Below are 57257 nucleotides of genomic sequence, written 5' to 3' on the forward strand. Positions count from 1 at the left end.
ATTTTAACGCGATAGAACAAATACACAATTACTTTGTGAAAAAACAAAACCTCAGCTAATACAACATAGCTGAGGTTTTGTTTTTATTTGGATAAGGGAAGGGATGATAGTAAATACGCGAACATACTTTTTGAAAATAAAATATGCAGTTTTATGGGAGCGTCGCTGAGGAAAATAAAAAATATTTAAATATTTAAGTATTTTACTTTTCTAAAAGTAATAAAAGGACTATAATAATAGTGAAAACGCTTGCAACAGAAAATAGTTTGTATATATTTGTTAGCGTTTTCTATTGCATTCCAAATTTAAGGGTGTATACTAGGCAATGAAGGTTTACTAAACAAGTGAAATTACAGGGGGTTTACTTACTATGGTAGCCGAAAAGGGAACTCAAACAAAAACACAACAACAAAGGGAACAACATTTTGAACTATTGAATTCAACACAAATTGTTATTAGTGAAGCGTTAGAAAAATTGGGTTATCCAAACGAAGTATATGAATTATTAAAAGAACCAATTCGTATGATGACAGTGAAAATACCAGTTCGTATGGATGACGGGACTGTTAAAATATTTACAGGATATCGTGCACAACATAATGATGCTGTTGGTCCAACGAAAGGTGGAATTCGCTTCCATCCGAATGTAACAGAAAATGAAGTGAAAGCACTTTCAATCTGGATGAGTTTAAAATGTGGTATTGTTGATTTACCATATGGTGGAGGTAAGGGTGGAATTATCTGTGATCCACGTGAAATGTCATTCCGTGAGTTAGAAAGATTAAGCCGCGGTTATGTACGAGCAATTAGCCAAATCGTAGGTCCGACGAAAGATATTCCAGCTCCAGATGTATTCACAAACTCTCAAATTATGGCATGGATGATGGATGAGTATAGCCGTATTGATGAATTTAATTCACCAGGATTTATTACAGGTAAACCGCTTGTATTAGGTGGATCACATGGACGTGAAACAGCAACTGCGAAAGGTGTAACAATTTGTATTCGCGAAGCTGCGAAAAAACGTGGCATTGATATTAAGGGTGCACGCGTTGTTGTTCAAGGGTTCGGTAATGCTGGTAGCTTCTTAGCTAAATTTATGCATGATGCAGGTGCGAAAGTTATTGCAATCTCAGATGCTTACGGCGCTTTACATGATCCAAACGGATTAGATATTGATTATTTATTAGACCGTCGTGATAGCTTCGGTACAGTAACAAAGCTATTTAACAATACAATTTCAAACAAAGAATTGTTAGAGCTTGATTGCGATATTTTAGTTCCAGCTGCAATTGAGAACCAAATTACAGAAGAAAATGCTAATGATATTAAAGCGAAAATCGTTGTTGAAGCTGCAAATGGTCCAACAACATTAGAAGCGACTAAAATTTTAACAGATCGCGGAATTTTACTTGTTCCAGACGTATTAGCAAGTGCTGGTGGTGTAACGGTATCTTACTTTGAGTGGGTACAAAATAACCAAGGTTACTACTGGACTGAAGAAGAAGTAGAACAACGTTTAGAAAAAGTAATGGTAAAATCATTTGATTCTATTTATGAAACAGCACAAGTTCGTAAAGTGAACATGCGCTTAGCGGCGTACATGATTGGTGTTCGTAAAATGGCTGAAGCAAGCCGCTTCAGAGGTTGGGTATAAAATATTATATCTTGAGAAAACGTGATTTCCTTTCGAGGGAATCACGTTTTTTTGTTGAAGTATTAAATGAGGTGTTGTATATGGAGAATGAAATGCTGGAACGAGTAGAACAATTAGAAGAAAAGGTTAAGAGGTTAGAGGGAGAACTTGCAAGAACGGTGAAAGCTCGAAAAATAAGTACTGTTCGGATATTCGGGGAAGGGCTACTGTTTTTGATATTTGGTATGGTTGTAGTAGGGCCGATTATTGCCGTTGTAATCTCAATTTTTACTTGGCTTGCTGAAAAATAAAATAAAAATAAAAAGAACGCTTGTTCTGTACGAACAAACGTGCTATACTCTCCTTAGATAAACAAAACGGAAATGATTTTAAGGAGAGATAAATGATGAAAATGACAGTAGACCAAAGATTTATGATGCCAGCAGATGTTGTAGAGCGAGTGGAAGTATTACGAAACAAACAAAGCAAGCGTGGCACATTATTACAATCGGTAAACAAATTTTTCGGTTTAGATACGAAAGAAGATTGTGTTTGGTTTTACGGTTTTTATGGAGTGGCTGTAAGTATCTTGTTGTTTATGGTGTTCACTTCAAATATTTTCGATTTTCTCTTTGCGTAAGAAATATGCGATAAGGACATTGCTACCGAATACATATATAAGGAAGTAAGGTAATCTTCTAGAGCGGGAGTTGGTAGCAATGGCGATGTTTCCTATAGAGCGCAACTATATAGGATATGGAAGTTCACGACCGGGGATTCCTCTAACTAAAGTGAGATTTATTGTAAGCCATGATACGGGGAATCCTGGAAGCAATGCGATAGGAAATCGAGATTACTTTAATGAATTACAACCGAAAGCTTCGGCGCATACATTTATAGATGATAAAACAATATTGGAGATTATTCCTATAAATGAAGTTGCATATCATGTTCGATATGGTGTGCCGACGGATAATGACTTATACGGCTATGACGCGAATAAGGCGGCCATTGGAGTGGAACTTTGTTATGGCGGTGATGTTAACTTTTGGGAAGCATATAATCGTTTTACATGGTATCATGCGTATTTATGCCAAAATTTTGGCTTAAATCCGAAAAAAGATATCGTGTCACATAAAACGCTTGATCCAGCTAGAAAGATTGATCCTGAGAATGTATTAGGGAAACAAGGTATTAAATTTCAGCAGTTTTTAGCAGATGTCTATCGGATGTACGTTTCGTTTAGATGACAAATATATGAAAAATGAATACAATAAAGATAGGTGCCTACTGCTGTAAGTAGGTTTTTTCTTGTTTTTATAAATAGTGTATTGGTAGAAGACTAGGAGTGGACGAGTATGCAGAAAGAAACAGTTATTATAATCGGAGGCGGTCCGTGCGGATTAGCGGCAGCGATTTCGTTGCAAAAGGTAGGGATAAATCCGTTAGTAATTGAAAAAGGAAACATTGTAAATGCCATTTATAATTATCCAACTCATCAAACATTTTTCTCTTCTAGTGAAAAATTAGAAATTGGTGATGTAGCTTTTATTACAGAAAATCGTAAGCCAGTTCGAAATCAAGCGCTTGCGTATTATCGTGAAGTAGTAAAACGTAAATCTGTACGTGTAAATGCTTTTGAGCGAGTGGAGAAAGTTCAAAACGATGGAGAAGTTTTTCAGGTTGAGACGACAAAGCGTGACGGAAGTAAAGAAATATATATAGCGAAATATATTGTTGTAGCAACTGGATATTATGATAATCCAAATTATATGAATGTTCCAGGTGAGGAATTGAAGAAAGTAGCTCACTATTTTAAAGAGGGGCATCCTTATTTTGATCGAGATGTAGTAGTTATAGGTGGGAAAAACTCGAGTGTAGATGCCGCGTTAGAACTTGTTAAAGCTGGTGCGCGTGTAACGGTACTGTATCGTGGAAGTGAGTATTCACCAAGCATAAAGCCTTGGATTTTGCCGGAATTTGAGGCGTTAGTACGAAACGACACAATTCAAATGCATTTCGGGGCTCATGTGAAAGAAATTACTGAGCATACATTAACGTTTACAGTTGATGGTGAAGATTTTACAATCCAAAATGATTTTGTATTTGCGATGACTGGTTATCATCCTGATCATAGCTTCTTAACAAAGATGGGTGTTAAGATTGATGAAGAAACAGGACGTCCAATTTATACAGAGGATAGAATGGAAACGAATGCTGAAAATATTTTCATTGCAGGTGTCATAGCTGCTGGAAATAATGCAAATGAAATATTTATCGAGAACGGTAGATTTCATGGAGATGCGATTGCACAAACTATTGCATCAAGAGAAAAATAAAAAGGAGCTGTCGGGAAAACCTCGACAGCTCCTTTTTATTCGTGCATAAACATATTTTGAATGGATTCATGAGAATTTGTATTCTCTAATGCGACAAGTAATTTAATGCGTGCTTTTTGTGCATTTAAGCCGTATGTGAATACAATGCCCATATCTTTTAAGTGTTTACCGCCACCTTCATACGAATATACGTCTTGAACGATACCGTTGAAACAGCGAGAAACTAATACGACAGGAATACCTTTATTTAATAATCGTTCTAGACTAGGAAGTGTTCTTGGAGGTAGATTACCTTGTCCAAGCGCTTCGATAACAATACCGTCTACAGGAAGATTTTCGATTGCTGCTAATAATGTATCATCCATGCCGGCATATGCTTTTAGAACAACTACATTTTTAGATACTTTGTTTATCGTATATGTTTCGTGATGTACTAAAGCGTGATGGAAGACAACACCGCGTTTTGTTACCATTCCAATTGGTCCATATTGTGGGCTTTGGAATGTTGCGACATTACTTGTATGTGTTTTCGTTACATTTGTAGCGCAATGAATTTCGTCGTTTAATACGACTAAAACACCTTTTTCTGCAGCTTCATCACAACTAGCAACTTTTACAGCTGATAAGAAGTTATATAGACCATCAGCACCTAACTCATTGCTAGAGCGCATTGCACCTGTCACAACAATCGGAATGGTTGCTTGTACTGTTAAATCTAAGAAATAAGCTGTTTCTTCTAATGTATCCGTACCATGCGTAATGACTACGCCATGAATGTTGCCTTGTTTTACTCTTTCATCAATGATGACTTGTAATTGTAACATTTCGCTCGGTGTCATATGAGGAGATGGTAGATGGAACACATCTTCAACGATTAAATCAACATCGCCTTCTAAATCAGGAATGAATTTTAAAAGAGGATTTTTTTCACCTGGTTGTACGACCCCAGTTTCTTTATCTTCCTCCATTGCAATTGTTCCACCTGTGTGTAAAACTAGGATTCTTTTCAATGCTTATACCCCTTTCAAGTAAAAAAATACATTTAGAACATAACATGTTTTGAGTAAATTCGACAATGGAAATGTATAAAAGTATGCCTCGAAAATGACAATAAAATTAACTGCTATATGTACGATGTATAAAATCACGAAACGAAATGTGCAAATATAGTATAGGAGGGGGCAATTATGTTGAAAAAGATGGAGAGAATTTTTATTCGTATATTAATAATACAATTCATTTGTCTTTCTGTTGTACAATTGTTATTTATACATAAGTCATCAGTGAAATATTTATCTAAAATTGTTTATTACGAAGGTGTCATGGTAAAAAATAAAGCAGAAATCTTGCAGGTGAATAGGTAGTTTTCATTTTCTTCTATGAAGGATTATGCTACAATAATTGAGGATTTAATGACGTGAAGCAAATGAGAAGAAGCAGGGTGAACACCTGCTTTTCGTTTTGTTTTATAAGTGAAAAAATGAGGTGTTACAATGGATAAACGAATTTCAATTGCTATAGATGGTCCAGCAGCTGCTGGGAAAAGTACAGTGGCAAAAGTTGTTGCGAAGGAACTTTCTTACGTTTATATTGATACAGGCGCGATGTACCGTACGCTTACATATGCAGCCCTTGAACAAAAAGTAGATATTGAAAATGAAGAACAGTTAATGGAAGTTGTAAAGAATGTAAATATTGAATTTCAGCAAGGAGAAAATACGCAGCTTGTATTTTTGAATGGACAAGATGTTTCTGAAGTAATCCGTACACCTGATGTGACGAATCGAGTATCTATTGTAGCGAAGCATCGCCTTGTTCGTGAAGAAATGGTACGTCGTCAGCAAGAGTTAGCGAAAAAAGGCGGCGTTGTAATGGACGGCCGTGATATTGGTACACATGTATTACCGGATGCTGAAGTGAAAATCTTTATGCTTGCTTCTGTTGAAGAAAGAGCGGAAAGAAGGCATTTAGAAAATTTAAATAAAGGTTTCGATTCTAATTTAGAGCAGCTAAAAGAAGAAATTGCTCAGCGTGATAAATTAGATTCAGAACGCGAAGTTTCTCCACTAAAAAAGGCTGATGATGCATTGGAATTAGATACGACTTCTTTATCAATTGAAGAAGTTGTCCAAAAAATTATGAGTATTGTTTCAGGAGTGTTTGCGAAATAAAGAAAGGGGATAATCCTCTTTCTTTTTTTGTTGAAATAGAAATGTAAAGGATACGTGAATTGTGAGTCTCTTTCCTTGACAAATGAGGTAATTTGTAAGAAGTTAGTTAAAGAGGAATAAAACTGTCAGAATATATTCGCTATTATATTTCAAAACATACTTTTTTCAAGCTGGTTTTGCTGTATACTATTTATATAGGTTTAATATATTTTCTTGTGAATGGTATTGAAAAAGAGTATGTGATGAGAGATTCTTAAACATGCAAATGAAAACTTTGTTTTCATTTCGTATATACATAAAAAAATGCTTTGTCAATTCTGTAGGGAGGTATTTCCATGGTAGAGAAAATGAATGAAGAAGTTATGGATTCAAAAGAATTACAAGTTGGTGACGTTGTTACAGGTTCTGTAACGAAAGTTGAAGAGAAACAAGTGCTTGTAAATGTTGGATACAAAACAGATGGCGTAATTCCAATTAGTGAATTAGCTAACGTTCATATTGAAAAAGCAAGCGATGTTGTAGAATTAGATCAAACACTAGAGTTGAAAATTATTAAATTAGAAGAAGATGATCTTGTCTTATCTAAACGTGCTGTTGATGCAGAAAAAGCATGGGTAGAATTACAAGAGAAATTTACTTCTGGTCATGTATTTGATGTTACTGTAAAAGATATTGTGAATGGCGGATTAGTTGTGGACCTTGGTGTTCGCGGTTTTATTCCAGCTTCACTTGTAGAAGTACATTATGTAGAAGACTTTACTGACTATAAAGGTAAAACATTAGCGGTGAAAATTGTTGAATTAGACCGTGAAAAAAATCGTGTAATCCTTTCGCATAAAGCGGTAGTAGAATTAGAACTAGATTCTAAGAAAAAAGAAGCAATTTCTTCATTAAAAGAAGGTGACGTTGTTGAAGGAACAGTGCAACGATTAACTGACTTTGGTGCTTTCGTTAACGTTGGTGGCGTGGACGGTTTAGTTCACATTTCACAAATTTCACACGAACGTGTAGAGCAACCTTCTGAAGTATTAGAGCAAGGTCAAAAGGTTAAGGTGAAGGTGTTATCTGTTGATGCTGATACACAACGTATTTCTTTATCAATTAAAGCGGCTCAACCAGGACCTTGGGAAAACGTTGCTGGCGAAATAAAAGCTGGAGATATTCGTGAGGGAGTAGTAAAACGCCTTGTTACATTTGGTGCATTCGTTGAGATTTTACCTGGCGTTGAAGGACTAGTACACGTATCTCAAATTGCAAATCGTCACGTGAAAAACCCGAATGAAGTATTGGAAATGGGACAAGAAGTAAAAGTGAAAGTACTTGAAGTTCACGTAGCAGAGAAACGTATTTCTTTAAGTATAAAAGAAGCGCTTGAGGAAAATAATGTAATTGAAGATTATAGTCAGTATGAGCCAAATGCTGATTCTGCTACTTTCCAATTAAGTGATATTATTGGTGAACAACTGAAAAAATTAAAGAAATAATGAGGGGTACAAGTGGTAAGGGCAAAACGTAAATTAGATCATATTGAATACGCTCTTTCTACTGGTCAGTCTCGTACGCATGGCTTTCATGATATTGATTTTGTGCATCAAAGCTTGCCAAATTCAAATTATGACACAATAACATGTGAAACAAAAATCGGCGAACTTTCACTAAGTTCGCCGATTTTTATCAATGCGATGACTGGTGGTGGAGGAGAGAAAACGTTACATATTAATGAGCAATTAGCATATGTAGCGAAACAGCATAACCTTGCTATGGCTGTAGGGTCGCAAATGGCGGCGTTAAAAGATGAAAGTGAGGCTGCTTCTTATAAGGTGATTAGAAAGGTAAACCCGAATGGTATTTTCTTTGCTAATTTAGGTAGTGAGGCAACTATCGAGCAGGCAGAGCGTGCCGTTGATATGATTGAAGCGAATGCATTGCAAATTCATTTAAATGTCATACAAGAGTTAACGATGCCAGAAGGAGACCGTGACTTTACTGGTGTACTTCAGCGCATAGAGAAAATTGTTTTAAATAGTAAAGTTCCTGTCATTGTAAAAGAAGTTGGATTTGGGATGAGCAAGGAAACAATGCAACAGTTAGCGAACGTAGGTGTAACGGCAATTGATATTGGTGGGCAAGGTGGTACGAATTTTGCTGCTGTTGAAAATGAAAGAAGACAGCGAATGCTTTCTTATTTTAATAACTGGGGCATACAAACAGCAACCTCGATTATTGAAGCAACCTCTACAAATAATAACCTCTCTTTTATTGCATCAGGGGGTATACAGACAGCGCTTGACGTAGCGAAAGCAATCGCATTAGGGGCGAATACAACTGCGTTTGCTGGTTACTTTTTACGTATTTTAATGCAAGATGGTATCGAGAAATTAGTGGATGAAATTGAACTTCTACATACAGATTTGAAATTTATTATGACAGCTCTTGGTGCGAAGACGATAGAAGAGTTGCAGTCTGTACCTCTTGTTGTAAAAGGTGAAACATATCATTGGTTAATGCAGCGTGGTATTGATACTGCGCATTATAGTAGGAGATAAAAAATCAACCGTTCGGTTGATTTTTTTGTTTTGTTTTCTTTCTCGTAATATAAAATGGAATTGGTATTTTCTAAAGGAAATAGGTGGAGGTAAAAAGAAGTGATAGGAGGATATAGTACACAAAATATTATTTCGATATAAATAAAAATCATTAAAATGATTATGTAAAAGACGGTTTCGTACAATATCGAAACCGTCTTTTTGTGTTCATTAGTGCTGGTTTTGTTTTCGAGCCTGCTCTGGTGTATCAAGTCCAGTTGCACCTGGATATTGTAGTGATTGATCACGATCAGATTCAACGCGGCGTGATTCTCGTAGTTTTCGTTCTTGGCGATCTTTACCCATAATGAATAACACCTCCTTGTTAAAAGTGTTGCTGTTATAAGAAAAAACTATGCGTAAATAAAGTGGATTAACTTTCATAAAAAATTCCCATAATGGAAAACATAGGAGGTGAAGTAGATGGATGGAAGTACTTTTTATTTTATAGCTTGGATAGGGTGGGTTGTCGTAACCTTTTTTATGAAAAAGGACCATATTCGGTGGAAGTTAGGCGCTTGTATATTGATTTTTATAATTTGCTCTCCGTTACATGTAACGATCGCCTCATTCATGGTATCAGTAAATGCTCTTTTACTTTGTATTATTTCTTTTATAGGGATCGCGCTGTATTCTGTTTGGAAAAAATTATATAGCTTACTTTCGGCACTTATTATTGCGATGTTATATACAAGTTTTCATCTGTTAGAGATATATGATCCGATTTGGATTGTGGTGGATAGAGTGTTTCTGCTAAGTAGTGCTCTTGTGTATGCATCGGTGTTATTGCATGGGGATCGCATATTACGATTATGTTCCCTATATGTAGGGATGTTACAAGGAGAGTTGCTAGTGACATTTATTTTTCGGAAATTGAATTTTCCATATGATTACGGTAGTTTAGCATTTTTTGATATCGTCGCCGTTTCTACATTATTCATGGCAGTATTGTTTTGGATTGCAAAAGCATCAGTATACATGGAACAGTTTAAGAGAAAAACACGTAAAAGAAAGGCGAGGGTAATACATGACTGAATATACACCAGCCATTTTATGCGGCGTAATAGCGGGGACAGTTACAAGGGTGTTAATGCTTCGGACGGATACACGGCAATATCCGACGAGGCTACATGGAAAGATTATTCATATTGCAATGGGGTTAATTGCAGCAGCTTTAGGAGCGATTGCAATCCCATCTATTTTGAAAAAAGATTTTTCTGCCATTACATTTCTTACGTTAGCAGCGACACAATTTCGTGATGTACGTAATATGGAAAGAAATACACTTCAACAATTAGATGGGTATGAGCTCGTACCGCGTGGAAATACGTACATTGAAGGGATTGCATTGGTTTTTGAAAGTCGCAACTATTTGGCGATGTTAACGTCGTTTGCAACGACGTTTGCGTATATAGGGTTCCGTTCATGGATTGCTGGAGTAATTATGGCTATAATCGCATTTTTTATTGCGAAAAAATTAATGTCTGGTAGAAGACTCCATGACCTTGTAGATATTGAGCATGTTCCGCTGCGTTTTGAAGGAGCAGGGCTTTATATCGATAATATTTATATTATGAATATTGGATTGCCAGTGAGGCAAGAAGAGATTATGAAATATGGCATGGGGTTTATATTAAAACCGAAATCAATTGATGCGATGGTGACAATCTCAAATTTAGGGCAACGGCAAGCTATTTTACACGATGTTTCGGTGGCGTTAGGGATTTATAGAGATTCTGGTACACCAGCGCTTGTACCGTTAGCAAAGCGTGATTTAGAGGATGGCAGGGTTGGGATTTTTGTCTTACCGCAAGATCAAGATGCAGAGAAAGCAATAAGTGTCATAGGAAATGTACCAACGTTAGAAAGTGCTGTCCATATGTCATCGGAAGCCCCGAAAGGAAGGGGAGATAAGAGATGATGTTAGAAAGCGTTATCCTGGCAGTTATTACAACAGCGCCAGAAAAATTTGCAGGTGGTGCTCCTTTATTTGTTTGTGAGTCGATGGAGGAACTAGAATTTGTTGCAAATAATTTAGAGGCAATTTTAGATGGTATTGCGCATCGCTTACAAGAGAATGTATATATTATTGTGAAACATTAGGAACGTGTGTTATAATGTGAGGTGTTTTGATACGTTGAGAAATATTCTGGAATGCAAATCCCTTCTTGCACAAAGAAGGGTTTTTTACATAATAAACAGAAGCAAGTTGAAAGGATGAAAGTATATGCCGAAACCAGTAATAGCAATAGTAGGCCGCCCGAACGTAGGAAAATCTACTATTTTCAATAGAATAGTTGGAGAAAGAGTTTCAATCGTAGAAGATATCCCAGGTATAACTCGAGACCGTATTTATAGTGCGGGAGAATGGTTAAATCATGAGTTTAACATTATTGATACAGGTGGAATTGATATTGGAGACGAGCCGTTCTTGACACAAATTCGTCAACAGGCGGAAGTTGCGATTGATGAAGCAGATGTTATCATTTTTATGACGAATGGTCGCGATGGTGTAACTGCAGCGGATGAAGAAGTTGCTAAAATTTTGTATCGTTCTAAAAAACCAATTGTACTTGCGGTAAATAAAGTTGATAATCCAGAAATGCGTAGTGATATTTATGATTTTTATTCATTAGGATTTGGCGAGCCATTCCCGATTTCAGGTACACACGGTTTAGGACTTGGTGATTTGTTAGATGAAGCTGCAAATCATTTTCCAAAGATTGAAGAAGAAGCGTATGACGATGAAACAATCCGTTTCTCTTTAATTGGACGTCCAAACGTAGGGAAATCATCGCTTGTAAATGCACTTCTTGGTCAAGAACGTGTAATTGTAAGTAATATCGCAGGAACGACGCGTGATGCTGTCGATACACCATATAGTAAAGATGATCAAGATTATGTAATCATCGATACAGCTGGTATGCGTAAAAAAGGAAAAGTATATGAAAGTACAGAAAAGTATAGTGTACTTCGTGCACTTAGAGCGATTGAACGTTCTGACGTTGTTTTAGTTGTTTTAGACGGAGAAGAAGGAATTATTGAGCAAGATAAAAAAATCGCTGGATATGCTCATGATTCAGGACGAGCTGTTATTATCGTTGTAAACAAATGGGATGCAGTGAAAAAAGATGAAAAAACAATGAAAGCATTTGAAGAAAACATTCGTGCTCATTTCCAATTCTTGGATTATGCACCGATTGTATTCTTATCTGCAAAAACGAAAAAACGTACACAAACGTTATTACCGGTTATCAATGAGGTAAATGAAAGCCATAGTATCCGTGTACAAACAAACGTATTAAACGATGTAATTATGGATGCGGTAGCGATGAATCCAACACCGACTCATAATGGTAGCCGTCTGAAAATCTTCTATGCGACACAGGTTGCGGTAAAACCACCGACATTTGTTGTGTTTGTAAACGATACAGAATTAATGCACTTTTCATATGAGCGCTTCTTAAAGAATCGTTTACGTGAAGCGTTCGGTTTTGTAGGAACGCCGATTCACATTATTGCTCGAGCAAGAGACTAATGGAGAGGATGTGATTTTATGACAAAAATCACAGTAGTAGGAGCAGGTAGCTGGGGAACAGCGTTAGCGATGGTATTAGCTGACAATGGACATGATGTACGTATTTGGGGAAATCGCTCAGAACTTATGGATGAAATGAATACGAAACATGAGAATAGTCGATATCTCCCAGGCATTACATTGCCAAGCACAATCGTAGCCTACTCTTCTTTAGAAGAAGCATTAGTAGATGTAAATACAGTACTGCTAGTAGTACCGACGAAAGCGTACAGAGATGTATTACAAGAGATGAAAGAAATTGTTACAGAACCGATTACTTGGATTCATGCGAGTAAAGGGATTGAACCTGGTACGTCAAAACGTATTTCGGAAGTAATCGAGGAAGAAATTCCAGAGAACTTAATTAAAGATGTTGTTGTATTGTCTGGACCGAGTCATGCTGAAGAAGTTGGTTTACGACAAGCGACAACAGTTACGTCTGCAGCAAAGCGTATGGAAGCGGCTGAGGAAGTACAAGATTTATTTATGAATAGTTATTTCCGTGTATACACAAATCCAGATATCGTTGGAGTTGAACTTGGTGGTGCGTTAAAAAATATTATCGCATTAGCTGCTGGTATAACTGATGGTCTTGGATTAGGTGATAATGCAAAAGCGGCATTGATGACACGTGGTTTAACAGAGATTGCTCGTTTAGGAAGAAAAATGGGCGGGAATCCGTTAACGTTTGCTGGTCTAACTGGTATGGGAGACTTAATTGTAACTTGTACAAGTGTTCATAGCCGAAATTGGCGTGCTGGAAATATGCTTGGAAAAGGACATTCTTTAGAAGAAGTGTTAGAAAGCATGGGTATGGTTGTGGAAGGTGTAAGAACAACGAAAGCTGCTCATGAATTGGCAGAGAAAATGGAAGTTGAAATGCCGATTACAGCTGCTTTATATGACGTGCTGTTCAATGGGAATAACGTAAAAGATGCGGTAGGCTCATTAATGGGACGTGTTCGAAAACATGAAGTGGAAGCTATACCTGACTTACTGTAAAGAAAAGCGACAGAAGTACATTTGTACTTCTGTCGCTTTTTTATTTTATGGGTCTTTTCACCATTTATTTATTTTTGCATAGGATGAAGAGTAACTTGAGGAGAGGGTGAAAAGAATGGATAATAACATTTTTAATAATATTGAGAAGGAAGCGAAAGTAAATAAAGAAGATATTTTTAAATTAGCATCATCCGTGCAAAATGCGAATTTACGTGATGAAACTGTACTTCGTCAATTGATTCATCAAGTGGCTCTTATGGCGGGACGTGAAGTGCCGAAAGAGCAAGAGGATCAAATTGTAAAAGCGATTATTAATAATAATATGCCAGCAGATTTTGGCTCGTTAAGCAAAATGTTTAAAAAATAAATTATGAGAAACAAAGAGTTTGTAGATTGCATATGATAGCCATGAAAGAATGGGAATAGAGCTGTTTTTGGGCATATTTGGTCAACCGAAGCGAGAGATACAATAGCTTCGGTTTTATTTTTATCTAGATTGGTGGAAGATGCTGAAAAACCTATTGATTAAAGTTACATATTCGCGATTTGTAGTAAAATGTTCTTTTTGTATTTGTTTAAAGATTTTAATTTGTTAAAATAGTATAAAAATAGATTAATAAAAAGGGGTGTGTATATGTCAGAAGGGCTTATGAAAATGTGGTTGGCTTTAGGGGCAATTGGATTTATGTTTTTTGCAGTAAGTTTTATTTTATTAAGTAGACATAAAATAAAGAATAAATTTTTGAAAGGGATTACAGCGTTAGTAGCGTACACCCTTATGGTTGTGTCAGGAATTGTTATTTTTCTTGTTGTATTTAGTGGACCTGTACAGCAGTAAATGGAATGGTCTCGAAAATACTACATACGGAGCAAGTTATATTAGTATGAAAAGGTGATGCTAGTGAAAAAAGTCCATATTATTTTAATATTTTGTTGTATGAGCCTTTTAACGGGGTGTCTGTATCCGAAAGAAAATATGAAGCAAAATGCGGTTCCTTATGAAGATCAGCTACAGGTTGTTCAAAAAGCTGTTGTGACATTTAAGGAGCAAAATGATGGGATATTGCCAATTAAGACGAGGGATATGAGTACACCTATTTATCAAAAGTATCCAATCGATTTTCAACAGATTGCTCCGCGTTACATACAAGAAGCGCCAGGGAATGCATATGAAAGTGGAGGAGTATATCAATACGTATTAATAGACGTTGAAACAAATCCAACAGTAAAGTTAATTGATGTTAGGATGGCTGAACAAATTCAGGAATTATCTTTAAAACTTAGGATGTATCGTGATGAACATCAATATCCACCTTTTAAAAAAGTAATTTCAGATGGTGTATATGAATTGGATTTCAAAAAACTAGGATATAAAGATGTGCCACAAGTGACAAGTCCATATTCTGGTAAAGGGCTTCCTTTTGTAATTAATGAAAAAGGAGAAGTTTTTGTTGATTATAGAATCGACTTATATGACGCTTTGAAAAAAAATGAAGGGCAGTTTACGGAGGGAGAAGATATTCGAAATATACTTTCGAAAGGTTCCCCGTTTGTACCAGCTTATTCTTTACCGTACACAGTAAAGAACGGAGAACCAATTTTTTTAAAATCATAAGTCATGAACCTTTCTTTTAGTGAATAAGTTCTAGAAGAAAGGTTTTTTATGTTATACAACTTACGATGCAAACAAAAGATATTTTTTAATAGTCATATGAAATTGGACAAAATTATATGATATATTGTCCGAACTTCTAGAATACCATTATATTATATCAGATATTATAGGCAACGTTAGAGAAGGTATTAGTTGACTATAAACGCGGAATTATTCCCAAAAATTTTGAGGGAGGGAATCACTTGGAAAAGGTAGATATTTTTAAAGATATTGCAGAACGAACAGGCGGTGATATTTATTTTGGAGTTGTAGGAGCTGTTCGAACAGGGAAATCAACATTCATTAAAAAATTTATGGAACTTGTAGTTATTCCAAATATTGAGAATGAGTCTGACCGTCAAAGAGCGCAGGATGAATTGCCTCAAAGTGCTGCTGGTCGTACAATTATGACGACGGAACCGAAGTTTGTTCCAAACCAAGCGGTTTCTATCGAAGTAGATGAAGGACTTGAAGTGAACATTCGATTAGTAGATTGTGTTGGATATACGGTTCCAGGAGCGAAGGGCTATGAAGATGAGAATGGCCCGCGCATGATTAATACCCCTTGGTATGAAGAACCTATTCCATTCCATGAAGCTGCAGAAATCGGCACGCGTAAAGTAATTCAAGAACATTCAACAATTGGTGTTGTAATTACAACAGATGGAACAATTGGTGAAATTCCAAGAAGAGATTATATAGAGGCAGAAGAACGCGTTGTAAATGAGTTGAAAGAAGTAGGAAAACCTTTCATTATGATAATTAATACGGTACAGCCGTATCATCCAGATACAGAGCAATTACGCCAAAGTTTATCAGAAGAATATGATATCCCGGTTATTGCAATGAGTGTGGAGAGTTTAAGAGAAACAGATGTATATAATGTACTTCGTGAAGCGCTATTTGAATTCCCTGTATTAGAAGTGAATGTGAACCTTCCGAGCTGGGTAATGGTGCTAAATGAAGGGCATTGGTTGCGTCAAAGTTATCAAGAAGCAGTTCAAGAAACTGTGAAGGATATAAAACGTCTTCGTGATGTGGATCGCGTTGTTTGGCAGTTTAGTCAATATGAATTTATTGATCGAGCGAGCCTAGCTGGCATTGATATGGGGCAAGGTGTGGCGGAGATTGATTTATATGCGCCAGATGAATTATATGATCAGATTTTAAAAGAAGTAGTAGGAGTAGAAATTCGAGGGAAAGATCATTTATTGAAGCTTATGCTCGATTTATCTCATGCGAAAATAGAATACGACCAAGTGGCAGATGCATTGCGTATGGTTAAGCAAACAGGATATGGTGTAGCAGCCCCTGCGCTAGCGGATATGAGCTTAGATGAGCCAGAAATTATTCGTCATGGTTCAAGGTTTGGTGTGAAGTTAAAAGCGGTAGCGCCATCTATTCATATGATTAAAGTAGATGTAGAGTCAACGTTTGAGCCGATCATTGGTACTGAAAAGCAAAGTGAAGAATTAGTTCGTTATTTAATGCAAGATTTTGAAGATGACCCGTTATCAATTTGGAATTCTGATATATTTGGACGTTCGCTTAGCTCGATTGTTCGAGAAGGAATTCAGGCGAAATTATCTTTAATGCCAGAAAATGCTAGATATAAATTAAAAGAAACGCTAGAAAGAATTATTAATGAAGGATCTGGCGGATTAATTGCGATTATACTATAAGAAAAATCCCTCTCACTGTAGAGGGATTTTTTGTTTTTTCGATTATAAAATAGAAAAATAAACAGTCATTATCTAATACATTGTTGTAAATTGTCAAGTTTCATCAGATTTTCACATTTTCAGAGTAACAATTTCCTTAAAAATATTGAATTATAAAGGAGAATCGTATAATATAGGCGTTGATAATGATTTATCTACATCTTTGTAGTATAGAATTTGTAAAAATTGCCTACAAATGAAAGTAAGACTCATTTTATGATCATTATACAGTCTTATCTTTGGGAGGAGGTGAATGGCATGAACAAGACAGATTTAATCAATGCTGTTGCAGAAGCAAGTTCCCTTTCTAAAAAGGACGCAACAAAAGCAGTAGACGCTGTTTTTGATTCTATCTTAGAAGCTTTAAAACAAGGTGATAAAGTACAACTGATCGGATTCGGTAACTTCGAAGTTCGTGAGCGTGCGGCTCGTAAAGGTCGTAACCCACAAACAGGTGAGGAGATTGAAATCGCTGCAAGTAAAGTACCTGCATTCAAACCTGGTAAAGCGTTAAAAGATGCGGTTAAATAATCCTTACATATTAACAGGGAAGAAGAGTTTCCTTTTTGGGAACTCTTCTTTTTGCTTTTAAAAACATAAATATGCTAGAATGTGTTCGTATCACTTTTAGGTTTTCGGGAGGGCTAGCGGATGGCAAAAGTTAATTTAGAACAAATTGAACATGCAGTACGCCTTATTTTAGAGGCGATTGGGGATGATCCAAATCGTGAGGGAGTACTTGATACGCCAAAGCGTGTTGCAAAAATGTACGCAGAAGTGTTCTCAGGTATGCATGAAGATCCGAAAGAGCATTTGCATAAAGTATTCGGAGAAGATCACGAAGAGCTTGTACTAGTAAAAGATATACCATTTTATTCGATGTGTGAGCATCATTTAGTTCCATTCTATGGAGTTGCTCACGTTGCATATATTCCGCAAGGTGGAAAGGTGACAGGGTTAAGTAAATTAGCTCGTACTGTAGATACAATTGCACGTCGTCCACAACTGCAAGAACGTATTACATCAACAGTAGCCAACTCTATTATGGAAGTACTAGAGCCTCATGGTGTAATGGTAGTAGTAGAAGCAGAACATATGTGTATGACGATGCGTGGTGTGAAAAAACCAGGTGCGAAAACAGTAACGACAGCAGTGCGTGGTGTGCTTGAAAATGATGCTGCAGCGCGCAGTGAAATTTTATCGTTTATTAAAGCGAAGTAAAGAAAAGCGGGAAACTGCTTTTCTTTTTTTTTTTAGTAAATAAATGATATAGTTTTAGCTAGACAGAGTGAGATTAGAAAGATTGCTTACATGAATGGTAGGTGTAGCCAAGTTTTGGTTATAGAAAATAGAGTGTATGTGTTATAATAAGTTTTATGAATTAGAAAACAAGGGTGATTTTTTGTGTGTGACATCTACGGAGGGTATGCGGGTATAAAAGAGAAATTGATGGAGAAATTACGCCATCCTTATTTTATAAACTATATTGAAGAACCATTTATTGATGAAGAAAAGATAGCATTGTTATATGGTGCTTTAAAGAGTGCAAACTTACATATAGAACAAATTGAGCATTACGTAGTAACAATTATGCTTGTACAAATTGCGCTTGATACGCATGAAAGGGTATCAAATAAAGCAGGCGAGGAAGAGATTGAATTCCATAAATGTCGTCAATTAACAGTACTTGCAGGCGATTACTATAGTGGACTATATTATTATTTATTGTCTATGAATCGTGATATTGTTTTAATTCGTGCACTTGCTGAAGGAATTAAAGAGATAAATGAACACAAAATTATGTTATACCAAAAAGCGCATGAAACGACGGATGACATAATGAAAAGCGTAGTAACGATTGAGTCTGCGCTCCTTCAAAAAACATGTGATCATTTTCATTTATCACATTGGAAGCCATTTATCACATACGTATTAGGTGGAAATCGCCTTCAAAAAGAAATTCAATTGTATGCTGATAAACAACATTCACCTGTTTTTCAAGCGGTGCAAGATGCTTTAGGGGATAAAGCAGAAGTAGTGATTAATGGTTGGATGATGGAATTGAGAAAGAAAGAAAAACAATTTTTAGAAAATCACACAGACGTAAGTGAAATAAATTCTGTGTTAAGGGATAAATAGAAGACATAAGCAATTTTACATTGGAAGAAGGTACGAGCATGCAACAATCAAAAGAAGAAAGAGTACATGACGTATTTGAAAAGATTTCTGATAAATACGATGTGATGAATTCTGTAATTAGTTTTCAAAGACATAAAGCGTGGCGTAAAGAAACGATGCGAATTATGGATGTACAACCTGGCAGTAAAGCGCTTGATGTATGCTGCGGAACCGCAGATTGGACAATTGCGCTAGCTGGAGCGGTAGGTGAGCAAGGAAAGGTTGTTGGCTTAGACTTCAGTGAAAATATGTTATCTGTCGGTAAGCAAAAGGTAGAGGCGTTACAATTAAAACAAGTAGAACTTCTACATGGGAATGCAATGGAGCTTCCATTTGAAGATAATACGTTTGATTATGTAACAATTGGGTTTGGTTTACGTAACGTACCGGATTATATGCACGTATTAAAAGAAATGACGCGTGTAGTAAAACCAGGTGGAAAAGTAATCTGTTTAGAAACATCTCAACCAACAATGATTGGTTTTCGACAAGGGTATATTTTATACTTTAAATATATCATGCCGTTATTTGGAAAGATGTTTGCGAAAAGTTATAAAGAATATTCATGGCTTCAAGAATCTGCTAGTGCATTCCCAGGGATGAAAGAATTGGCCCAAATGTTTGAGCAAGCTGGACTTGAACGTGTGCAAGTGAAACCATTTACTTTTGGGGTAGCAGCGATGCATTTAGGTATTAAACCAGAATCAAAATAGAAAAAAGAAAAAAGAAGTTTTAGGTTAAGGTGAACAATATGAAGTTACAACTTATGTACTCTTTTTTACGATCGGATATTAATGTGATAGAAAAAGAATTAAAAAAGACAGTTGCTTCTGAACAGCCATTAGTAGAAGAGGCAGCATTACAACTTATTGAAGCTGGTGGGAAGCGAATTCGTCCTGTATTTGTGTTGCTTGCAGGGAAATTTGGAGATTATAAGTTAGATGCGATTAAGCATGTTGCTGTTGCGTTAGAGCTTATTCATATGGCTTCTCTTGTTCACGATGATGTTATTGATGCTGCATTTTTACGACGCGGCAGTGCGACTGTGAATGCGAAATGGGGAGATCGTATTGCGATGTATACAGGGGACTATTTGTTCGCTAAGTCTCTTGAATGTATAACAAATATCGAAATCCCAGAGGCGCATCAAGCGTTATCACATACTATTTTAGAAGTCTGTAAAGGTGAAATTGAACAAATTAAAGATAAATACAATTATGACCAAAATTTAAGAACGTATTTAAGAAGAATAAAGCGAAAAACAGCATTATTAATTGCCGCGAGTTGTCAATTGGGAGCGATTGCTGCTGGTGCTAATCGTGATACAGTAAATCGTCTATTTTGGTATGGGTATTTTGTAGGAATGTCTTATCAAATTATTGATGACATTTTAGACTTCGTTTCCACAGAAGAGAAACTTGGAAAACCTGCTGGTGGAGATTTATTACAAGGAAACATAACGCTCCCTGCTTTATATGCGATGGAAGATCTAGTACTTCGTCAAAAAATCACATCTGTACATGAAAATACAACAGCAAGTGAAATGCAAGAAATTATTGATGCTGTAAAAAATAGTCCAGCAATTGATCAAGCATTTGCGTTTAGTGAACGTTATTTACATAAAGCTTTAGAAATAATAAAACCACTCCCACGTGGAAAAGCAAAGTATGCATTACAAAATGTTGCAAAGTATATTGGAAAACGAAAATTTTAATGTTTATTCTAAAAAATAAAATAATCTCTCTATTTCAAAACTATTGCACAATTGTGATAAGGGTGATAATATGTGTGTGGGGATATACAATTACATACATAATTCAGAAGTGGAGAGATTTTTTATGGAAAAAACATTTCTAATGGTAAAACCAGACGGTGTACAACGTGCCTTCATTGGGGAAATTGTAGCTCGTTTTGAGAAAAAAGGCTTTCAATTAGTTGGTGCAAAATTAATGCAAGTCACTCCGGAAATTGCTGGACAACACTACGCTGAGCATAAGGAAAAACCTTTCTTTGGTGAGTTAGTAGACTTTATTACATCTGGACCTGTATTCGCAATGGTATGGCAAGGTGAAGGTGTAGTAGATACAGCGCGTAACATGATGGGGAAAACAAGACCACATGAAGCAGCTCCTGGAACAATTCGTGGAGATTTCGGTGTAACTGTTGCGAAAAATATTATTCATGGTTCTGATTCTTTAGAAAGCGCAGAGCGCGAGATTGCTATTTTCTTTAAAGAAGAAGAATTAGTTGACTACTCAAAATTAATGAATGAATGGATTTACTAATTATTTTGAAATAATTTGTAAACGCTTTAATCACTGTGATAATAGTAAAAAGTGCAAGGAGAATAGGGGTATTCTTCTTGCACTTTTTTTATTTTCAATTAGTTACGAAGTTTGAGCTGTTATGATATATTGATATTTAAATTAGGCCTATCGGAAATATAGAATAAGAAAATGGTCGATTTATGATATAATTTCTTTAATATTTTTAGAATGATAAAAGTTAATATAGTGAGATAAATACATATACGAAAAGAGGAATAACGTATGCGATATATTACAGCTGGTGAATCTCATGGTCCGCAACTTACAACGATTATAGAAGGTGTTCCAGCAGGATTGTCTTTAGTAGCGGATGATATAAACGAAGAGTTAGCTAGAAGGCAAAAGGGATATGGGCGTGGTAGACGCATGCAAATTGAAACGGATCAAGTGCAAATTTTAAGTGGTGTTAGACATGGAGAAACATTAGGTTCCCCTATTGCACTCGTTGTTGAAAATCGTGATTTTGCCCATTGGACAAAAATTATGGGGGCAGAGCCTTTAACTGAGCAGGAAGAAAAAGAGATAAAAAGGAAAGTGACAAAACCAAGGCCTGGGCATGCTGATTTAAATGGTGCAATTAAATATGGTCATAGAGATATGAGGAATGTACTGGAACGTTCGTCAGCGCGCGAAACGACGGTGCGTGTTGCTGCTGGTGCGGTTGCTAAAAAGGTGTTAGCAGAACTTGGTATTAAAGTGGCGGGCCATGTAATTGAAATTGGCGGTGTACAAGCTAAGGAGGTTACGTATAGTTCAATTGAAGAATTAAAGAGTATTACAGAAGCATCTCCTGTACGTTGCTTAGATGACGAAGCTGGTAACCAAATGATGAAAGCGATTGATGATGCGAAAGCAAATGGTGATTCAATTGGTGGAATCGTTGAAGTAATTGTGGAAGGAATGCCAATTGGAGTAGGTAGCTACGTGCATTATGATCGAAAACTGGATGCGAAATTAGCAGCTGCAATTATGAGTATTAATGCTTTTAAAGGTGTCGAGATTGGAATTGGTTTTGAAGCAGCGCATAGACCGGGAAGTGAAGTTCATGATGAAATTCTATGGAATGAGGAGCATGGATATACAAGAAGAACAAATAATGCAGGTGGATTAGAAGGCGGTATGACGACTGGAATGCCAATTGTTGTGCGCGGTGTGATGAAACCGATACCTACACTTTATAAACCTCTTCAAAGTGTAGATATTGATACGAAAGAGCCTTTTACAGCGAGCATTGAACGTTCAGATAGTTGTGCAGTGCCAGCAGCTAGTGTCGTTGCAGAAGCGGTTGTGGCTTGGGAATTAGCAACAGCTTTAATAGAACAATTCGGATTAGATCGTATGGAACTAATTCGTGAAAATATTGAGAAACATAATGAATATGCGAGGGGATTTTAATGGGAAACATACATATTCAAACGAAATCAAAAGAATATGATGTACATGTTGGTAAAGAAGCGTTGTCAAACTTAACAATGATCGTTCAAAATATGCAGCCAGCTGTATCTAACGTAATGATCATTTCAGATGAAGCTGTTGCATCACTACATTTACAGACAGTTATCGATGCATTACAAGTGGAGCAGGACGTGTTTTCATTTGTTGTACCAAGTGGCGAAAAAGAGAAGTCTTTCGAAAATTTCTATGCGGCTCATACGTCAGCTCTTGAAAATAAATTAGATAGAAATTCTTTAATTCTTGCACTTGGAGGCGGAATGATTGGAGATTTAGCTGGTTTTGTTGCTGCATCTTTTATGCGGGGTATTCGCTTTGTGCAGGTTCCGACGACTTTATTAGCGCACGATAGCGCAGTAGGTGGGAAAGTAGCGATTAATCATCCGTTAGGTAAAAATATGATTGGTGCATTCCATCAGCCAGAAGCGGTTGTATATCATACACCGTTTTTACAGTCTCTTCCTGAAAAAGAGTGGCGTTCAGGTTATGCAGAGGTGATAAAGCATGCTCTTATTGGTGATGTGGAGCTATATCATTGGTTAAAAGAAGAAGTGCAAACATTAGCGGATCTTCGTGATGAGAAGTTAATCCATATATTAACGAAGGCGATTCCTGTAAAGGCAAATGTTGTGTCACAAGATGAAACAGAGAAGGGTGTACGTGCCCATTTGAACTTTGGACATACGTTAGGACATGCTCTTGAAAAAGAGCTAGGGTATGGGAATATTACTCACGGTGACGGCGTAGCGGTTGGAATGTTATTCGCCATATTTTTAAGTGAGCAAGTGTACAAGGTTGATCTTGCTTATGAAGATATGAAGCAGTGGTTCTTGAAATACGGCTATCCAAAAATGCCAAGAGATTTGAATGTAGAGCGCCTCGTTCAATTGATGAAACAAGATAAGAAAGCAAATGCAGGAGCAATTCATATGGTGCTTATGCAGGAATATGGGGTAGTGAATGTCGTATCTATTTCAGATGAGACTGTTCATATTGCGTTAGAGGCATTTCAAAAAGATATGGTTTAAAATGATAGCGAAGTGTTGTGAAGTGCTCATTTAGAGGTATTCTCGTAATAGTGACGGTTATGATAAAAGATTACAGTAAGGGGCTATAACTGTATTGTAATCAAATTGAATGAAATGACTGGGGGAAGAAAAATGAGAGTGAAAGAGCAATTGTTAACTTTGAGAGCGTATGTGCCTGGGAAAAACATTGAAGAAGTAAAAAGGGAATATGGATTATCGAAAATTGTGAAATTAGCATCGAACGAAAATCCATTCGGTTGCTCAGCGCGTGTGACAGAAGCATTAACTTCTTTAGCGAGCCAATATGCCCTTTATCCAGATGGATATACCTTTGAACTTCGGACAAAAGTAGCGAAACATTTAGGTGTAAAAGCAGAACAACTACTATTTGGTAGTGGATTAGATGAAGTCATTCAAATGATTAGCCGAGCGTTACTACATGAAGGAACAAACGTTGTAATGGCGAATCCTACGTTTTCACAATATCATCACCATGCTGTTATTGAAGGAGCAGAAGTTCGTGAAGTATCACTTAAAGACGGTATTCACGATTTAGATGCAATGCTAGAGCAAGTAGATGATAAAACGAAAATTGTATGGATTTGTAATCCGAATAATCCGACAGGTACATATGTTGAGAAACAAAAATTACTTTCATTTTTAGAATCAGTTCCTAAGTCGGCTCTCGTTATTATGGACGAAGCATATTATGAATACGCGGAAGCAGAAGACTATCCGCAAACATTGCCACTTCTTGAAAAGTATGAAAATCTTATGGTTTTACGCACGTTTTCAAAAGCATATGGTTTAGCTGCTTTTCGTATCGGATATGCGATTGGGGATGCGAAGTTAATCGGACAGCTAGAAGTAGCGAGGTTACCATTCAATACATCAACTGTAGCGCAATCTGTAGCACTCGCTGCATTAGAAGATCAAGCCTTTTTACAAGATTGTGTGAAAAAGAATGCTGAAGGTCTAAATCAGTATTATGCATTTTGTAAAGAATATAACGTATTCTATTATCCATCTCAAACAAATTTCATTTTCTTAAAACTTGGTATACCAGGTAATGAAGCTTTCGAACGATTAATGAAAAAAGGATATATCGTTCGTTCTGGTGCTGCATTTGGTATCGATGATGGTATTCGTATTACTGTCGGTTTGAAAGAAGAAAATGATGAAATTATAGAGTTGCTGAAAGAGCTTGTAAATGAGCAAGTACAGAAAGAAGAAACATATTCTTAAGAGATTGTGAAGGCTCCTATTATAGGAGCCTTTTTTATCGTATTAAAAATAAAGGTTGAAGACTGGCAATTAAGTTGTTCTGTAAATCACGGTTTGTATGGCTTGATAATTAGTGAGAGAAGTTATTTGCACGGTCATAAAAGAAAGCGGTACAATAGAAGATGATGATAAGGTATCGGTGTCATATCCGAACCTTTTGAACAATTACCTACTCTGTAAGAAGAAGTATAAGAAGAAGCATGCTCATTCTAAAGGTTGCGTTCTAACAGTGAGTTGCTTATGATAAATGAACAGAAGAGAATATTTTTTAGAATTAAAGGAGACGTTTATGCAAAAGTTTGAACAAGCTGTTTCATATATTGAAAATGGTGAAGCGGAAAAAGGATTACAATTATTAAAAGAACAATTAAAAATTGCAAATGATGAAGAGAAGTATGATATCGCTCGTTACTATCATACACTTGGATTTACAGATGAGGCATTAGCGATTACTGAAGACTTACGTTTACTGTATCCGGAAGAAAGTGAATTCACTGTATTTTTAGCAGAATTATATATTGATTTAGATAAAGAAGATGAAGCGATTGAAGTACTTCATGATATTCCAGAAAATGACGATTTATATGTTCAATCTTTATTACTTGTTGCAGATTTATTCCAAATGCAAGGTTTTGATGATGTAGCAGAGCAAAAACTATTAAAGGCAAAAGAAATGATGCCTGATGAACCTGTTATTACGTTTGGGTTAGCAGAATTATATAGTAGTAAAGGTGAAGAACAAAAGGCAATTACTTATTATGAATCGCTATTAGCTGAACATAAAGTAATGGGTGGTGTTGTGATCGCACTTCGCCTTGCAGAAACGTTAAGTGCGATTGGAAACTGGGAAGAGGCGATTTCTTATTATGAAGCAGGCCTAGAGGAACAAAAAGATATTCACTCATTATTTGGATATGCCTTCACATTATACCAAGGTGAAGAATATCAGAGAGCAATCGGTGCTTGGCAAGAACTAAAAGAATTAGACCCTGAGTACGCATCACTGTACATGTATTTAGCGAAAAGCTATGAAAAAGAAGGAATGCTTCAAGAAAGCTATGAAACGCTTCATGAAGGAATTAAAGTAGATGAGCTTTCAGTTCCGTTTTATGTAGAGTTAGCGAACATTGCGGCGAAATTAGGAAAAATAGTAGAAGCAGAGGAAGTTCTTCAAAAAGCACTTGAGTTAGACCCAGGGCATTTAGGCGCAACATTAAAATATGCGTATATCTTAAAAGGACAAGAAAAGTACGAAGAGTTAATTGCAATTGTAGAGCGTGCTATTGATAGTGGAGAACCAGATACACAACTACTTTGGGACCTTGCGTATGCAAAAAAACAATTAGAAATGTATTCGGATGCATTAAAACACTATGAAAGTGCATATACTTCTTTTAAGAATCATCCAGACTTCTTAGAAGAATACGGTTATTTCTTATTGGAAGAAGGAAAGCGAAAAGAGGCGAAAGAAGTATTTACCCAGTTATTACAACTAGACCCGACACAAATTCATATTGAAGAGTTGTTATATAATTTAGAGGATTTTTCATAAGTTGGAAGGAAACTGAATGCCGCTTCTTGAATCTAAAAAGAAAAGAGAAAGACAGAGGAGGGACTTAATTGCTATGAATACCCCTGTTTCTGTAAACGAGAAGAAGGATTTTGTAAAATGGTTTTTGAATAATTACCAACTGAAACAGCGTGAATGTGTATGGATTCTGAATTATTTAATGAGTCACGACCAATTGATGCATAAAGTCCACTTCGTAGAGCATGCAAAATATTGTCCGCGTGGCTTAGTGATGTCAGCGAATTGTGTGAAAGACACACCGTTTCACTTTTTTAAACAAAATGTTATGACAACAGATGCTGAAAAATCGTTTCATGATATTCGTTTAAATCGAGATGAGGATATTTATATTCAACTCAACTTTAAATCATCGTTTCAAAATGCGAATTATGTAGCTGTATTAGAAGAAAACCCATATCTACCAAAGCATATTGAAGTAAATGAAAAAGATCGTTTACTTGCAGAAAGGTTTTTGGAAGAAAGTGTATTTTCATTTAGGAGAGAACGCCTTTTGAAACAAATTGATGAAGCGTTAGATAAGCAAGATAAGGAAGCGTTTCATAGATTAACGGCCGAGTTAAAGACTTTATAGAATTTATTTGGATTAATAAATTTTTACAAATTTCAGACTTTCACCAAGAAAAACTACCTATATTGGGTAGTTTTTCTTTTTTTACCTCTTTTAGTATGGTTTAATATATATAAAGTGAAAGTTCTGTCATTTGCAAGTGAAGGAGGGAAGGAATTTGAAGTGGAGTGTAAAAGATGTGGAACAGTTTGAACAAGCAAGAGAGTATGTTGATACAGGAGTAATACCGCTTTTATCAATTTCGGCAGCACAAGAAATGAAAATGGTTGTAGAACAAGGTGAATTTATCGAATTGTTGAGCACGGAATTGGAAAGAGAGTATAAAGGAAGAGTGCTTTTACTACCTGCGTTTACGTATTTGGTAGAAAGTCAAAAGAATGAAAAAGGTCGTTTGCAAGAATGGACAAATCATTTACGAAGCGAAGGTTTTAAGCATATTGCTTATGTTACAAGTGATTTTTCATGGAAAGAGGATATGCAAGAGTTACAGGGAGATTTATTTTGGTTTCCTTCATTAGCATTAGAACAATTTAGTGATCAAGCAAAAAGAGAAGTTATTCATGCGCATATAAAAAATATAATGGTGATGTTGGAAGAGAAGTGGGGAAACTCACAATAAACAGAAAGTTCTTATTATTATGAGTAGTATGATATTGACCTGTGCATGAGCGTATTATATCATGATAGTGTCCTAGTTTTTATTTTTTATATAATTTATCACGAGGGGACAATTTCTGATAGAGGGGGGAAATTTTCGTGAGCGAGAAAGAACATCGCGTGTCAAGAAGACAATTTTTAAATTACACACTCACAGGGGTAGGAGGCTTTATGGCTGCCGGTATTTTAATGCCGATGACGCGATTTGCGCTTGATCCGGTGTTAAGAAAAGAAGCCGGAACAGATATGGTTGCTGTTGCGCAAGTAAAGGATATTACAACAGAGCCGAAGCGTTTCGATTTTAAAGTGAAACAGGTTGATGGTTGGTACAAGTCTGAAGAACCAAAATCGGCTTGGGTTCATAAAGATGAAAGCGGAGACATTGTTGCGTTCTCTCCAGTATGTAAACATTTAGGATGTACAGTTAACTGGAATTCGGACAAAGCACATCCGAATCAATTCTTTTGTCCATGTCACGGGGGTCGTTATACAAAAGATGGGATGAACATTAAAGGTACGCCACCCCTTGCTCCGCTGGATGTGTACGAGTCTAAAGTGAAAGATGGAACGCTGTATCTAGGAAAAGCGAAGCCAAGAGGGGGTGCAAAGTAGATGTTAAATAAAATTTATGATTGGGTAGATGAAAGATTAGATATTACACCGATATGGCGTGATATCGCTGATCATGAAGTACCTGAACATGTAAACCCGGCACATCACTTTTCTGCATTCGTCTATTGCTTTGGAGGACTTACCTTTTTCGTTACTGTAATTCAAATTTTATCTGGAATGTTTTTGACGATGTATTATGTGCCTGATATTAAAAATGCTTGGGAATCAGTTTACTATTTACAAAATGAAGTTGCTTATGGGCAAATTGTTCGTGGTATGCACCACTGGGGTGCTAGTCTCGTAATTGTAATGATGTTTTTACATACACTCAGAGTTTTCTTCCAAGGTGCGTATAAAAAGCCCCGTGAGTTAAACTGGATTGTTGGTGTTCTTATTTTCTTTGTTATGTTAGGTCTTGGTTTTACCGGATATTTATTACCGTGGGATATGAAAGCTTTATTTGCTACAAAAGTAGGGATTCAAATTGCAGAGCAAACACCGCTCATTGGTCCTTATATTAAAACATTACTCGCTGGTCATTCCGAAATTGTTGGCGCTCAAACATTAACTCGCTTCTTTGCTATTCACGTCTTCTTCTTACCAGCAGCACTTCTAGGTTTAATGGCCTTCCACTTCATCATGATTCGCAAACAAGGTATTTCCGGTCCACTATAAGAGATTGCTAAATTAAAGGGGAAAGAACTAAAGGAGGGAGATTATGCATCGCGGCAAAGGAATGAAGTTTGTAGGAGATTCTCGGGTACCGGTAGCTCGGAAACCAAATATTCCAAAAGACTATTCTGAATACCCAGGGAAAACAGAAGCATTTTGGCCGAACTTCTTGTTAAAAGAATGGATGGTTGGTGCAGTTTTTTTAATCGGTTATTTATGTTTAACAGTGGCGCATCCGTCGCCGCTTGAGAGAATGGCGGATCCAACAGATGCTGGATATATACCACTTCCAGATTGGTATTTCTTATTCTTGTATCAGTTATTAAAGTATTCTTATGCTTCCGGTTCATTTACTGTAATTGGAGCGTTTATTATGCCAGGGATTGCGTTTGGTGCATTACTGTTAGCTCCATTTCTTGATCGAGGTCCAGAAAGACGTCCATTGAAGCGTCCTGTAGCAACTGGATTTATGCTTTTAGCAATTGCATCGATTATCTTTTTAACTTGGGAATCTGTAGCACACCACGATTGGGAAGCTGCAAAGAAACAAGGAGCAATTGTAAAAACCGCGCCAGTTGATAAAAATGATGATGGCTATAAATTAATGCAAAAAAATACTTGTTTAACATGTCATGGTGACAACTTACAGGGCGGGGCGGCAGCACCAGCACTGCAAAACTTAACTTTAAAGCCAGAAGAAATTGCTAAAATTGCGAAAGATGGAAAAGGTTCCATGCCTAAAGGTGTATTTAAAGGTACAGATGAGGAACTGAAGAAGCTTTCGGAATTCGTTGCAAAGTATAATAAAAAATAATAAAAAGCTGACTACAAAATTTGTAGTCAGCTTTTCTATTTAGTTGGATGAAGTTTGTTATAATAGAGTAGGATTTAGTGAATGAATTACTTTGCTTGAAAGGTGTTGGACATACAGATTGGTGTACTTGTATGCAATGTTAAGACAACGCTCGGTATTATTATTTTTATTGGTTGTTAACATATTAGGTACAATTTACGGGTTTATATGGTACGGAAATCAACTGAAAGAAACGTCACCTATATTTTGGCCGTTTGTACCAGATAGTCCTATGGCGAGTCTCTTTTTTGTCTTTGTTTTAATTGCTTTTTTGACAAAGAGAAACTGGGGATTAATAGAAGCGCTAGCGATTGTTACTTTAATAAAATATGGTATTTGGGCTGTTGTTGTAAATGCGATTATGATTTACGTAAAAGGTCCTATTGGCCTTATGGGCTACATGTTAATGCTTTCGCACTTTGCGATGGCAGTGCAAGGTGTTTTATATGCTCCATTTTACCGTATAAAAAAATGGCATTTTATAGTAGCGGGTGTATGGACGTTGCATAACGATGCAATTGATTATTTATTTTGGCAAATGCCACGATATGGAATTATGCATTTGTTTGTAGAGGAAATTGGTTATTTTACGTTTTGGTTAAGCGTTGCTGTACTATGTATTACATATTATTGTTGCTTACGTGAGCACAGGAAACAATTTTCTTTATGATGGTTAGAACATTTAGGGGGAGAACATGGAGAAAAATAAGAGTGGTACAAAAATATTGGATCGATTGATTACTTTAGTTGTTTCATATAGCATAGCATTTTCTATTTTTGCACTCGCAACAACGGCAGTTGTGTATGGAAAATGGCTGTATTATTTTGAAATTGATTTTTTAAATATTCCTGATTTAGCGGATATGACGAAGGATGAAATTAAAAGAAATTACGATGTGCTTATTACATATTTATCCCCGTTTTATGACGGAGCATTACATTTGCCAACATTAGATATGTCTACAAATGGCCGTATTCATTTTGTAGATGTTAAAAATATTTTAGTAAAGATTCAATATGTGATGTATGCGACAATTATGATTGCAGTGATAGGTGGAATTTATTTATTAAAAAAGAAAAATGAAAAGTTTTTACTGCACGGATCGATTTTAACAATCATTTTTCCGATAGCGCTTATGTTACCAATCGCTATTAATTTTGAAAAGAGCTTTGTATTATTCCATAAGCTTTTATTCAGTAATGATTATTGGATGTTTGATATTGAAACGGATCCAGTTATATTAATGCTACCAGAGGAGTTCTTTATGCATGCTGCGTGTGCTATTTTATTATTCATTTTAGGTGGTAGTATACTTTGTTATAGCTTATATAGATATTTCGTAAAAAAGAAAAGGATGTCAAAGAAAAAATTCTCTGCTTAAAGAGAATTTTTTCTTTGTAAAACGATAATATATTTTTCGGTTCAGTTCTGTTCTATTCTTGTCCCAATTAACATATTTTGTACTAGTAGTTATAGGGGGGACCGGGATGAAGAGAACATTAATTGGATTGATAGCATTTCTAATTATAATGTTTCCGTTACGTATATATGCTGAAGAGTGGAATGAGCTAACAGGGTTGTTAGACGACTCGTTACAGTTAGTGAAGCGTAATGAAGATGAAAAAGCGGTACAAGTATTACAACTTTTCTCAGAGCAATTTTTAATGAAGGGGAATGAAAAGAAGCATGAAGTAACACCAGATCAAGTTAGAGTTATTTCTTTAGCTTACGACAAGGCGCAGCAATCGCTCTCTGAAGAAGGTTTAGGTAAGCAAGCTAAAATGGATAATGTGTTGGCATTACAACTTGCTGTTGATGCACAAGTATCGAAATATCAACCACTTTGGATGGAAAGAGAAAGGAAAGTAATGGATGCCTTTTCTCAAATGGAAAAAGCGATGGAAAAAGAAGATGCTGGGCAGTTTCAACAAACATTAAATACATTTTTAAATGAATTCAATATTATTTATCCAAGTTTAATGATTGCTTTGCCAGAAAACGAGGTACAGCGTGTAAATGTTCATTTATCTTATTTGGATGAATTTCGTAACGTTATGTTAAAAACGAAAGGTGGCCAAATGCAATTAGGGATTATTAAAGGGGATTTGCAAAAGATATTTCACACAGTAAAAAAGGATGAAATTGCACCTTCTCTCATTTGGTTTATGACAATTACTGGGGGACTTATTTTATTCACATTAACTTATGTTGGATGGAGAAAGTATAAAGGAGAGAGAGAAAAAAGAAAAAGTAATGTGCATTCTAAAAATAGATAATGTAATAAGTAAAGATATGGATTGTAAGGTTTATTCATTGACAATAGTGGCAGAAGAAAATAGAATGAGAAGTACTATAATTAAAACTTCAATGGAGGTTCATGATGTTTTATTTAATTTACTTCGCGATCATAATGATCATACCGTTGTATGCACAGTCAAGAGTACGAAGTGCCTATAGCAAGTATTCACAAGTTTATTCAACATCAGGTATGACAGGAGCGGAAGTGGCTCGAAAAATTTTAGATGAAAATGGATTATACAATGTAGCTGTGGAAGAAACACCAGGTCATTTATCAGACCATTATGATCCAACGGCCAAGACGGTTCGATTATCAACAGATAACTATTATGGACATTCAGTTGCTGGTACAGCAGTGGCAGCACATGAAGTAGGACACGCAATTCAAGATGCGCAAGATTATAACTTTATGCGTATTCGTCATTCGTTAGTTCCTGTGGCGAATTTTGGATCGAATATATCATGGGTATTTATTATGATTGGTATATTTGCGACAATGTCGAAACTATTGTTATTAGGAATTATTTTAATGGCTGCAGGTGTTGTGTTCCAACTTGTTACATTACCAGTTGAGTTCGATGCTTCAAAGCGTGCAATGCAACAAATTGAAGCGTTAGGTATCGTATCAACAGATGAATATGGCCAAGCTCGTAAAGTATTAAATGCAGCAGCATTAACATATGTAGCAGCTGCAGCTGTAGCGGTATTTGAATTATTACGTCTCGTATTAATGTATACTGGTATGCAGCGTAGCGACGACTAAAGACTATCAATTTTGATAGTCTTTTTTTGTTGTGTGGATTGAATTATATAATGTATTACAAATAGAAATAATAGAAGTAATGCGGAAAGGCGGTGGGGGAAATGAAATATCCAGACCATTTAGTAAAACAAGTGAAAGAGCGTAGTGCTCCTTATCAACTAGAAGGTTTTTTAAGTGGACAAGGTCCTGAAAATCCCAAATTTATGTTGTTAGGAGAAGCGCCTGGTGAAACAGAAATTCATAATGGGATTCCGTTTAGCGGGAGGTCGGGAAAACAATTAATGGGTTTTTTAGAGCGTATTCACGTTACGAGGGAAGAAGTATATATTACGAGCGCTGTTCGGAGTAGACCTTATAAATGGCGAGAGAAAAAAGAACGAAATGGTGAAAGCATACAAAAAAAGTATAATAGAACGCCAAATCAAGGAGAAATAGTTGCCCATGCGCCTTTGTTAGATTATGAATTAGAGAAAATAAATCCGAGGCTTATCGTCACACTTGGAAATATTGGTCTTCAACGTTTAACAGGAAAAAATAAAAAAATCACAGATGTACACGGGCAATTATTAAAACAGCCCATTCAAAAATTAAAGGATATGCAAAGTGCAGAGTTTACATGGTCAGAGAATGAATATCATGTTTTTCCAACTTTTCATCCAGCTTCCATTTTTTATAATCGGAGTTTATTGGAGCTTATTTATGAGGATTTGGAGAAGCTTAAAAGACTTGTAATAAAAAACTAGAAAAGCTAAGGCGCTTTTCTAGTTACATTTAATTATGTAAAGGGTTTTTATTTTCATCCAACGTAAAACCTTCACCAACTACATCATGTACGTCACTTACTGCAACAAATGCATGAGGATCTACAGAAGTAATAATATTTTTTAATTTCACGATTTCATTTTTAGCAACAACGCAATACAATACGTTCCGTTCCACTTTTGTATACGATCCAACAGCTTTTAAAAAGGTTGCTCCGCGCTCCATCTCAGATAAAATCTTAGCAGCAATTTCATCGTTTTTATCTGATATAATAGTTGCTCCTTTTGCTGCATAGGCTCCTTCTTGCATAAAATCAATGACTTTCGCTCCGATAAAAACAGCAACTAACGTATACATACCCTCGCGATATGATAAATAGGTAAGGATAGAGACGATAATGACGATAGCATCAAACATAAACATCGTTTTCCCCATACTCCAGCCAACATATTTATGAGCGAGTCTCGCAATAATATCTACACCGCCAGTAGTCCCGCCGTATTTAAATATGATCCCGAGACCGATACCAATAAATGCCCCAGCAAATAAAGCTGCGAGTGTCATATCATTTTGTAAGTTTAAATGTAAGTTGAGAACTTCGTAACGCTGAAAAATCCATAGAAATAAAGATACGCTAAATGTGCCGATTAATGTATATAAAAATGTCGTTCTTCCAAGTAACTTCCAACCAATAAAAAATATAGGGATATTTAAAATTAAGTTTGAATAAGAAGGGTCAAACTTAAATAGAAAATACAATAAGAGTGTAATACCGGTAAACCCACCTTCTGCAAGGTGGTTTTCAATATTGATATTGACAATACCGAAAGAAAATATAGCGGAACCGATTAAAATAAAAATAATATTTCGCATCTTCAATTTTGATGTCATATAGAAATCCCCCTAATTATGTAATGATTACATTGCTCCGCTGAAACGGTAAAACATAATAATAAGTAATTTCTAGTTGCTAGTGAAAATAGTAAGAACTTGATTAGTATGGGCTAATCTTTTGCAAAAAGCGCAAAAGAAAGTTTCACTTTACCCCGTTCCAACGGCTGGTAGGAGATAAAGCTCTGAAGAAAGGCGAACCAGCCGTAGGAACCCGATTGGTTCAACTAATCTTTTGTAAAAAGCGCAAAAGAAAGTTTCACTTTATTATAGTCTATCCAAAAAAGGGTCGCAAATAGGTGTTTGGCGGGGAATAATATTTGTCAAATCGCGATGAATTGGCTAACATGAAAGAGGAAGGATTAGAGGTGAATAGTATGGAAGCAAAAACGATGAAAGATATGCAGAAAGAAGTAGATGCATATATTGGTCAGTTTAAAGAAGGTTATTTCAGTCCGCTTGCAATGATGGCTCGTTTAACGGAAGAAATGGGAGAGCTTGCGAGAGAGGTAAATCATTATTATGGTGAGAAACCGAAGAAAACAACTGAAAAAGAAAGAAGTATTGAAGAAGAGCTTGGAGATGTATTATTTGTTATGATTTGTATGGCAAATAGTTTAAATATTGATTTAGAGACAGCACATAACATTGTAATGAATAAATTTAATACACGTGATAAAGATCGCTGGACACGTATTGATGAGGGAGAGAAAGAATAATGAAAGAAATTAAAGTAATTATCGCCGGACCAAGAGGACGTATGGGACATGAAGCAGTCCTTCTTATGGAAAGAACGGAACATTTTAATTTAGTAGCAGCAGTGGATTATAAGCATGGTGGTGAGAAGATTTCTGATTTACCTGGCATGCCAGCATTACATGCACCGATTTACGCTGATTTACATACTTGTTTAGATGAAGTAGAAGCAGATGTGTTGTTAGATTTAACAACACCAGAAGTTGGGAAACAACACGTTACACTTGCAGTTGAGCGTGGACTTCGTTCTGTTATTGGTACAACTGGATTTACAGAAGAAGAATTGGCACATTTAACAGAGAATGCAAAAGAAAAAGCAGTAGGAACAATTATTGCTCCAAACTTTGCAATTGGTGCAGTTCTTATGATGAAATTCTCACAAATGGCAGCGAAATATTTCCAAGATGTTGAGGTAATTGAATTACATCATGATCAAAAGTTAGACGCACCATCTGGTACAGCTGTAAAAACGGTAGAATTAATTCGTCAAAATCGTGAATCAAAGCAGCAAGGTCATCCAAATGAAGTAGAGCAACTAGCAGGTGCACGTGGTGCAAATGTAGACGGTATTCACATTCATAGTGTACGTTTGCCAGGGCTTATTGCACACCAAGAAGTAATGTTTGGTGGAGATGGACAAATGTTAACAGTTCGTCATGATTCATTCAATCGTGCATCATTTATGTCAGGTGTAAAACTATCAATTGAGACAGTAATGAACCTTGATCATCTTGTGTACGGTTTAGAAAATATTATCGACTAAAGGGGAGACAACGGATGAAAATTGCCTTAATCGCACATGACAAAAAGAAAAATGATATGGTTTCGTTTGCATACGCATATAAACCAATTTTTGAGCAACATGAATTATTTGCAACAGGAACGACAGGGCTTCGTATTATGGAAGCGACTGGATTAGTTGTAACAAGATATCAATCGGGCCCTCTTGGTGGAGATCAAGAAATTGGTGCAATGATTGCAAAAAACGATTTAGATATGGTGATTTTCTTCCGCGATCCATTAACAGCACAGCCGCATGAACCGGATGTGAATGCATTGCTTCGTTTATGTGATGTATATGCGATTCCACTTGCAACGAATATGGCAAGTGCTGAAATGTTGATGCACGCATTAGAGCGAGGAGATTTAGATTATCGTAAGTTAAGAAAATGAGGGGAACAATTATGAGTGGATTACATATATTAGCGTTTGGTGCTCATGCCGATGATGTTGAAATCGGCATGGCTGGTACCATCGCTAAATATACAAAGCAAGGGTATGAAGTAGGTATTTGTGATTTAACAGAAGCTGATCTTTCTTCCAATGGAACGATAGAGTTGAGAAAAGAAGAAGCAGAGGTCGCAGCTCGTATAATGGGAGTAAAAACGAGGCTGAATTTAGCGATGCCAGACCGTGGTTTGTATATGAAAGAAGAGTATATACGTGAAATTGTCAAGGTGATCCGTACATATAAACCAAAACTAGTTTTTGCGCCATACTATGAAGATCGTCATCCAGATCATGCAAATTGTGCAAAGCTTGTGGAAGAGGCTATTTTTTCAGCAGGAATCCGTAAATATATGCCGGAACTTTCACCACATCGTGTGGAGTCTTTTTATAATTATATGATTAATGGTTTTCATAAACCGAATTTTTGTATAGATATAAGTGAGTACCTCTCTATAAAGGTGGAAGCATTAGAAGCATATGAAAGTCAATTTTCAACAGGAAGTGATGGGGTTAAGACACCGTTAACAGAAGGATACGTTGAAACTGTGATTGCTCGTGAGAAGATGTTTGGAAAAGAAGTTGGAGTCTTGTATGCCGAGGGATTTATGAGTAAGAAACCGGTTTTATTACATGCTGATTTATTAGGGGGATGTAAATGAAATTAAAAATAGGTATTACATGTTATCCTTCTGTAGGTGGTTCTGGAGTTGTTGGAACAGAATTAGGAAAGCAATTGGCGGAACGCGGGCATGAAATTCACTTTATTACATCGGGTTTACCATTCCGGTTAAATAAAGTATATCCAAACATATATTTTCATGAAGTGACGGTAAGCCAGTACTCTGTATTTCAATATCCACCATACGATTTAGCGTTAGCAAGTAAAATGGCAGAGGTTGCACAAAGAGAAAACTTAGACATTTTACATGTGCATTACGCAATACCACATGCAATTTGTGCATATTTAGCAAAACAAATGATTGGAGAGCGTATTAAAATTGTTACAACCTTGCATGGAACAGATATTACTGTGTTAGGTTCCGACCCTTCGTTAAATAATTTAATTCGTTTTGGTATTGAGCAATCGGATGTTGTTACTGCTGTCTCGCATTCATTAATTAACGAAACGCATGAGCTTGTAAAACCAAGTAAAGAAATTCAAACGGTATATAACTTTATAGACGAACGTGTATATTTCAAACGTAATATGTCTCAATTAAAGAAAGAATACGGTATAAGTGAGAGTGAAAAAGTACTTATTCATATTTCGAATTTCCGTAAAGTGAAACGTGTGCAGGATGTTGTTGAGGCATTTGCTAAAATTGTTAAAGAAGTAGATGCGAAGTTGCTTCTTGTTGGAGACGGACCAGAATTCTGTACGATTTTACAGATAGTGAAGAATTTACATATTGAAGATTGTGTTTTATTCCTAGGGAAGCAAGATAATGTTGCAGAACTACTTGCGATGAGTGATTTAATGTTGCTTCTATCAGAGAAGGAAAGTTTTGGTCTTGTTTTATTAGAAGCAATGGCGTGTGGTGTACCTTGTATCGGAACACGGGTTGGAGGTATTCCAGAGGTTATTCAACACGGGGAAACAGGATATTTATGTGAAGTTGGCGATACAACAGGAGTGGCAAATCAAGCTACTCAGCTATTAAAGGACGAGGAACTTCACCGTAATATGGGAGAACGAGCAAGAGAAAGTGTTTATGAGCAATTTCGCTCAGAAAAAATTGTTTCACAATATGAAACGATTTACTATGACGTACTAAGGGATGACAAAAATGGAAAGATTTAAAAAAGCTAGTTCTATTATTGAGACATTAAAACAACAAGGACATGAGGCTTACTTTGTTGGTGGGAGCGTACGAGATCTTATTATCGATAGGCCGATTGGAGATATTGATATTGCGACATCTGCTTTACCAGAAGAAGTGATGGCTATATTCCCAAGAAATGTTCCTGTTGGTCTTGAGCATGGAACTGTAATTGTTTTAGAAAATGGTGAGCCTTATGAGGTAACTACTTTTCGAACAGAAAGCGAATATGAAGATTTTCGAAGACCTAGTAGTGTTCAATTTGTTCGTTCATTAGAAGAGGATTTAAAACGTCGTGATTTCACGATGAATGCAATTGCTATGACAGAAGAAGGCGAAATGGTTGATTTATTTGCTGGACAGGAAGCCATTCAACAGAGAGAAATTGTGACAGTTGGAAATGCTGCGGATCGTTTTCAAGAAGATGCCCTGCGAATGATGCGTGGTATTCGGTTTGTAAGCGCGTTAGGTTTTTCATTAGAAACGAAAACGAAGCAAGCGATTGAAACGTATGGACATTTGCTAGAACATATAGCAATTGAGCGCATTACAGTAGAGTTTGAGAAATTGTTAACTGGTACATATTGTGTGAAAGGTCTCAAAGAATTAGTAGAGACGAAGCTATTTTCTCATTTGCCATATTTACAAATGTCAGAAGAGAGACTGTTAAAAGCTACGCAGTATAAATGGGATTCTTTCGAAACGGATATTGAGGCGTGGGCATTTTTCTTATATTGTATCGGAGAAGAACATCCATCTGTCTTTTTACGTCAATGGAAGTTTTCGAATAAAAAAATAAAAGATATTGTTGCAGTTTTATTGGCAATCCGTACTAGAAAGGAGAAGGATTGGGATACAGTCCTTCTTTATAAAACGGGAATTTATATCGCTGAAATGGCAGAGAGAGTATATGAAGCGATGATTGAAAGCTACGATCCTACATCTGTTAAACGAGTACAATCAATGTTTCATGCATTGCCAATCCAGGGTCGTCAAGAAATGAATGTGACTGGTAATGATTTATTAAACTGGGCAAACAAAAAGCCTGGTCCGTGGGTTGCTGACATGCTTCAGAAAATCGAGGAAGCAATTGTAAAAGGAAACGTAGTTAATGAGAAAGAGCGTATAAGGGAGTGGCTGCAAGGATGCAATCTACTATAAGAAAGCAGTTATTACAAGTTTTTTCTGAAGCGGATGGCGAGTTTGTATCCGGCCAAACGATTAGTGATAAACTTGGTTGTTCAAGAACTGCTGTGTGGAAACATATGGAAGATCTCCGGAGTGAGGGATATGAACTTGAAGCTGTGCGCCGATTAGGTTACCGAATTGCAAGTAAGCCAGACAAAGTGACTGCTAATGAAATTCAGTTAGGGCTACAAACGAAGCGAATTGGTAGAACAGTGTATTTTGAAGAAACTGTTGAATCAACGCAGCACATTGCAGCAAAACTTGCTTATGAAGGTGCAGAAGAAGGAACTATCGTTGTAGCAGAAGAACAAACAGCGGGAAGAGGTCGTTTAAGCAGAAAATGGCATTCACCAAAAGGAACAGGAATTTGGATGAGTATTATTTTACGCCCATCGATTCCAGTTCATCATGCACCGCAACTTACTTTGTTAGCGGCTGTTAGTGTTGCACAGGCAATTGAAAAATGTACAGGTGTAGACGTGGGAATAAAATGGCCAAATGACATTTTAATTCAAGGTAAAAAGGCTGTAGGTATATTAACAGAAATGCAAGCGGATCCTGATAAAATTAATGCTGTCATTATGGGCATCGGTATTAATGCGAATCAAAAGCAAGAACATTTTGATGAAGAAATTCAGCACATTGCTACTTCATTAGCGATTGAATCAGGTAAGCCGATTGTTCGTGCAGAACTTATGCAACAAATCTATTTACAACTAGAAAAATTATATGAAGAGTATTTACAAAATGGTTTCTCTGTCATTAAAATTCTTTGGGAAAGTTACGCTGTGAGCATCGGGAAAGAAATTACCGCTCGAACGATGAGAGAGACGATTACGGGGTTAGCAAAAGGAATCACAGAGGATGGTGTATTACTTCTGGAGGATCATGAGGGGAAAGTACATCATATTCATTCTGCAGATATCGAAATTAAGTAAAAGAAGTTCCTCTTTTGGAACTTCTTTTTATTTCAATATTTTTGAGTTAAATTTGTAACATGATAATAAATCCTTTTCATATTTAAAGTTCATTTCAAGATATCTTCCGTCTAGTTGGCCTGGCATGTTATTTGACGATTACTTTGCCTTCCATTCCTTTAAGGAGATGGTATCGACATATTAATTCATATGTACCAGTATTTTTAGGTTTCACGGTAATATTCTTTTCTTTTCCTGACTCAACTACGACGTCAATGCCGAGTTTTTTCACTGTAAAGGTGTGCTCGTTTTTACCTTTATTTTTCAATAGTAATGTTGTTGATCCTTCAAGCGGAATCGTGATGACATTTGGATTAAAGTAATCATCATTTAGTTCAACCTCAATCACGTTCGTTACATCGGTGGGTTGTGTTACGACATTAACTGAGGCAAATACATGAAAGGATCCTAAAGACATCCACCATACAATCATTACAAGCAAACTGCTGAATCGAAATAACCACCTGTTCATAGACATCTGCAATTCTCCTTTGTTAAGTACTTTTCCTCAATTAACCTGCATCATTAGTTTAAGAGTTATACTATACAGTTAAATTGATTACAGAAGAAATTAACTTGGAATTTTTTAACACGCGTTGAAAAAACATGTATCTTTTCAGGATTGAATTATCTATAAAAACTTTATCCCGCTATTTACTGGGCAATAAGACCTCCACCTCAAAATTCAGCGGAAGCAAAGAAGTTAGGTGGGGATCGGGCTGATTAAAGTTTCACTTTCTAGCATATATACTCTCTTATTAAATTTCATATACCGTAATCAGAATAAAAAATTATTTTTTCAAAAAAATGTAGTAATTCCCTTTTGTAGTTTGCTATAATTAGTTCGAATGTGGGCAGTATCAGAGCGAACTGCACCATGATTCGAAGTAATACGAAAAATAATAACTTGGATTCTGCCTTGATCCAATAACGGACTGGGACAGAGGGATGAATAATGCCGACTAACACACAACCCTTCTGCCCTTTTATGGCCAGAGGGGTTTTTTATATGATTGCGGCCATCTCCTCTCTCCTGCATAAAGGAGGAGTAGTTTTTGAAAACAAAAACAGATTTTTTGAAGATGAAAGAGCAAGGTGAGCCGATTACAATGCTAACGGCGTATGATTATCCATCTGCTAAATTAGCAGAAGAAGCTGAAGTTGATATGATTTTAGTTGGAGATTCTCTTGGAATGGTTGTACTCGGATACGATTCAACAGTACCTGTAACAGTAGAGGATATGATTCATCATACGAAAGCTGTACGCCGCGGAGCGAAAGAGACGTTTATTGTAACTGATATGCCATTTATGTCGTATCACGTATCATTACAAGAAACGATGGTGAATGCACGCCGCATCGTTCAAGAGAGCGGGGCGCATGCACTGAAGGTAGAAGGTGCTGGAGAAGTTATATCAACGATTCAATATTTGACGAACGCAGGAATTCCTGTTGTAGCGCATTTAGGTTTAACCCCTCAATCTGTAGGAGTGTTGGGTGGATATAAAGTGCAAGGAAAAGATGCGGAGAGTGCAAAGAAATTAATAGAAGATGCAAAGAAATGTGAAGAAGCTGGTGCAATAGCGCTTGTGTTAGAATGTGTACCAATGCAGTTAGCAGAACTTATTTCAGAGCAACTAACAATACCGACAATTGGGATTGGTGCAGGACAAAAAGTAGATGGGCAAGTGCTTGTTTATCATGATCTTATCTCATACGGCGTGAATCGTGTGCCGAAATTTGTGAAGCAATATACATCTGTTCAAGAGGAAATTGTGCGTGGGATTTCACAATATGTTACTGAAGTAAAGACAAGGCAATTTCCTGAAGAAAAACATTCGTTCACAATGAAAGAGGAAGAATGCTTAGCGTTATACGGAGGAAAACAATAATGAAAATCGTAACTACAGTGCAAGAGATGCAGCAAATTACAAACGAACTTCGTGCAAGTGGAAAGAGTATTGGTTTTGTTCCAACGATGGGTTATTTACATGAAGGGCATGCTACCTTATTACGTAAGGCAAGAGAAGAAAATGAAATTGTAGTTTTAAGTGTATTTGTAAACCCGCTGCAATTTGGCCCAAATGAAGATTTAGATCGATATCCTCGTGATATTAATAGAGATGAAAATGTAGCAAAAGAAAACGGTGTAGATTATTTATTTTATCCGAGTGTAGAAGAAATGTATCCAGCAGAACAAACAACAACAGTAGAAGTTGTGAAGCGCACGGACGTATTATGCGGTCAACAAAGACATGGTCATTTTGCTGGTGTTGCAACTGTACTAATGAAACTATTTAATATTACGCTGCCAACGCGTGCTTATTTCGGTATGAAAGATGCTCAACAAGTTGCAGTAATTGAAGGATTTGTAACTGATTTCAATATTCCGGTTACAATCGTACCAGTTGATATTGTAAGGGAAGAAGATGGATTAGCGAAAAGTTCTCGTAACGTGTACCTATCACAAGATGAACGTGAAGAGGCTCTTCATTTATACCGCAGCCTATGTATAGCGAAAGAAAGAATTGAGGTAGGTGAACGTAATCCGGAAATCATTACAAATCTTGTGAAAGAGTATATTGAGACGCATACGAAAGGCACTGTAGATTATGCGGATTTATATGCATATCCGTCATTAACAATGGTAGAGAAAGTCGAAGGACGAATCATTTTAGCTATTGCAGTTAAGTTTGAAAATGTAAGATTAATTGACAATATAACATTAACGGTTAAATAAGGGGGAGCACCTATGTTTCGCACAATGATGAGAGCAAAGTTACATCGTGCAACTGTAACGGAGGCAAATTTAAATTATGTAGGTAGTATTACAATTGATGAAGATTTAATGGATGCAGTAAATATTGTAGAAAACGAAAAAGTCCAAATTGTAAATAATAATAATGGTGCTCGTTTAGAGACATACGTTATTAAAGGGGAACGCGGTAGTGGTGTTGTTTGTTTAAACGGTGCTGCGGCAAGGCTTGTACAACCAGGGGACAAAGTAATTATTATTTGTTATGGGCTAGTTACGGAAGAAGAGGTTCATAAACAAGAACCCAAAATTGCAGTACTAGACGATAATAATCAAATTATTGAAATGTTAGGTGCTGAAAAAGCGGGTACGATATTATAAGTAGAAAGGCTATCTCCATTGCGGAGATAGCTTTTTTGTGCATCTTTTCATTAAGATGAGATAAAACGTGGTATAGTAACATTATATAAATTATTGTTGTTTGAAAGGTAAGAAATTGAGGTGTTACATATATGAGTAAGCGTTATGTCGTTGTTGATTTAGAGACGACAGGGAACTCCTGGAAAGATGGGAAGGATAAAATTACCCAAATTGCAGCTGTTGTAGTAGAAGATGGAGAGATATTGGAGATTTTTTCGTCTTTTGTTAACCCAAAGAGAGAGATCCCACCATTTATTACAGAATTAACAGGGATTGATGAAAGTCTTGTAAAACAAGCCCCGTTATTTCAAGATGTAGCCCCGATGATTGTTGAGCTATTACAAGGTGCGGCTTTCGTTGCGCATAATGTTCACTTTGATTGGAATTTTTTAAATGAAGAATTAAGACAGGCTGGATATACAGAAATACATTGTCCTAAAATCGACACGGTTGAATTGGCTCAAATTCTTTTGCCGACAGCTGATAGTTATAAATTACGTGATTTAGCTAAGAAGCATGAACTAGAACATGATCAACCACATCGTGCGGATAGTGATGCTCTTGCAACAGCGGAATTATTTTTACAATTTTTAAATGAAATTGAAAAGTTACCACTTGTCACGTTGCAATCACTTTATGAATTAAGCGATGTGTTCCAAAGTGATATAGCTGATGTGCTTTCTGAAAATATTTTAAAGAAAGTAATGAATGGTAAAGAAGATATAGCGGAGTATGAAATACATCGAAATATTGCGCTGAAAAAGCGGAACTATTCCTTAAACCTTGGAGAAACGTGTTCATCAAAGTTTGATGCTTTCTTGAATAAAACGATGGATAAATTGGAATCACATATGCCAAAGTTTGAAAGAAGAGAAAGTCAACAACTGATGATGAAAGAGATATATACGGCGTTAAGAGACTCTCGTTTTTCACTAATTGAAGCCGGTACAGGAACAGGAAAGACTCTTGCATATTTGCTTCCTAGTCTTTATTTTGCAAAGAGAAAAGAAGAACCTGTCATTATAAGTACACAAACGGTACAACTCCAACAACAAATATTAGAAAAAGAAATACCGTTATTACAAAAAATAATGCCATTTTCATTTGAGGTAGCTCTTCTTAAAGGAAGAAAGCATTATCTTTGCTTACACAAATTTGAGTATGCTTTACAAGAGGAAGAAAAAAATTATGATATGGCACTTACGAAGGCGAAGATTTTAGTTTGGCTATTGCAAACTGAAACGGGTGATCAAGACGAATTAAATATTCCTGAGGGCGGAAAGTTACTTTGGAATCGTATTTGTAGTGATGCGTATAGTCCAGGCGGTATGCAAAGTAATTGGTTTAGTCGTTGTTTTTACCAGCGAGCGAAGAATAAAGCTTTATTTGCAGATATCGTTATCACAAATCATGCGTTATTATTTCAAGATTTTTCAAGTGAAGAACCGCTGTTTGCTTCATGCGAACATATTATTTTTGATGAAGCTCACCATATTGAAGAAGCTGCGAGTAGAACATTGGGTGAACAGTTCTCTTGTATGTATTTTCAATTGGTTATATCTCGTCTTGGGACGCTAGAAACAGAAGATGTACTCTCCAAAGTATATAAAATGATGAAAAAATCAGAGCAAGCATCTCGTTCAACTTTCCGTATGATAAGTTATAGTTTGAAGGAACTTAAGTTTGATGCGGATGAACTCTTCCAAATGTTACGTACTTTTATATTTAAACAAACAAAGCAAGAACAAGGAACGAATAATATGCCGCTCATCTATAGGTATAACGCAGAACTAGAAAAAGGTAAGTTGTGGGATAGTATCGTTGAATTAACAAATCGTTTTATATATGAATTAAGAAGGGTAGTAACTGCTCTTGAGAAGCAAGTGGATATATTGCAAAGTAAGTTAGAATGGGAGATGCATGTTGTAACAGGTGAATTTATGCATTTAATTGAGTTGCTGAGAAAGATGGCAGAATCATTACAGTTACTCGTATTAGAAAAGAATTCGTATGTAACTTGGATGGAGACTGAAACGAAAGGGACGATTCATTCAACAGTTCTATATGCACAGCCTGTTCATATTGGTGAAAGATTTGCTGATGAATTTTTAACAGAAAAAAAGAGTGTTATTTTTACATCCGCAACACTAACAGTTAACGATACGTTTGATTATATAAAAGAGGAACTTGGTTTACATGATTTCGCTCCAAATACTTTAAAGGTTCCATCGCCATTTCGTTATGATGAACAAATGAAATTAATGGTTTCAACGGATGTACCTTTTATTAAGCAAGTAAGTAATGAGCGATATATTGAATCTGTATCGGAACATATTGCAAAGATAGCGAAAGCCACAAAGGGCAGAATGCTTGTTTTATTCACTTCGTATGAAATGTTAAAAGAAGCGTATGCGAATTTAAAAAATAATGATGAATTAGAGGGTTATTTATTACTCACACAAAGTGTGAATAATAGAAGTCGAAGCCGTTTAATTCGAAAGTTTCAAGAGTTCGACAAATCAATTTTATTAGGGACGAGCAGTTTCTGGGAAGGGATAGATATTCCAGGAGATGCCTTAAGTTGTCTTGTTATTGTCCGTCTACCATTTACGCCGCCTCATCAGCCGATGATGGAAGCGAAAGGTGAGTGGCTAAAAAATCAAGGTGAGGATGTATTCGCTAAATTAGCGCTGCCACAAGCAATATTACGTTTCAAACAAGGATTCGGCCGCTTAATTCGAACGAATACAGATACAGGAACGGTAGTAGTGTTAGATCGTCGTTTGACGAGTTCTTCCTATGGAAAACGATTTCTACAATCGATCCCTAACGTACCTCTTTATGAAGGACCATTAGAAGAATTATTAGTACAATTAGAAGAACCATCAAATGAATAAAAATGGAAGAAAAATACGCCTGAAATACTTATAAACTTCAGGCGTAAAAAATGTGGGTAGGAGGAATTTTATTTTTCTTACTTCTTGTATACAAAATGTGTTGGTTTTCGACTTGAAACCTTTTTTTGCTGTACATGTCCTGCTATAATAGATGGGTGATGAAGCAGGGGTTGTAAAGAATGTACTCTTATTGTAACCGCATTGCGTTCTTCTATAATTAGAAATTTTTGTGTAACGGAGGAGTTTTTTCATGGAGAAGAAAATCGAAGTACTATCAACGATGCGTATTAAATATTCGTCTGATTTGTATAAAATTGTTGATAGTTTGAATCGTACGTTAAAAGAGCAGGACCTCATGTTCGGACTAGCATTAGACGAAAAAGATAAAGAAACAGCTGTATTTACGATTTACAGAACGTAGTGATACAATGAAAAAGTGGATCTTTGCAATCATTATTGTTATCGTTGCTAGCGGAATATATGGGGCGTATGTTTATAATAAAGCAATGGGGAAGAAAATTCCAAAAGAGTCGAAATTTGTAGAAATTGCTAAAGAAAAAGCAAAGCTTACAAAGGTGAAATCTGTTGATTATTACAACGGAAAATCTGCATATATAGTCGTGCAAGGTACAGATGAAAAGGGAGAACAACTTATCGTTTGGGTGCCGGAGAAAAAAGGGGATACTGTAGTAAGGAAAAAGAGCGAAGGTATTTCTGAAAAAGAGGCTATACAAAGAACATTAGAACAAGTCGGCAATGAAAGTAAGGAATCAAAAAGTAAGCCGAAAGAGATTATGAAAGTGAAATTAGGCTTTGAAAATGATGTACCACTATGGGAAGTTACATATATTGATGATGACAATCGTTATAGTTATTACTATCTTGAATTTAAAGATGGAAAATTTTTAAGACGATATAGCATTGAAAAATAGATGTAGGGGGAACTACAAATGAAATTAGCAAAGCGAGTAGCTGCTTTAACACCGTCTTCAACTTTAGAAATTACAGCAAAGGCACAAGCATTAAAAGCAGAGGGTCATGATGTAATTGGATTAGGGGCAGGGGAACCTGACTTTAATACACCAGAGCATATTATGGATGCTGCACATAAAGCGATGTTAGAAGGGCATACGAAGTATACACCAACAGGTGGATTACAATCGTTAAAACAAGAAATTGTGAAGAAATTTACTCGCGATCAAGGTATTGCGTATGATCCATCTGAAATTATTGTATGTAATGGCGCAAAGCATGCATTATATACATTATTCCAAGTATTACTTGATGAGGGAGATGAAGTTATCATTCCAACTCCTTACTGGGTAAGCTATCCAGAGCAAGTAAAGCTTGCTGGCGGTAAGCCGGTTTATGTAGAAGGTTTAGAAGACAATGAGTACAAAATTACAGCAAAGCAGCTGCGTGAGGCAATTACAGAGAAAACGAAAGCAGTTATTATTAATTCACCGAGCAATCCAACAGGAATGATTTATAGCAAAGAAGAATTACAACAGCTTGGAGAAGTATGTTTAGAACATGATATTTTAATCGTTTCTGATGAAATTTATGAAAAATTAATTTATGGTGGCGTAGAATATACATCAATTGCCCAGCTTTCTAATGCATTAAAAGAACAAACACTTATTATTAATGGTGTATCTAAATCTCATTCTATGACAGGATGGCGTATTGGATATGCAGCAGGAAATAAGCAGCTTATTAAAGCGATGACGAACTTAGCGAGTCATAGTACGTCAAACCCTACTTCAATCGCTCAATACGGCGCAATTGCGGCATATGCAGGCTCACAAGAACCTGTGGAAACAATGCGTCAAGCCTTTGAAGAGAGATTAAACATCATTTATGATAAATTAATTCAAATCCCTGGCTTTACTTGTATTAAACCGCAAGGTGCATTTTACTTATTCCCTAACGTAAAAGAAGCTGTAGCTTTATCAGGATATGCAACAGTTGATGATTGGGCAAAGGCTCTATTAGAAGAGGAAAAAGTGGCTCTTGTACCAGGTACAGGATTTGGTGCTCCAAATAATGTTCGTTTATCATATGCGACATCTCTTGAACAAGTAGAGAAAGCATTAGAACGCATCCATACATTTATGAAAAGTAAAGTGCAAGCTTAATTTTATATTTCATTCATGTAATATAAAAAACCTCCCTATTGATGGGGAGGTTTTTTTGACGAATTGTGGCAAAAAGAAATAGCTAAAGGTGTGTTATACTAGAGAGCGAGGTGTTTGGTGATGAAAAAGAAAATGATGCTACAGTGGTTTGAGCAGGGAAGCATTGCAATTCCAAAATTGCTTATGATGCATTATAAAAAATTAGGTTTAAATGAGACGGAATTTATGGTTGTACTTCATGTACACACATTTTTAGAATCAGGTAATTCGTTTCCGACTCCTTCAGAGATTTCTGAACGGATGACGATAACGGAAATGAAATGTATGGAAGTAATTCAAGCGTTGATTCAAAAAGGTTTTTTATCACTAGAAGGTGGACAAAGATCAGAAGCAATGATGTGCGAAAGTTATTCTTTACAACCGTTATGGGAAAAAATATTACATTTCTTAATGGATGAATCAATAGAGGAAGAGCAAAAAGAAAAAAAACAGCTGCAAGTAAATTTATATACAGTATTTGAAAAAGAATTTGGAAGACCACTTTCGCCGTTCGAATGTGAAACGTTAGGAATGTGGGAGGACCAAGATCAACATCATCCAAATTTAATTCAGGCAGCTCTTAGAGAAGCTGTAATGAGTGGGAAACTAAATTTCCGATATATTGATCGTATTTTATTTGAGTGGAAAAAGAATGGAATTAAAACGGTAGATCAGGCTCAAAATCAAGGTCAAAAATTTAGAGCGAATCAACAAAGAGCACAACAAATGACAAAACAAGAGACGAAATTTACTGGAAAAGTGCCTTTTTATAATTGGTTGGAGCAGTAATATAGGAGGAGAAATATGCTTAACAAAACGCAAATCCGTTATTGTTTAGACACAATGGCGGATATGTATCCAGAAGCGCATTGTGAATTGGTTCATGATAATCCATTTGAACTTGTAATCGCGGTGGCGTTATCTGCACAATGTACAGATGTACTTGTAAATAAAGTGACAAGAAATTTATTTCAAAAATATAAAACACCAGAAGATTATTTAAGTGTTTCTCTAGAAGAATTACAACAAGATATACGCTCTATCGGATTGTATAGAAATAAAGCAAAAAACATTCAAAAATTATGCCGAATGTTATTAGATGACTATAATGGGGAGGTACCGAGCGATCGAGATGAACTTACGAAATTACCCGGTGTAGGAAGGAAAACAGCGAATGTTGTAGTTTCCGTAGCGTTTGGGATTCCTGCAATTGCTGTCGATACACATGTGGAGCGAGTGAGTAAACGATTAGCGATTTGTAGATGGAAAGATTCTGTGTTAGAAGTAGAAAAAACGTTAATGAAGAAAGTACCGATGGATGAGTGGGGGGTTACGCATCATCGTATGATTTTCTTTGGACGTTATCATTGTAAAGCACAACGACCGCAATGTGAGGAGTGCAGACTGTTAGAAGTATGTCGTGAAGGAAAGAAGCGAATGAAGGTGAAATAAGGGATGGAGCGAGTTATAGAAATACCGAAAGAATTTCACTGCTTACCATTTTTTAAAGAAAGCGTAAATTCAATTGAGTATCATACAGACGATTCTTTTGAAGAAATAATACAAAATACTTACTTTATATTTGATATTGAAAGACAGTATGAGCCATGGAAGGAAATTGAAAACAGTATTCCAGCGATGTTGAATGTATGGAAAAATAAGCATGAAGACATTGCTATACTGTTTCGAAATAGAAATAAGCAAGAGGCTGAGGGGCCAATGATTCTTTTTGCAGCTCACTTGTTATCGGTTGTCTATTGGCTAAATGAGCAACCTGTTCATAGTTTGAATGAAATGCAAATAAATACGAATAAATTAAAAGTGCAACCTGTTAATTTTATGGAAAGATATTCATTCATAATAAAGAAACCGAGTAATTATCATTCTTATATTCAATTAGCGCAGTTGTATATCGAAATAGAAAAGCTATATGTAAAGAAAATGATAACAAAAAAGAAGTCCGCTTCTCGTTAAGAGAAACGGACTTCTTTTTTGTTTATTAGGACTCTGTTGTAATAACAGTACCGTCTGCGTGAGGTGTATCTCCTCCGGTATTTTGATGTTGCTGTTCTTGTTGTTTCTTAGCTTCTTCTTCAGCTTTTTTCTTGGCCTCTTCTTCAGCTTTCTTCTTAGCTTCTTCTTCAGCTTTTTTCTTAGCTTCTTCTTCAGCTTTTCTTCTAGCTTCCTCATCAGCTTTCTTTTGAGCTTCTTCTTGCTGTTTACGTTGTTGTTCTTGTTGCTGTTCTTGTTGTTTCTTAGCCTCTTCTTCAGCTTTTTTCTTAGCTTCGTCTTGTTTTACTTTATCTTCATTAGCCTTTTTCTGGGCTTCCTCATCAGCTTTTTTCTTAGCTTCTTCATCGGCCTTTTTCTTAGCCTCTTCTTCAGCTTTTTTCGCATCTGGAGTTCCGCCAGGCGCAGTGAAGGATGCACCAACTGCTGGGCTTGTGCCAGTGCCTTTTTTCGCTACTACAGAGAAGCTGTAAGTAACACCTGGTTTAATACCACCAAGAGTAGCTGTCGTACCACTTATTGATAGGCTACCACTTGAACCGTCAGTTGCTTTATAGCTGGCTGCATATGCATCAACTTCTGCTGGTCCAGACCAGTTTAGTGTAACTGTGCTAGCGCCATCGAAAGTGACATTCAGACCACTAGGGGCATCTACTTTAATTTGTTTAATTGCATCTTTTTTCGCACCTTTTACGTATAATTCTCCGTTTATTTCTTGAACAGAAGAAGGACGTTCAAAGCGTGATTTATCTGTAGCGAATTTGCTCATCATTACTTGGAACATTTGCTGTGCAATTTTAGTATAACGATCACTAATGTAGTTTTCTGGACCGTTCTTTACGTAACCCGTCCATACAGCCATCGTATATTGTGGTGTATATCCAGCGAACCAGCTATCCCTGTTTGCATCAGCTGGAATGCCGTATTTCTTTAAATCTTTTGCATCAAAGTTTTGCGTTCCAGTTTTACCCGCTACGTCAACACCTGAAACATATGCTGTTGGTCCTGTACCACCAGAACCAGGTTTTACTACGTCACGAAGAACGTCAGTTACCATGTAAGCTGTATAGTCTTGCATAGCGCGTTGTTCTTTCGGTTTAAAGCTTTTCTTTTTCCCGTCCGGGAAGGTTACTTCTTTTACGAAGTGTGGTTTATTATAGTTACCACTATTACCAAAGGTTGCATATGCACCTGCTACTGCTAATGGAGAACTATCGTTACTACCAATTGCAGTAGATTCATGTACTCCATTTTCAAATGTCATGCCTAAACCTTCAGCAAACTCTTTTGATTTATTAAGCCCAACTGTTTGAGCTGTCTTTAAAGCCGGGATGTTTAATGACTTCTTCAATGCTTCACGAAGTGAAACGTCACCTTTAAAACTCCCTGTAGCATTTTTAATCTTTGTGCCATCAGAATAAGTATATTCAGAGTCATTTAATTGATGATAAGTAGACCACTGAAGATTCTCAATCGCTGGACCGTAGTCGAAAATTGGTTTCATTGTTGAACCAACTTGGCGTTTTAAATCAGTTGCCATATTATGACCTTTGAAAGTGGACTTATTTTCTTTACGTCCAGCACCAATTGCTCGAACTTCTCCAGATTGTGTATCCATAAATACGAATGATCCTTGGAATTGATCGTTTGGATACTTAATAAGATTGCCATCCATAATTTTTTCAGCATAATCTTGAGCATCTTGATCAAGTGTTGTATGAATCGTTAAACCATCTGAACCGATATTTACATCAGGATATTCTTTTTCAACTTCTTTTACAACTGCATCTAAAAATGCTTGATACTTCATCTCAGTTATTTCTGAAGACGGTTGAAGACCCTCTGTTACTGGGATCTTAACTGCGTTATTCATTTCTTCTTTTGTTATATAACCATGTCGATTCATTAATGACAATACGACATTACGACGATTTGTTGCTCGTTCAACATTTTCCTTTTTTGTTGGATCATAAATGTTTGGACCTTGGGGTAAACCAGCGAGCATAGCAGCTTCATGTAATTGCAAGTCTTTTAAATCTTTACCATAATATTTTTGCGCTGCTGTCGCAATACCATATGAACGGTTACCTAAATTAATCTTATTTAAGTACATTTCTAAAATCTCATGTTTAGAGTATTGTTGCTCTAATTTATAAGATAAGTACCATTCTTGTACTTTTCTCTTAGCGGTTTTATCCATCGTTAGAAAATAGTTCTTAACGACTTGCTGTGTAATCGTACTACCACCTTGGGAACCGAAACCACCAGTGACATTTTCCATAACTGCTTTTGTAGTTCGTTTAAAGTCAATTCCATTATGATCATAGAAACGCGAATCCTCAGTTGCAAGGAATGCATTTTCAACTACTTTTGGAATTTGATCATAAGTAACATGCGTTCGTTTTTCAGCACCGTATTCATAGAAGAAATTTCCGTTTTTATCAAGAAACTTTGTTGATAAAGGATTAACAAGTTTGGATTTATCTAATTTTGGAGCGTCCTTTACCATAACAAAGAAAGCGGAAACGCCGGCTACAAGACCAACGATACCAAGAAGTAGACAACCTATAAGGAATTTCTTGAAAAAGGAGCCTTTTTTCTTTGGTTTTTCTTCTTTATTTGTTTTTTTCTCTTGATTTTTTACATGATTTCGTTCTGTACGAGAACGATAATTATCTGACATTATACTTTCTCCTACCTTTCATTCTCTCCCCCAAAAGTCGAAAAAAGAGCCTTAGTGATGACTCTATCACGAAAAATAAACCGTGTCTAGTACACGGATATAGTCAATCCGAGGGTGATAACCGCATGATAATAAGGATCCATGCTCTTCTATTTCTTCTTTCGTAATCGACTTGCGTCCACCTGTATTTTGACGATTCCAAAATGCAATAATATGTTTTGCATCTAATAAATAAAATTCATCAAAAAGTGTAAATTTAATAATGACAAATGCAATTCCATTATGAGCAACCACTTGCTTCATATGTTCTATTTGATGAAGGTGGAAGTTTTGAAGTGGGAAACTAGTTTTATTTTTTGTTTCCTTTGCTTCAAAATCGATGTATTTCCCTTTGTATACACCGTTGTAATCTGTCGTAGAAGGTTGTTTAAAATACGCTTCTTTTACCACTGCAGCACTTCGAGCGGGGTAATCTACTTTTACAATTTGAAGAGGTGTAGGCTTTTTATGTACACATGCAATATTATGGGTTAAGTAATATTGATTTGTTTCATTCAATTCCTCTTCAAGGGACATACCTCTATTACTATAAGTATGTGTTTTTATAGGTGTTTTTTGAGGTTGTGAAGCTTGATTATACCTTTTTCCATTTGGGTAACGAATGGTCATAGTGTGTCCACTCCCAACTTGCTAAGAATTACTTACAAAGGTGATTATATCAAAAAATGAAAAAAGATGTGACCTTTTTGATGAAAGGTATGATGACTTATTTATGTTTACATGGAATGATTATATGAAAATTAAACAAAATCGAGAAAAAAATTTTTGTACAGAGAAAGAAAAAGCGATCATTCGCAATATTAAAAAGAAAACAGAAATAGCTAATGTGGACAATATTTCTCGGACACAATCTTATCACGAATATTATTTAAGAAATAGTGAAATCAGGTGGGCCTTTTTAGCGAGTATGGTTTCGAGAAATGCGGGATGGAATATGACTGATTTAGAAGGGAGATATTATGCCACTGTATTACCTGAAACGGTAAAAAAACATTTATTTCTTCTGTACGAACAAGCTAATTGGATTATTTTCTTAGATGCATTTCCTCAGCTATTATTGTATGAGGAAAGTAAGAAGAGACGGGCACCTCTCTTTCATTTGTTGCAATATTTCAGCGTATCAATTTTTATGGAAAAAGAATGGTTACTTTTCTGGGAAAGAAGAGATATGAATAGGCTTATGACAGCGCTTATTATAAATGAACAAAATAAAATTCAAAAACCAGTCATTGAGAACACATTTTTTAAAAAACATGTATTCCATACTGCACTTTTTAAAGTACAAGAAAGATTTCATATTAGTGCAGTTATCTTCCCAACAATTGAAGGGAGGATGTATGGATTTTCGGTTTATCAATTTGAAACGTTACAACAGCGTATAGAACTAGGAAAAAAATTAGCATGGTTATTGTTTCATCCAATTTATAATGGTTCGTTTTATAAGTTTGCATTGCAAACTACACATACTGGGTCTAGAGAAGATTATGAAGTTTACGCACAGGAAACTCGAAAGTCTTATACGCCAACACTTAGAGATATTTATCCTGTTATTTTACATGAAGAAATAAAAATGAGAGATTGGTTTTGTGCAAATATGAAAATGAATGTGCTATTTGTACTTGAAGAACCTAAAGAGGAAGTTAATATAACAGAATGGTATAGAAGAAAGAGAGAACAAATCTATAGGCTATCTATCGTAAATCGTTTTGCTAAAAGGATGGATGAGTTCATGATATAATAAAAAAGAAGTCCCGTCTTCCATTTTGAAGACGGGACTTCTTAATTTGAAACAATCCTGCTATGCGTGCTACAACTTTAATTTCAAAACGTAATGCTAGTAGGAGATTAAGGATGATTTGAAATCTACCTGTTCGTAATAAAGTCTCGCTTTATGTAGCAGGGAAGTTTGGACCATCTAGCTTTGGATTGCCAGTCTCAGGTTTATTTTGTTGTTTGTTTTGGTTTTTCTTTTTTTCATTTTTGTTCTTTGCCATTGTAATACACCTCCTTTTTGTATTGTTACCATTTCTATAAATGACATACGAAATGATTTCTTTGACGAATAACAACTAGTTTTGTCATGTGGGCAGGAGTGGTGAATCATTCGGCGAAATTACATGACAAAGGAAAAGCAAAGAAGGAGGCGTTTTGTATATGGCGATGGTTCAGAAGGAAGATGTAATGAAAAAAATGGATCAAATGTTAAGTTCTCTCGATTTGCTGGAAATGAATATAGGGATTAGAATGAATCATGCATTAAAGGATGCGAGTGAAAAAATATGCAATAAGATAGAAATAACAGAAATGCATATTGAACATATGGAAAATAAATTAGTGCATCACGAAGAAAAAGGGAATTGGGTAAAGACATTTCAAAACGTCGTAGTGAGTGCATAATAAGGTGGGAAAGAAATGAAGAATGAATCATTAATACAGTCTTCAGAAAAACTCATGCAGTATAATAATGAAGCGAATGTAAAAAAAAGAGAACTAACCGAATACGACTTTTATAAGGATATGAAACCGTTTGTAGATATGGTAGATGAGGAATTAGAGAAGTGGAAAGAATTAGCTTATACGTGGATTAAAGAAGAAAAGCCAAAGTATATACATGTACAGCAAATTGATCAAGTATACGATAATTTACAAACGAATGTGTTACAATGCTTTGTAAATAAAGGTAAAGGTAAACGATTCTTTGAAACACACCAAGCCGTTTCGTATACTTTGCAAAATATAGTTGAGCAATGTAAATAACAAGAGGGAGAACCCTCTTGTTATTTTTATGCTTCTGTCATTGTTGTAGGTTTTGTTGCGCCGTTTATTTCTAATTCTTTTATTAATGTTCGATAATCTGATATGCATATTTTTCCTTCGAGATACCAATGTCTCGCAAAGTCTAATAATTCATTTGCATTCTCTGTGCAATACCCCTTTTTTTGAGAAAACGCTTGTTTTAAATCCCCTAATACCATGTTGATTCCTCCCCCATGAGAATCTTCTTCTTAATTATCATAGCATGGAAGGGTTTTCTTTTTTAATTTTTTAAAAATTTAAACTTCCGACAAAAATAGACAGATACTCCATCACACATATTATTTTATAGGTACATATTATATATGTAGAAACTTATGTAAAGGAGGAGAGAATGCATGTTTCAACAATCTAACGTATATCAGCAAACGTATCCATATGCACAGCAAAATATGTACCAATATAATACGGATACATATTTACGGTATAATATGTATCCTTTCGAGCCTTATTATGGAAATCAAAATTATTATCAACCGTTTGAAGTGTCATTTATGAATCAAGCTCAACAACAGCAGCAACCTTATGTAAATCAGGCTCAACAACCACAACAGCAGCAACCTTATGTGAATCAAGCTCAACAATCACAAGCTCAGCAACCATACATGAATCAACAACAGCAGCAGCCTTATATGAATTCACAATATTATATGCCACCACAAGCGCCCTATGCTAATCAACAAGGGATGTTTTATCCACCAAAACAACCGTATCCGACACAGAGTAAACAAAAGCAACAACAGCCAAGTCAGTTTTCTAGTTTTGTTTCTCAATTTAAAACATCAGATGGTAACTATGATGTAAATAAAATGATGAACACAGCTGGCCAGATGATGAATGCGATGAAT

68 protein-coding genes (2 of these 68 only partly in view) are annotated in these 57257 nt (G+C 36.1%); 60 read left to right on the forward strand and 8 right to left on the reverse strand.

What is annotated here, in order from left to right; translation table 11 throughout:
• From ACS2FK_RS08475 to ACS2FK_RS08500, 6 genes are all read left to right on the forward strand, one after another.
• Window positions 1-59, forward strand: the final stretch of a protein-coding gene (locus ACS2FK_RS08475; RefSeq protein WP_001235398.1) for a genetic competence negative regulator. The gene continues 550 nt to the left of window position 1, outside the view; only the last 59 of its 609 coding nucleotides appear in the window; the start codon falls outside the window, past its left edge; it ends in the stop codon at window positions 57-59.
• A gap of 311 nt (window positions 60-370) precedes the next feature.
• Window positions 371-1657, forward strand: coding sequence for an NAD-specific glutamate dehydrogenase (gene gudB / locus ACS2FK_RS08480; protein ID WP_000225172.1), 1287 nt, complete (start codon window positions 371-373; stop codon window positions 1655-1657).
• An 80-nt stretch (window positions 1658-1737) separates the two neighbouring features.
• The gene (locus tag ACS2FK_RS08485) at window positions 1738-1947 is read left to right on the forward strand and encodes a hypothetical protein (protein WP_000426766.1); all 210 of its coding nucleotides are present in this window, start codon (window positions 1738-1740) and stop codon (window positions 1945-1947) included.
• 92 nt (window positions 1948-2039) lie between these two features.
• Window positions 2040-2276: a DUF3961 domain-containing protein gene (locus tag ACS2FK_RS08490; RefSeq protein ID WP_001983018.1), complete on the forward strand. Its 237-nt coding sequence runs from the start codon at window positions 2040-2042 to the stop codon at window positions 2274-2276.
• Window positions 2277-2355: 79 nt separating this feature from the next.
• Complete coding sequence (locus ACS2FK_RS08495) at window positions 2356-2886, forward strand: peptidoglycan recognition protein family protein (RefSeq protein WP_001240655.1); 531 nt, start codon at window positions 2356-2358, stop codon at window positions 2884-2886.
• 108 nt (window positions 2887-2994) lie between these two features.
• Window positions 2995-3975 (forward strand): YpdA family putative bacillithiol disulfide reductase, encoded by a 981-nt coding sequence (locus tag ACS2FK_RS08500; RefSeq protein ID WP_001168518.1) that lies wholly within the window; start codon window positions 2995-2997, stop codon window positions 3973-3975.
• A gap of 35 nt (window positions 3976-4010) precedes the next feature.
• Here ACS2FK_RS08500 and ansA read toward each other — a convergent pair whose 3' ends face one another.
• Window positions 4011-4985 (reverse strand): asparaginase, encoded by a 975-nt coding sequence (gene ansA, locus ACS2FK_RS08505; RefSeq protein WP_080469754.1) that lies wholly within the window; start codon window positions 4983-4985, stop codon window positions 4011-4013.
• Window positions 4986-5165: 180 nt separating this feature from the next.
• On the opposite strand from ansA, the gene ACS2FK_RS08510 reads away from it, so the two are divergent.
• The 4 genes from ACS2FK_RS08510 to ACS2FK_RS08525 all read left to right on the forward strand — a co-directional run bounded on the left by ACS2FK_RS08510 (window position 5166) and on the right by ACS2FK_RS08525 (window position 8692).
• Window positions 5166-5339 (forward strand): YpfB family protein, encoded by a 174-nt coding sequence (locus ACS2FK_RS08510; RefSeq protein ID WP_023521499.1) that lies wholly within the window; start codon window positions 5166-5168, stop codon window positions 5337-5339.
• Window positions 5340-5468: 129 nt separating this feature from the next.
• The gene (gene cmk, locus ACS2FK_RS08515; protein WP_000361252.1) at window positions 5469-6146 is read left to right on the forward strand and encodes a (d)CMP kinase; all 678 of its coding nucleotides are present in this window, start codon (window positions 5469-5471) and stop codon (window positions 6144-6146) included.
• A 335-nt stretch (window positions 6147-6481) separates the two neighbouring features.
• Window positions 6482-7630 (forward strand): 30S ribosomal protein S1, encoded by a 1149-nt coding sequence (gene rpsA, locus ACS2FK_RS08520; RefSeq protein WP_000229558.1) that lies wholly within the window; start codon window positions 6482-6484, stop codon window positions 7628-7630.
• 12 nt (window positions 7631-7642) lie between these two features.
• Window positions 7643-8692 (forward strand): type 2 isopentenyl-diphosphate Delta-isomerase, encoded by a 1050-nt coding sequence (locus ACS2FK_RS08525; protein ID WP_000251041.1) that lies wholly within the window; start codon window positions 7643-7645, stop codon window positions 8690-8692.
• Between the two features lie 210 nt (window positions 8693-8902).
• Here the strand turns inward: ACS2FK_RS08525 and ACS2FK_RS08530 are convergent, their stop codons facing one another.
• Window positions 8903-9037, reverse strand: coding sequence for a YpzI family protein (locus ACS2FK_RS08530; RefSeq protein WP_000513900.1), 135 nt, complete (start codon window positions 9035-9037; stop codon window positions 8903-8905).
• 117 nt (window positions 9038-9154) lie between these two features.
• On the opposite strand from ACS2FK_RS08530, the gene ACS2FK_RS08535 reads away from it, so the two are divergent.
• The 29 genes from ACS2FK_RS08535 (at window position 9155) to ACS2FK_RS08675 (ending at window position 33712) form a co-directional block, all read left to right on the forward strand.
• On the forward strand, window positions 9155-9766 hold the full coding sequence (locus ACS2FK_RS08535) for a YphA family membrane protein (RefSeq protein ID WP_002093921.1): 612 nt from the start codon (window positions 9155-9157) through the stop codon (window positions 9764-9766).
• The gene (locus ACS2FK_RS08540) at window positions 9759-10652 is read left to right on the forward strand and encodes a YIEGIA family protein (RefSeq protein ID WP_000141599.1); all 894 of its coding nucleotides are present in this window, start codon (window positions 9759-9761) and stop codon (window positions 10650-10652) included. Before ACS2FK_RS08535 ends, ACS2FK_RS08540 begins: the two co-directional genes overlap by 8 nt.
• Entirely contained in the window at window positions 10649-10834 is a 186-nt protein-coding gene (locus ACS2FK_RS08545) for a capping complex subunit for YIEGIA (RefSeq protein WP_000979048.1), read from the forward strand. The genes ACS2FK_RS08540 and ACS2FK_RS08545 overlap by 4 nt, the downstream gene beginning before the upstream one ends.
• Before the next feature lie 124 nt (window positions 10835-10958).
• Entirely contained in the window at window positions 10959-12269 is a 1311-nt protein-coding gene (der, locus tag ACS2FK_RS08550; RefSeq protein WP_001125890.1) for a ribosome biogenesis GTPase Der, read from the forward strand.
• Between the two features lie 18 nt (window positions 12270-12287).
• Complete coding sequence (locus ACS2FK_RS08555; protein ID WP_000161783.1) at window positions 12288-13310, forward strand: NAD(P)H-dependent glycerol-3-phosphate dehydrogenase; 1023 nt, start codon at window positions 12288-12290, stop codon at window positions 13308-13310.
• A 115-nt stretch (window positions 13311-13425) separates the two neighbouring features.
• Window positions 13426-13677, forward strand: coding sequence for a stage VI sporulation protein F (locus ACS2FK_RS08560; RefSeq protein ID WP_000369753.1), 252 nt, complete (start codon window positions 13426-13428; stop codon window positions 13675-13677).
• A 267-nt stretch (window positions 13678-13944) separates the two neighbouring features.
• Window positions 13945-14148 (forward strand): DUF2768 domain-containing protein, encoded by a 204-nt coding sequence (locus ACS2FK_RS08565; RefSeq protein WP_001289005.1) that lies wholly within the window; start codon window positions 13945-13947, stop codon window positions 14146-14148.
• Between the two features lie 63 nt (window positions 14149-14211).
• Window positions 14212-14925 (forward strand): hypothetical protein, encoded by a 714-nt coding sequence (locus ACS2FK_RS08570; RefSeq protein ID WP_000755480.1) that lies wholly within the window; start codon window positions 14212-14214, stop codon window positions 14923-14925.
• A 242-nt stretch (window positions 14926-15167) separates the two neighbouring features.
• Window positions 15168-16646, forward strand: coding sequence for a stage IV sporulation protein A (gene spoIVA, locus ACS2FK_RS08575; protein ID WP_000416519.1), 1479 nt, complete (start codon window positions 15168-15170; stop codon window positions 16644-16646).
• A gap of 297 nt (window positions 16647-16943) precedes the next feature.
• On the forward strand, window positions 16944-17216 hold the full coding sequence (locus tag ACS2FK_RS08580; protein ID WP_001043860.1) for an HU family DNA-binding protein: 273 nt from the start codon (window positions 16944-16946) through the stop codon (window positions 17214-17216).
• Window positions 17217-17336: 120 nt separating this feature from the next.
• On the forward strand, window positions 17337-17906 hold the full coding sequence (gene folE, locus ACS2FK_RS08585) for a GTP cyclohydrolase I FolE (protein ID WP_001151481.1): 570 nt from the start codon (window positions 17337-17339) through the stop codon (window positions 17904-17906).
• A 183-nt stretch (window positions 17907-18089) separates the two neighbouring features.
• Window positions 18090-18824, forward strand: coding sequence for a heptaprenyl diphosphate synthase component 1 (locus ACS2FK_RS08590; protein WP_000332853.1), 735 nt, complete (start codon window positions 18090-18092; stop codon window positions 18822-18824).
• A gap of 38 nt (window positions 18825-18862) precedes the next feature.
• Complete coding sequence (menG, locus tag ACS2FK_RS08595) at window positions 18863-19576, forward strand: 2-heptaprenyl-1,4-naphthoquinone methyltransferase (RefSeq protein WP_001187668.1); 714 nt, start codon at window positions 18863-18865, stop codon at window positions 19574-19576.
• Window positions 19577-19614: 38 nt separating this feature from the next.
• The gene (gene hepT / locus ACS2FK_RS08600) at window positions 19615-20577 is read left to right on the forward strand and encodes a heptaprenyl diphosphate synthase component II (protein ID WP_063546931.1); all 963 of its coding nucleotides are present in this window, start codon (window positions 19615-19617) and stop codon (window positions 20575-20577) included.
• 124 nt (window positions 20578-20701) lie between these two features.
• Window positions 20702-21148, forward strand: a complete 447-nt coding sequence (ndk, locus tag ACS2FK_RS08605; protein WP_000415883.1) for a nucleoside-diphosphate kinase — start codon at window positions 20702-20704, stop codon at window positions 21146-21148.
• Between the two features lie 264 nt (window positions 21149-21412).
• Window positions 21413-22585, forward strand: a complete 1173-nt coding sequence (gene aroC, locus ACS2FK_RS08610) for a chorismate synthase (RefSeq protein ID WP_001269379.1) — start codon at window positions 21413-21415, stop codon at window positions 22583-22585.
• Window positions 22585-23670, forward strand: coding sequence for a 3-dehydroquinate synthase (gene aroB, locus ACS2FK_RS08615; protein ID WP_000526809.1), 1086 nt, complete (start codon window positions 22585-22587; stop codon window positions 23668-23670). Before aroC ends, aroB begins: the two co-directional genes overlap by 1 nt.
• A 132-nt stretch (window positions 23671-23802) precedes the next feature.
• Window positions 23803-24915, forward strand: coding sequence for a histidinol-phosphate transaminase (gene hisC, locus ACS2FK_RS08620; RefSeq protein WP_063546932.1), 1113 nt, complete (start codon window positions 23803-23805; stop codon window positions 24913-24915).
• Window positions 24916-25243: 328 nt separating this feature from the next.
• Window positions 25244-26506, forward strand: coding sequence for a tetratricopeptide repeat protein (locus tag ACS2FK_RS08625; RefSeq protein WP_001168673.1), 1263 nt, complete (start codon window positions 25244-25246; stop codon window positions 26504-26506).
• A 73-nt stretch (window positions 26507-26579) separates the two neighbouring features.
• The gene (locus ACS2FK_RS08630) at window positions 26580-27116 is read left to right on the forward strand and encodes a ReoY family proteolytic degradation factor (protein WP_001095925.1); all 537 of its coding nucleotides are present in this window, start codon (window positions 26580-26582) and stop codon (window positions 27114-27116) included.
• A gap of 154 nt (window positions 27117-27270) precedes the next feature.
• Entirely contained in the window at window positions 27271-27732 is a 462-nt protein-coding gene (locus ACS2FK_RS08635; RefSeq protein ID WP_000872171.1) for a YpiF family protein, read from the forward strand.
• A 137-nt stretch (window positions 27733-27869) separates the two neighbouring features.
• Window positions 27870-28382, forward strand: coding sequence for a menaquinol-cytochrome c reductase iron-sulfur subunit (gene qcrA / locus ACS2FK_RS08640; protein WP_001290420.1), 513 nt, complete (start codon window positions 27870-27872; stop codon window positions 28380-28382).
• Complete coding sequence (qcrB, locus tag ACS2FK_RS08645; protein ID WP_000932700.1) at window positions 28383-29057, forward strand: menaquinol-cytochrome c reductase cytochrome b subunit; 675 nt, start codon at window positions 28383-28385, stop codon at window positions 29055-29057.
• A 43-nt stretch (window positions 29058-29100) separates the two neighbouring features.
• Window positions 29101-29868: a menaquinol-cytochrome c reductase cytochrome b/c subunit gene (gene qcrC, locus ACS2FK_RS08650; protein ID WP_000554601.1), complete on the forward strand. Its 768-nt coding sequence runs from the start codon at window positions 29101-29103 to the stop codon at window positions 29866-29868.
• A gap of 118 nt (window positions 29869-29986) precedes the next feature.
• On the forward strand, window positions 29987-30577 hold the full coding sequence (locus ACS2FK_RS08655; protein ID WP_000262838.1) for a DUF1405 domain-containing protein: 591 nt from the start codon (window positions 29987-29989) through the stop codon (window positions 30575-30577).
• A 25-nt stretch (window positions 30578-30602) separates the two neighbouring features.
• Window positions 30603-31289, forward strand: coding sequence for a lipoprotein intramolecular transacylase Lit (gene lit, locus ACS2FK_RS08660; protein WP_000414374.1), 687 nt, complete (start codon window positions 30603-30605; stop codon window positions 31287-31289).
• A gap of 106 nt (window positions 31290-31395) precedes the next feature.
• The gene (gene ypjB, locus ACS2FK_RS08665; protein ID WP_000831589.1) at window positions 31396-32184 is read left to right on the forward strand and encodes a sporulation protein YpjB; all 789 of its coding nucleotides are present in this window, start codon (window positions 31396-31398) and stop codon (window positions 32182-32184) included.
• Window positions 32185-32285: 101 nt separating this feature from the next.
• Window positions 32286-32969 carry a zinc metallopeptidase gene (locus ACS2FK_RS08670; RefSeq protein ID WP_011109966.1) on the forward strand — a complete coding sequence of 228 codons (684 nt, stop codon included), beginning with the start codon at window positions 32286-32288 and terminating at the stop codon, window positions 32967-32969.
• Window positions 32970-33070: 101 nt separating this feature from the next.
• Window positions 33071-33712, forward strand: a complete 642-nt coding sequence (locus ACS2FK_RS08675) for a uracil-DNA glycosylase (protein WP_000876861.1) — start codon at window positions 33071-33073, stop codon at window positions 33710-33712.
• A 28-nt stretch (window positions 33713-33740) separates the two neighbouring features.
• Here ACS2FK_RS08675 and ACS2FK_RS08680 read toward each other — a convergent pair whose 3' ends face one another.
• Window positions 33741-34622, reverse strand: coding sequence for a YitT family protein (locus ACS2FK_RS08680; protein ID WP_063546933.1), 882 nt, complete (start codon window positions 34620-34622; stop codon window positions 33741-33743).
• 377 nt (window positions 34623-34999) lie between these two features.
• Between ACS2FK_RS08680 and ACS2FK_RS08685 the strand changes: the two genes are divergently transcribed.
• Genes ACS2FK_RS08685 through ACS2FK_RS08715 form a run of 7 tightly spaced genes read left to right on the forward strand, consistent with a single transcriptional unit; the run spans window position 35000 to window position 40554 of the window.
• Window positions 35000-35341 carry a nucleotide pyrophosphohydrolase gene (locus ACS2FK_RS08685; protein ID WP_002108639.1) on the forward strand — a complete coding sequence of 114 codons (342 nt, stop codon included), beginning with the start codon at window positions 35000-35002 and terminating at the stop codon, window positions 35339-35341.
• Window positions 35341-36141 (forward strand): dihydrodipicolinate reductase, encoded by an 801-nt coding sequence (gene dapB / locus ACS2FK_RS08690; RefSeq protein WP_000658808.1) that lies wholly within the window; start codon window positions 35341-35343, stop codon window positions 36139-36141. Before ACS2FK_RS08685 ends, dapB begins: the two co-directional genes overlap by 1 nt.
• Before the next feature lie 14 nt (window positions 36142-36155).
• Entirely contained in the window at window positions 36156-36551 is a 396-nt protein-coding gene (gene mgsA / locus ACS2FK_RS08695; RefSeq protein ID WP_000684765.1) for a methylglyoxal synthase, read from the forward strand.
• An 11-nt stretch (window positions 36552-36562) separates the two neighbouring features.
• On the forward strand, window positions 36563-37267 hold the full coding sequence (bshB1, locus tag ACS2FK_RS08700; RefSeq protein WP_000015660.1) for a bacillithiol biosynthesis deacetylase BshB1: 705 nt from the start codon (window positions 36563-36565) through the stop codon (window positions 37265-37267).
• Window positions 37264-38409, forward strand: coding sequence for an N-acetyl-alpha-D-glucosaminyl L-malate synthase BshA (gene bshA / locus ACS2FK_RS08705; RefSeq protein ID WP_063546934.1), 1146 nt, complete (start codon window positions 37264-37266; stop codon window positions 38407-38409). Before bshB1 ends, bshA begins: the two co-directional genes overlap by 4 nt.
• A complete protein-coding gene (locus tag ACS2FK_RS08710) occupies window positions 38396-39589 on the forward strand; it encodes a CCA tRNA nucleotidyltransferase (protein WP_000439311.1) in 1194 nt (397 codons plus the stop codon). The genes bshA and ACS2FK_RS08710 overlap by 14 nt, the downstream gene beginning before the upstream one ends.
• Window positions 39574-40554 (forward strand): biotin--[acetyl-CoA-carboxylase] ligase, encoded by a 981-nt coding sequence (locus ACS2FK_RS08715; RefSeq protein ID WP_001192056.1) that lies wholly within the window; start codon window positions 39574-39576, stop codon window positions 40552-40554. The genes ACS2FK_RS08710 and ACS2FK_RS08715 overlap by 16 nt, the downstream gene beginning before the upstream one ends.
• Window positions 40555-40681: 127 nt before the next feature.
• On the opposite strand, the gene ACS2FK_RS08720 is transcribed toward ACS2FK_RS08715, so the two are convergent.
• The gene (locus tag ACS2FK_RS08720; RefSeq protein ID WP_000062382.1) at window positions 40682-41071 is read right to left on the reverse strand and encodes a cupredoxin domain-containing protein; all 390 of its coding nucleotides are present in this window, start codon (window positions 41069-41071) and stop codon (window positions 40682-40684) included.
• A gap of 577 nt (window positions 41072-41648) precedes the next feature.
• Here ACS2FK_RS08720 and panB point away from each other — a divergent pair.
• The 10 genes from panB (at window position 41649) to ACS2FK_RS08770 (ending at window position 50816) form a co-directional block, all read left to right on the forward strand.
• On the forward strand, window positions 41649-42485 hold the full coding sequence (panB, locus tag ACS2FK_RS08725; RefSeq protein ID WP_000851108.1) for a 3-methyl-2-oxobutanoate hydroxymethyltransferase: 837 nt from the start codon (window positions 41649-41651) through the stop codon (window positions 42483-42485).
• Window positions 42485-43333, forward strand: coding sequence for a pantoate--beta-alanine ligase (gene panC / locus ACS2FK_RS08730; protein ID WP_063546935.1), 849 nt, complete (start codon window positions 42485-42487; stop codon window positions 43331-43333). Before panB ends, panC begins: the two co-directional genes overlap by 1 nt.
• Before the next feature lie 12 nt (window positions 43334-43345).
• Entirely contained in the window at window positions 43346-43729 is a 384-nt protein-coding gene (gene panD / locus ACS2FK_RS08735) for an aspartate 1-decarboxylase (protein WP_000490186.1), read from the forward strand.
• A gap of 131 nt (window positions 43730-43860) precedes the next feature.
• Window positions 43861-46665, forward strand: a complete 2805-nt coding sequence (gene dinG, locus ACS2FK_RS08740; protein ID WP_000044967.1) for an ATP-dependent DNA helicase DinG — start codon at window positions 43861-43863, stop codon at window positions 46663-46665.
• A 250-nt stretch (window positions 46666-46915) separates the two neighbouring features.
• Window positions 46916-47086 (forward strand): YpmA family protein, encoded by a 171-nt coding sequence (locus ACS2FK_RS08745; RefSeq protein ID WP_063546936.1) that lies wholly within the window; start codon window positions 46916-46918, stop codon window positions 47084-47086.
• Window positions 47087-47093: 7 nt separating this feature from the next.
• Window positions 47094-47597 (forward strand): cell wall elongation regulator TseB-like domain-containing protein, encoded by a 504-nt coding sequence (locus ACS2FK_RS08750; RefSeq protein WP_000758740.1) that lies wholly within the window; start codon window positions 47094-47096, stop codon window positions 47595-47597.
• An 18-nt stretch (window positions 47598-47615) separates the two neighbouring features.
• Window positions 47616-48803 carry an aspartate transaminase AspB gene (gene aspB / locus ACS2FK_RS08755; protein ID WP_000761571.1) on the forward strand — a complete coding sequence of 396 codons (1188 nt, stop codon included), beginning with the start codon at window positions 47616-47618 and terminating at the stop codon, window positions 48801-48803.
• Between the two features lie 120 nt (window positions 48804-48923).
• Window positions 48924-49631, forward strand: a complete 708-nt coding sequence (gene dnaD, locus ACS2FK_RS08760) for a DNA replication protein DnaD (RefSeq protein ID WP_000728542.1) — start codon at window positions 48924-48926, stop codon at window positions 49629-49631.
• A gap of 15 nt (window positions 49632-49646) precedes the next feature.
• Complete coding sequence (gene nth / locus ACS2FK_RS08765; protein WP_000933035.1) at window positions 49647-50294, forward strand: endonuclease III; 648 nt, start codon at window positions 49647-49649, stop codon at window positions 50292-50294.
• A gap of 3 nt (window positions 50295-50297) precedes the next feature.
• A complete protein-coding gene (locus ACS2FK_RS08770; RefSeq protein WP_000442658.1) occupies window positions 50298-50816 on the forward strand; it encodes a YpoC family protein in 519 nt (172 codons plus the stop codon).
• Between the two features lie 25 nt (window positions 50817-50841).
• Here the strand turns inward: ACS2FK_RS08770 and ACS2FK_RS08775 are convergent, their stop codons facing one another.
• Both ACS2FK_RS08775 and recU read right to left on the reverse strand, forming a co-directional pair.
• Entirely contained in the window at window positions 50842-53535 is a 2694-nt protein-coding gene (locus ACS2FK_RS08775; protein WP_063546937.1) for a PBP1A family penicillin-binding protein, read from the reverse strand.
• Between the two features lie 66 nt (window positions 53536-53601).
• Window positions 53602-54204 (reverse strand): Holliday junction resolvase RecU, encoded by a 603-nt coding sequence (recU, locus tag ACS2FK_RS08780; RefSeq protein WP_000155599.1) that lies wholly within the window; start codon window positions 54202-54204, stop codon window positions 53602-53604.
• A gap of 103 nt (window positions 54205-54307) precedes the next feature.
• Between recU and ACS2FK_RS08785 the strand changes: the two genes are divergently transcribed.
• Window positions 54308-55333 carry a DUF2515 domain-containing protein gene (locus tag ACS2FK_RS08785; RefSeq protein ID WP_000495657.1) on the forward strand — a complete coding sequence of 342 codons (1026 nt, stop codon included), beginning with the start codon at window positions 54308-54310 and terminating at the stop codon, window positions 55331-55333.
• 151 nt (window positions 55334-55484) lie between these two features.
• Here the strand turns inward: ACS2FK_RS08785 and ACS2FK_RS08790 are convergent, their stop codons facing one another.
• Complete coding sequence (locus ACS2FK_RS08790; protein WP_001987054.1) at window positions 55485-55664, reverse strand: hypothetical protein; 180 nt, start codon at window positions 55662-55664, stop codon at window positions 55485-55487.
• Between the two features lie 85 nt (window positions 55665-55749).
• On the opposite strand from ACS2FK_RS08790, the gene ACS2FK_RS08795 reads away from it, so the two are divergent.
• Both ACS2FK_RS08795 and ACS2FK_RS08800 read left to right on the forward strand, forming a co-directional pair.
• Window positions 55750-55992, forward strand: a complete 243-nt coding sequence (locus ACS2FK_RS08795; protein ID WP_001252036.1) for a hypothetical protein — start codon at window positions 55750-55752, stop codon at window positions 55990-55992.
• Between the two features lie 15 nt (window positions 55993-56007).
• Window positions 56008-56352: a YppE family protein gene (locus tag ACS2FK_RS08800; RefSeq protein WP_000787408.1), complete on the forward strand. Its 345-nt coding sequence runs from the start codon at window positions 56008-56010 to the stop codon at window positions 56350-56352.
• Window positions 56353-56378: 26 nt separating this feature from the next.
• Here ACS2FK_RS08800 and ACS2FK_RS08805 read toward each other — a convergent pair whose 3' ends face one another.
• On the reverse strand, window positions 56379-56570 hold the full coding sequence (locus ACS2FK_RS08805; RefSeq protein ID WP_000242652.1) for a YppF family protein: 192 nt from the start codon (window positions 56568-56570) through the stop codon (window positions 56379-56381).
• A gap of 177 nt (window positions 56571-56747) precedes the next feature.
• Between ACS2FK_RS08805 and ACS2FK_RS08810 the strand changes: the two genes are divergently transcribed.
• Window positions 56748-57257, forward strand: the 5' portion of a protein-coding gene (locus ACS2FK_RS08810) for a YppG family protein (protein WP_000487718.1). Its footprint extends 48 nt past the window's final position; only the first 510 of its 558 coding nucleotides appear in the window; it begins with the start codon at window positions 56748-56750; the stop codon falls past the right edge of the window.

It is taken from the genome of Bacillus cereus group sp. BceL220, from assembly GCF_051776965.1.
Classification (GTDB): domain Bacteria; phylum Bacillota; class Bacilli; order Bacillales; family Bacillaceae_G; genus Bacillus_A; species Bacillus_A cereus.

Coding starts and splice junctions, on each gene's coding strand:
- gudB (WP_000225172.1), top strand. CDS start 371: ATGGTAGCCGAAAAGGGAACTCAAACAAAAACACAACAACAAAGGGAA.
- ACS2FK_RS08485 (WP_000426766.1), top strand. CDS start 1,738: ATGGAGAATGAAATGCTGGAACGAGTAGAACAATTAGAAGAAAAGGTT.
- ACS2FK_RS08490 (WP_001983018.1), top strand. CDS start 2,040: ATGATGAAAATGACAGTAGACCAAAGATTTATGATGCCAGCAGATGTT.
- ACS2FK_RS08495 (WP_001240655.1), top strand. CDS start 2,356: ATGGCGATGTTTCCTATAGAGCGCAACTATATAGGATATGGAAGTTCA.
- ACS2FK_RS08500 (WP_001168518.1), top strand. CDS start 2,995: ATGCAGAAAGAAACAGTTATTATAATCGGAGGCGGTCCGTGCGGATTA.
- cmk (WP_000361252.1), top strand. CDS start 5,469: ATGGATAAACGAATTTCAATTGCTATAGATGGTCCAGCAGCTGCTGGG.
- rpsA (WP_000229558.1), top strand. CDS start 6,482: ATGGTAGAGAAAATGAATGAAGAAGTTATGGATTCAAAAGAATTACAA.
- ACS2FK_RS08530 (WP_000513900.1), bottom strand. CDS start 9,037: ATGGGTAAAGATCGCCAAGAACGAAAACTACGAGAATCACGCCGCGTT.
- ACS2FK_RS08535 (WP_002093921.1), top strand. CDS start 9,155: ATGGATGGAAGTACTTTTTATTTTATAGCTTGGATAGGGTGGGTTGTC.
- ACS2FK_RS08540 (WP_000141599.1), top strand. CDS start 9,759: ATGACTGAATATACACCAGCCATTTTATGCGGCGTAATAGCGGGGACA.
- ACS2FK_RS08545 (WP_000979048.1), top strand. CDS start 10,649: ATGATGTTAGAAAGCGTTATCCTGGCAGTTATTACAACAGCGCCAGAA.
- der (WP_001125890.1), top strand. CDS start 10,959: ATGCCGAAACCAGTAATAGCAATAGTAGGCCGCCCGAACGTAGGAAAA.
- ACS2FK_RS08555 (WP_000161783.1), top strand. CDS start 12,288: ATGACAAAAATCACAGTAGTAGGAGCAGGTAGCTGGGGAACAGCGTTA.
- ACS2FK_RS08560 (WP_000369753.1), top strand. CDS start 13,426: ATGGATAATAACATTTTTAATAATATTGAGAAGGAAGCGAAAGTAAAT.
- ACS2FK_RS08565 (WP_001289005.1), top strand. CDS start 13,945: ATGTCAGAAGGGCTTATGAAAATGTGGTTGGCTTTAGGGGCAATTGGA.
- ACS2FK_RS08580 (WP_001043860.1), top strand. CDS start 16,944: ATGAACAAGACAGATTTAATCAATGCTGTTGCAGAAGCAAGTTCCCTT.
- folE (WP_001151481.1), top strand. CDS start 17,337: ATGGCAAAAGTTAATTTAGAACAAATTGAACATGCAGTACGCCTTATT.
- menG (WP_001187668.1), top strand. CDS start 18,863: ATGCAACAATCAAAAGAAGAAAGAGTACATGACGTATTTGAAAAGATT.
- hepT (WP_063546931.1), top strand. CDS start 19,615: ATGAAGTTACAACTTATGTACTCTTTTTTACGATCGGATATTAATGTG.
- ndk (WP_000415883.1), top strand. CDS start 20,702: ATGGAAAAAACATTTCTAATGGTAAAACCAGACGGTGTACAACGTGCC.
- aroC (WP_001269379.1), top strand. CDS start 21,413: ATGCGATATATTACAGCTGGTGAATCTCATGGTCCGCAACTTACAACG.
- aroB (WP_000526809.1), top strand. CDS start 22,585: ATGGGAAACATACATATTCAAACGAAATCAAAAGAATATGATGTACAT.
- hisC (WP_063546932.1), top strand. CDS start 23,803: ATGAGAGTGAAAGAGCAATTGTTAACTTTGAGAGCGTATGTGCCTGGG.
- ACS2FK_RS08625 (WP_001168673.1), top strand. CDS start 25,244: ATGCAAAAGTTTGAACAAGCTGTTTCATATATTGAAAATGGTGAAGCG.
- ACS2FK_RS08630 (WP_001095925.1), top strand. CDS start 26,580: ATGAATACCCCTGTTTCTGTAAACGAGAAGAAGGATTTTGTAAAATGG.
- qcrB (WP_000932700.1), top strand. CDS start 28,383: ATGTTAAATAAAATTTATGATTGGGTAGATGAAAGATTAGATATTACA.
- qcrC (WP_000554601.1), top strand. CDS start 29,101: ATGCATCGCGGCAAAGGAATGAAGTTTGTAGGAGATTCTCGGGTACCG.
- lit (WP_000414374.1), top strand. CDS start 30,603: ATGGAGAAAAATAAGAGTGGTACAAAAATATTGGATCGATTGATTACT.
- ypjB (WP_000831589.1), top strand. CDS start 31,396: ATGAAGAGAACATTAATTGGATTGATAGCATTTCTAATTATAATGTTT.
- ACS2FK_RS08670 (WP_011109966.1), top strand. CDS start 32,286: ATGATGTTTTATTTAATTTACTTCGCGATCATAATGATCATACCGTTG.
- ACS2FK_RS08675 (WP_000876861.1), top strand. CDS start 33,071: ATGAAATATCCAGACCATTTAGTAAAACAAGTGAAAGAGCGTAGTGCT.
- ACS2FK_RS08680 (WP_063546933.1), bottom strand. CDS start 34,622: ATGACATCAAAATTGAAGATGCGAAATATTATTTTTATTTTAATCGGT.
- ACS2FK_RS08685 (WP_002108639.1), top strand. CDS start 35,000: ATGGAAGCAAAAACGATGAAAGATATGCAGAAAGAAGTAGATGCATAT.
- dapB (WP_000658808.1), top strand. CDS start 35,341: ATGAAAGAAATTAAAGTAATTATCGCCGGACCAAGAGGACGTATGGGA.
- mgsA (WP_000684765.1), top strand. CDS start 36,156: ATGAAAATTGCCTTAATCGCACATGACAAAAAGAAAAATGATATGGTT.
- bshB1 (WP_000015660.1), top strand. CDS start 36,563: ATGAGTGGATTACATATATTAGCGTTTGGTGCTCATGCCGATGATGTT.
- bshA (WP_063546934.1), top strand. CDS start 37,264: ATGAAATTAAAAATAGGTATTACATGTTATCCTTCTGTAGGTGGTTCT.
- ACS2FK_RS08710 (WP_000439311.1), top strand. CDS start 38,396: ATGGAAAGATTTAAAAAAGCTAGTTCTATTATTGAGACATTAAAACAA.
- ACS2FK_RS08715 (WP_001192056.1), top strand. CDS start 39,574: ATGCAATCTACTATAAGAAAGCAGTTATTACAAGTTTTTTCTGAAGCG.
- ACS2FK_RS08720 (WP_000062382.1), bottom strand. CDS start 41,071: ATGTCTATGAACAGGTGGTTATTTCGATTCAGCAGTTTGCTTGTAATG.
- panC (WP_063546935.1), top strand. CDS start 42,485: ATGAAAATCGTAACTACAGTGCAAGAGATGCAGCAAATTACAAACGAA.
- panD (WP_000490186.1), top strand. CDS start 43,346: ATGTTTCGCACAATGATGAGAGCAAAGTTACATCGTGCAACTGTAACG.
- dinG (WP_000044967.1), top strand. CDS start 43,861: ATGAGTAAGCGTTATGTCGTTGTTGATTTAGAGACGACAGGGAACTCC.
- ACS2FK_RS08745 (WP_063546936.1), top strand. CDS start 46,916: ATGGAGAAGAAAATCGAAGTACTATCAACGATGCGTATTAAATATTCG.
- ACS2FK_RS08750 (WP_000758740.1), top strand. CDS start 47,094: ATGAAAAAGTGGATCTTTGCAATCATTATTGTTATCGTTGCTAGCGGA.
- aspB (WP_000761571.1), top strand. CDS start 47,616: ATGAAATTAGCAAAGCGAGTAGCTGCTTTAACACCGTCTTCAACTTTA.
- dnaD (WP_000728542.1), top strand. CDS start 48,924: ATGAAAAAGAAAATGATGCTACAGTGGTTTGAGCAGGGAAGCATTGCA.
- nth (WP_000933035.1), top strand. CDS start 49,647: ATGCTTAACAAAACGCAAATCCGTTATTGTTTAGACACAATGGCGGAT.
- ACS2FK_RS08770 (WP_000442658.1), top strand. CDS start 50,298: ATGGAGCGAGTTATAGAAATACCGAAAGAATTTCACTGCTTACCATTT.
- ACS2FK_RS08775 (WP_063546937.1), bottom strand. CDS start 53,535: ATGTCAGATAATTATCGTTCTCGTACAGAACGAAATCATGTAAAAAAT.
- recU (WP_000155599.1), bottom strand. CDS start 54,204: ATGACCATTCGTTACCCAAATGGAAAAAGGTATAATCAAGCTTCACAA.
- ACS2FK_RS08785 (WP_000495657.1), top strand. CDS start 54,308: ATGTTTACATGGAATGATTATATGAAAATTAAACAAAATCGAGAAAAA.
- ACS2FK_RS08795 (WP_001252036.1), top strand. CDS start 55,750: ATGGCGATGGTTCAGAAGGAAGATGTAATGAAAAAAATGGATCAAATG.
- ACS2FK_RS08800 (WP_000787408.1), top strand. CDS start 56,008: ATGAAGAATGAATCATTAATACAGTCTTCAGAAAAACTCATGCAGTAT.
- ACS2FK_RS08805 (WP_000242652.1), bottom strand. CDS start 56,570: ATGGTATTAGGGGATTTAAAACAAGCGTTTTCTCAAAAAAAGGGGTAT.